A 56,064-nucleotide genomic window follows, 5' to 3' on the forward strand; every position below is an offset into this window, starting at 1 on the left:
CGACGGCGAGTGCCACCCCGAACCAGCAGGCGGCCACCCCGATCGCACCGTGCCAGAATCCGGCACGCGCGGTGTAGTCACCCGGTTGCCCCACCGCGACCGCGGACGTTCCCGCGAGAGACACTGCGCCGGAATCGCTCTCGCGCATTCCCGTCGCGTGCCACGTGTTCGGCTCAGGGGTCACGGTGCCGCTGTCCAGCGCCACGGCGAACAAGGCGGAGTCCTCCCCCGCCCGTGCGGTCACCAGCGCGTGCGAGCAACTGTGGGCTCCCGAGCACCACATCTTCCGGCCGGTCAGCGACCAGGAACCGTGCTCGTCGGAGACCGCGTTGACGGGCGGCGGCGTCTCTGCGGCCCACACTCCCCACATCTGCTCGGACGAGGTCGCGGGACCACCCAGCTCCGCGCAGATGGCGACGGCGTCGAAGTGGGCTTCGAGCAACCGGCCGACCACCGCGTCGTCGCGGCACCACGCGGTCAGCAGATCCCAGCGTCGCCTGGTCGCACCGGACCCCGGTAGCGGGATCTCACCAGCGGATGCGATGCGGGACCGTACGGCCGCGGCGACACCGGGGTCGAGATCGTCCGTACTCACGTGAGTCGCTCCTGTCGTCGTTCCGCGGGGTACCCGATCAGCGTCAGGCCTACGCAGACCGGTCGATCGCTCGCTGTGCGGCTGCACAGCGCAGGCCGACCCGACGTGGAGTCACGCACCTGTCGCGGGGCTGCTCGCCGGGCGACGCTGAGGGGACCGCGAACGACGACCCGTGAAGGACAGCGCATGGCATCGATGGCAGGCAAGGTCGTACTCATCACCGGCGGTGCGTCCGGGATCGGTCTCGAGACCGGACGCCGACTCGCGTCGCAGGGCGCGCACGTGGTGCTCGTGGACCGATCCGACATACCCGCATCGGTGATCGGGAGCCTGGACACCAGCGCTCACGGCCGGCACCTGGCCGTGACCGCCGACGTCACGGACACCGCGTCACTCGAATCAGCTGTTGCACAGATCCTCTCGGAGTACGGGTGCCTCGACGTGGTGGTGGCCAATGCGGGCATCGCCGAGGCCGGCACCGTCGCCATCAGCGACGTCGAGACACTGACCCGCATCGTCGACATCAATCTGAACGGCGTCATCCGCACCGTGCACGCCACGTTGCCCGCCGTGACCGCACAGCGCGGCTTCTATCTGTTGGTCTCGTCCGCGGCCGCCCTGAAGACCGTGCCGGGCCAGTCCGCCTACGCGGCCGCCAAGACGGGTGTCGAGGCATTCGGCGGCGGACTGCGCCTCGAGGTGGCACACAAGGGCGTCGGCGTCGGGGTCGCGCATCCCGCATTCGTCCGGACTCCGATGTTCCAGTCGCAGCACAGCATCGAGTCGGTGCGGGCGAGCATCGAGGAACTGCCCTGGCCGTTCGATGTCGTCACCGACGTCGAGGACTGCGCCGACGCGTTCGTCGACGCCATCGTCCGGCGCCGCCGGAAGGTGTACGTGCCGGGCGCTCTGCGCGGCGTCGACAAGATCCGCGGTGTGTTCACCGGCTCGTTGTGGGACGCGATTCTCCGTCCGAAGATGCGGAAGACGGTTCCGCTACTGGAGCGGGGGATCCTGGAGAGCCGAGCGCGCGCTGCGCTCACGCGTCAGTAGCCACCAGGCGAGGACGAGATCGGCTGTCCGGTCGATGTCGAGGCCCGTCAGATCACCGAAACGCGCCACCCTGTTGCGCACGGTGTTGCGATGCACGAAGAGGGCGGCGGCGGTGTCGTCGACGCGCCGATCATGGTCGAGGTACGCCGCGACGGTGTCCAGGATCTCGCGACCCGCCTCGCCGCGTTCGGCCACCGTGGTCAGATGCGCGGACGCGAGTCGATCCGCGGCCTCCTCCCCCAGCGCGAGGAGAGGAAGCGGTCCGAGTGCGGCCAGGTCGACCACCCCAGTCCTCGCGAAGCGGGTGGCGAGGTCGAGTGCGTGCCGCGCCTGCCCGTACGACGCGCGCGCGTCCGTGGCCGGTCGAGCATCGCCCAGACCGACCGCCACCGAGGCCGCGAGGCGGTCCGGAACCACGGGCAGAAGGGCGACGAGACAGCCGTCGATGACCGCGTCCACCACGCCGAGATCATCGGTGCCGCAACGTAGTCGCAGCATCGACCGGATGTCCGACACGATCGACGAGTCGTTCCAGGTCACACAGGCGACGCTGTAGTGGTGATCGAGCGCGATACCGTGCTCACGGGCGTCCCGCTCGACGGACGCGGGCACGTACGACCCGTCGACGAGCTGCCGGATGAGATCCGCACGCCGGGTGGCACCCGTGACCGCTCGTTCCTGCATCACCGTGTTCACGGCGGCCGAGTACGACGTGGCCCACTCCCACATCATGTCCTGCATGTCGTCGATGACATCGGTCGACAACTGCTGCTCGACGGCGTTGCGCCGGATCATCTTGAACAGCTCGCGGGCACCGAGTTGGATGCTGTGTGCGACGAGTTCGAGGGGGATCCGCTGATCGGCCCACCGCCGGACCAGGTCGGCGACGTCCCGCTCGTTCACGGCAGGTGCATCGCTGCGCACTCGCCACAGCACGATGTCCAGGACGGCGCGCGTGTTGCGCTGCACCTCCTCGTGCGCCACCGAGTCGTACACCGGAATGCTCCTGCGGTACAACGACGTCAGGTCCGACGCGACGGCATCGAGTTCCTGCTCGGCGTCGGTGACGAGGGAGGCGATGCGCGCGGCGATCTCCCGCTCCCGCGGAGTACCCGTCCGGTCGCTCATCGCGCCTCCTCTTCCACCACCCTGCCTGTCCGGTTCACGAGCGTCGCACATCCCGAGCAGCGAGCGCACGAATCCGCGGGGCTGCTGCTCGACTCCGCGCAGTGAACGGTGCCGTCGGGAGCGCGGCACGGAGGACGAGGAGGACGCGGCCGGCTCTCGGGTACACCATGCGCGACGACCGCCGCTCCAGCGCGCGGACGATGTGCGGAACGATGTCGTCGACGGGGCTGACCGCACCGAACGGGCCGGGAAGGGCGGCGAGCAGGGCCGCGAACGCGGGCTGCGCCATCTTTCCCGTGACCATCGACGTGTCGATCCATCCCGGGTGCAGGGATCCGACGCGCACCCCGGTGCCGCTGAGTTCCAGTCGCAGGGCGTTCGCGAACGCTTCCAGCCCGGCCTTCGCCGCGGCGTAGCCCGAGTGGCCGGGCTGATGAGCGAAGGACGCCCAGGAACACGTGAAGGCGATGTGGCCGCGCGAGACCAGGACAGCCGGGAGCGCGGCCCGCACGATGTTGTGGGCACCGACCAGGTTGATGTCGATCATGCGCTTCCACGCTCCGTCGGGCAGAAGGTCGAGCGGACCGTACTCCGACACACCGGCATTGGCCCACACGATGTCGACCCGCCCCCGCTCGGCGACGACGGTGTCGATCACTCGGCGGCAGGCATCGGCGTCCCGGACGTCGAGCACGTGGGTGTCGCACGGGCCCGTCAGCGACCGCGCGGTGCGGGTCAGACCGCCCTCGTCCACGTCGAGCAGGACGACGATCGCACCGAGGTCCGAGCACCGCCGCGCCGTTGCGGAACCGATGCCTCCGGCCGCGCCCGTGACGACGAGGACCTGGCCGTCGAGGTTGCTCACCATTCGACTCTCCCCTGTGACGTGGGCGGGAGGTCGACGACCGCCAGCGCGGATTCGGTGATGCTTCCGAGAATCAGCTGCGTGCCGCGTCGGACCACGCTGGTCGCCATCGAGTACTCGGGAGATGCCGACTGCAGGTCGTGCACGACCGTGCCGCCGGAGTCGAGAGCGATCACCCACGTCGTGGACTCGCCCTGTCGCACACTCTCGGGGAGGCGGTACGCGAACCTCCGGACGATGCCGGGGAGCTGCGCGACCCGATCGTGCAGTGTGCTGCGCGGCGTCGCCAGGGCCACCCACAGAAGGTCACCGTCGACCGAGACGTTGTCGGGGAAGGCCGGCAGGTTGTCGGCGACGACATGCGGCGGTCCGGCGTGACCGTCGACGAGGGGGTACCGCAGTACGGCGAAGTCGCCTGTCGAGATCACGGTGACGGAATCCTCGTCGTCCGAGACCGCCAGCCCGTTGGCGAACTGGACACCGTCGACGAGCGTGCGCGCGGCGCCGTCGGGCGACACCACCGCCAGCCGGCCCGTGCCGGAGTGCTCGAGGAGATCGGCGAGGAAGTCGTGGAACCCGAACCGCCGGGTGGACACCGTGAAGTAGATGTTGCCCGACCGCCCCTGGACGATGTTCGACGCGAAGGTGATCGGTTCGCCGTCGAGTCGGTCGAGAAGGACGTCGACCACCCCGGTGCCGAGATCCACGCGGAGAACACCTCGTTCGGCATCGCACACCAGCAACGTGGCGTCGTCGACGACGGTGATGCCGAGCGGTCGACCTCCCGTGTGCGCGAGAGTCTCGACGCCGTGACCGGTGTCGTCGATGGTGACCCGGACGATGCGCCCGTCCTCCAGGCCGGTGAGTACTCGCCCCCGCGAGTCCAGCCTGACGTCCTCCGGCCCGCGGCCCGGTAGTTCGAGACGCCGGATCGACGCCACCGGCTCCCTGCTCGTCACCTGCCGTGCTCGGGCCGGCGCGCTCGGTGGAGTCCACCGGACCGGGCGTAGTCGCGGAGCCACCGTGGAAGTGGGTCGGACGGCCTCGCTCGGGTGCGCGTCGCCGGCGATCACGGCGGCCACGGCACCGGCCGAACTCCACGGGGCACCGTGCCCCTCGCGCCGCAGCGGATACGCGGTGGTGCGCGGGCCGCCTGCACTGTCGGCCATCGCGGCCGGATCCACACGTCGGTCGTTCAGGCCGTACACCAGTGAGACCGGGACGGACAGTCTCGACAGTCGTTCTCTCAGCGGCGCTTCGGTCACGTAGTGGTCGATCGCCGTCGAGGACGCGCGGAACCGGCGCAGTCCCGTCGCGACGAGGTCCCGCACCGCGAACTCGGGAACCGGACCACCGGGAGCGAACGCCGACGCGAGACCGGACCGGAGCCTGCGCTCGGGCAGCATCGTCCACACCGCGGCGCCGAGGACCGGCACACCGAGAACCATCTCGGAGACACCTCTGGCCGTCAGCCGACTCGCCGTGGTCGGCGGAGTCGCGACCAGCACCAGACGGGTCACGAGGCCCGGGAACTGCTCCGCCAGGGACGTGGCGACGAGTCCGCCGCGCGAGTGCCCCACCACGACAGCGGGACCGATGCCGGCGGCCCGGACCGCCCGGGCGATGTCGAGGGCGTCCTGCTCGATCGACGCGGTACCCGCGATCTCGGGCGCGAGCACCGTACCGGTGAGCAGCAGTCGAACGCGATCCCAGATCGCAGGCGACCCGCCGAGTCCGTGCAGGAGGACGACGGGCTCGCTCATCGCGGCACCGCGTCCGCGTGGACCGCGTGGTGCTTCTCGTCGAATCGCGTGGCACGGCGTCGATACCCGAGGATGCTGCCCGGCCAGAGATTGCTGTTACGGCCGGCGGGGTCGAGGTACCAACTCGAGCACCCACCGCTCGTCCACACCGTCCCGTCGGTGAGGTCGTCGATGTCGGTCGAGTACTCGGCCTGCGCCCGGGCGGTCGGCTCGATGGAACCGCGTGCGGTCATCGCACGACGCATCGCCTTCTCGATGTATGCGATCTGAGACTCGAACATCAGGATCACCGACGTGTGGCCGAGTGCGATGTTCGGTCCGTGCATCAGATAGAGATTCGGGAATCCCGCGACGGTCGTTCCCAGGTAGGCCCGCGGACTGTCGCCCCACGTGTCCGCCATCGATCGACCCGACCCGTCGAAGACACTGTCCGTCAGCGGAAGTCGACTGGTGTCGAACCCGGTGCCGAAGATGACGGCGTCCACCTCGTGCGCGGTGCCGTTCGTGTCGATCACTCCGGTCGGAGTCACGGTCGCCACGCCCGCCGTCTCGACGGACACGTTGGGTTGCGCCAGGGCCGGGTAGTACTCGTCGGACAGCAGGATCCGCTTGCAGCCCATCCGATAGTCCGGTGTGAGTTTCTGCCGCAGAACAGGATCGCTCACGGCATGCGCGAGGTGCGCACGACCCTCGCGCTCCCCGATCGCCATCAATGCAGGATGGCGGAAGGCCAGGAGCTTCACCTCCCGCTCGAGGTAGATGGCCGCGCGCGCAGCACGCTGGTATCCGGGAACCGACTTCAGCAGGGTCCGCGTGCGTGCGGAGATGGGCTTGTCGTCGCGCGGCATCACCCACGGTGCCGTGCGCTGGAACAGGGTCAGGGACTCCACCAGCGGTTGGATTCTCGGGACGAACTGGATCGCGGAGGCACCGGTACCGACGACGGCGACGCGCATACCCGTCAGATCCGTGTCGTGGTCCCACTGCGACGAGTGGAACATCGGACCCGCGAAGGACTCGATGCCGTCGACGGCGGGGAGAGAGGGGTCGGCGAGGGACCCCGTGGCGAGAACGACGTGATCCGCGGTCGACGTCCCGCGCGGCGTCTCGAGAGTCCACCGCGCCGCGCTCGCGTCCCAGGTGAGGGACGTGACCGGGCACTGAGTACGGAGTCGCGGGAGCAACCCGTGGTCCCGCGCGACCCGGTCGAGGTACTCGCGGATCTCGGGCTGCCGTGCGTAGGTGTGACGCCACCGGTGGCTGGGAGCGAACGAGAACGAATAGAGGAGGCTCTGGACGTCGCACGCAGCACCCGGATAGTCGTTGTCGCGCCACACCCCGCCGAGCGTCGCCGCCCGCTCGAAGATGACGACGCTTCCCTGGTGCAACGGTGCCAGCCCGATCGCTGCTCCGACTCCCGCGAAACCCGAGCCGATGACCGCCAGCGTGTGGTGGTCGGAACTCGTGGTGGTCCCGGACGATGTCATCACTGACCCTCTTTCCCTGCGTGGTGGTGACGGGCGAACTCCGACCATTCCGCGACTGCTGTCGGGATGCGGTCGGGCAGCACGAACGTGCCGTCGAGAGCGAGGATCCGCGCCGGCGGCACCGACCCGCCGCCCCGATCGGTCAGTCGGACGGACACCACCGCGGTGGCATGGTCGACGTCGCGAATGTGGAAGACCTGCTCGAAGTACAGGTTCTTGGCATCGGTACCGATCAGACGGGTCCGCACGCGATACGCACGCGGGAAGGTCAGCGAGCGCCGGTAGGTGATGCTCTGCGCCGTGACGACGGGACTCCAGCCCCGCACGCGGAACTGGTGCCACAGACCGGTTCTCGCGTAGTACGCGATGCGGGCCGCGTCCAGAACGGACAGGTACCGGCCGTTGGTCATGTGCATCAGGATGTCGAGATCCGCCGGGAGTACGCGGAACCGTGTCTCGAGAGGATCACCCACTCGCGCCGTCCGTCCGAACGAGTGCATGCGGAGGACCCAGCGCAGCATCATGATCACGGGCCACTCCTCGCCGGACGACGGTATCGATCACTCGAGTGTGGCCTTCGGGAGCGTCGCGCACGATGGCTGTCGCGACACGGCGCCGCACGATGCGTTGTGCACGTGCCCACCGCCGCGAGGGATGCGCGCGTCAGTGCCCGGTGACCACGCCGAAGGCTCTCACCACGAGGTCCACGACGTCGTCGAGCGACAGGTCGTCGCGCTCGACGTACTCGTCGGCCGCCCGGTCGAGGAATCCCGTCCAGGCGACGACCGCCGTCTGCATCACCGGAGTCAGGGGCTGCTCCAGTCCGACGATGTCCGCCACCTGACGCGCGCCTGCCGCACGTGCCTCGCGGAGTGCCCGTTCGACGGCCGGATCGCCCAGCACGCCCTCGACGACGACGCGGACGTACAGCGTCCGATGGTTCTCCAGGAACTCGATGTGCCGTCGGACGAAACCGTCGAGGCGTTGCTCCGGAGTCTGCTCGTCCGCCCTCGGACTCTGGTGATGCACCAAGCGCGACAACACGTCTGCGAGCGCCGCAGCCACCAGGCCCTGCTTGTCGGTGAAGTAGTAGAACAGCAACCCGTGTGCCACGTCGGCCCGCCGGGAGATGGCGGCCGCGCTGATGTCCGCGTCGCCGCCCTCGCTCATGAGGGCGATGGCCGCATCGATGAGTGCCTGTCGACGATCCCGTCGCGGACGACGCGCGCCGTCGGGGGGTTTCGCGGACATGGCACCGAGGGTAGTGCACCCCGCCCTGCACCTCGAGCACGAGTCAATTTCTTGACTGACAGTCAAAGTGCTCGTAGCGTCGCGGTCACTTCCCCACGACGAGAGGCGACGATGAACGCGACGGGTGACCACACCGGCTCGGCCGGTCTCGGCAGGCACGGACCGGATCGCATCGCCCACTGGGTGGTGAAATCGACTCGCACCGACGAGATGGTGCGGTGGTACGGCACGGTCTTCGGGGCGCAGGTCGCGTATCAGGACGACGAGATCACGTTCCTGACCTGGGACGACGAGTCGCACCGCCTGGCGATCATCGCCGTGCCCCCGGTTCTGCGGCTTCTCTTCCCGCTCGCGAGGCTCAAGCGCAAGGTCTACGGCATCGACCACATCGCGCTGACCTTCACGTCCCTCGAACGGCTGCTCGAGAACTACGTGCGGTTGAAGCGCCAGGGCATCCGCCCGGTCTGGTCCATCAACCACGGCCCGACCATCTCCCTCTACTACGAGGATCCCGACGGCATCCGACTCGAGTTCCAGGTGGAGAACTTCGACCCGGATCACACCGCGGCGTTCTTCTACAGCGACGAGTTCGCCCGCAATCCGATCGGCGTGAACATCGACCCGGACTACCTGCTGAGCCGACTGCGCAACGGCGATTCGCCGAAGGAGCTGCGGCGGCGGGAGGCCGGGACCAGGCCGGGCCGACCGGTCGTGGCGAACAAGAAGACCATCTCGTTCCGTACCTTGTGATCCCTTCTCGAGAAAGCGAATCACCATGCCCGTGAACATTGTTCGCACTGCCGAGGGATGGTGGCGCCTGCACGGTGAGACCGCGGCCCGGATCGACACCACGGCCGACACCACCCGTGATCTGCTCGCCGATCGTGCGGCCGTCGAGAGCGCACACGGCGAGGACGCCGTCGTGGCGGATCTCGACGTCCTCTCGCCGATCACCGCACCGTGCCGCGTCGTGGCTCAGTTGCTCAACTACCGGTCGCACGCGCTGGACATCGGAGCCGACCCGGCAACGCTGTACCCCACGTTCTTCCGGAAATCGTCGGCCTCCATCAGCGGCCCCAACGACCCGATCCGCCAACCCGCCGAGGTCGCCCTGCTGGATCACGAGATCGAGCTGGGCATCGTCATCGGGGCGGACGTCCCTGTCGGGACCACGGTCACGCAGGACACCCTGCCGCACTACGCCGCGGGGGTGGTCGTGGCCGACGACGTGTCGGCGCGCGAGATCCAGCTGACCCGCGTCCAGGTCTACGAGAGCAAGTCGTATCCCACCTTCACGCCACTCGGCCCGCGACTCGTCCTGTTCGACGCAGCAGACTGGGCGCGGCTCCCCGAGTTGCACATGACCCTGTCCGTCAACGGCGACGTCCGTCAGGATCAGACCATCGGCGATGACCTGATCACGCCACCCGCCGAGGCACTCACCCGCCTGTCTCGTTTCCAGTCCCTCTCCGCAGGAGACGTTCTCCTGACGGGCACGCCGGTCGGAACCGCCATCTCCGCCCCACCGAAGATCGTGCAGAAGATCGGCGAACTCCTTCCGCCGGCGGTCAAGTGGAAGATCTTCTTCGCTCGACAGGCGCGCAATCCCCATTACCTCTCCGTCGACGACGTCGTGACCGCCACCATCCGCACGGCCGACGGCACCATCGATCTCGGCACTCAGCGGACCGTCGTCCGATGACGACTCCGGTGGTGATCGTCGGCGCGGGACCGGCAGGCGCCACAGCCGCACTGCTGTTGGCTCGCAGGGGTATCCGCACCGTTGTCCTGGAGCGTCGAGCCACGCCGCTCTTCCATCCGGCCGCACACGTGATCAATGCCCGCACGCTCGAGATCTGGCACGAGTACAGCCCCGATCTCGCGTCGGTCATCGCGTCGATGTCGCCTCCGCACGACGAGGTGAACCTCATCAGTTGGTTCGGCGGCATCGGCGACGGCCCCATCGGGTCCATCGACCTGCTGTCCGATCCCGAGCGGAAAGCAGTCGTCGAGAGCCAGAGCCCGTACATGGTCTCGCACATCGGACAGCACCTGCTCATGCCCGTGCTGTGGAACGCGCTGGACGAGGACCCGCTCATCGACTTCCGCCGCGGCGTCACGGTTCTGGATGTCGAGTCCACACCCGAGGTCGCCCGAGTGCGAACGCGCAGTGGAGATGACGACGGAGAGCTGACCGCTCGGTACGTCTTGGGGTGCGACGGGGCCAACAGCCCTGTTCGCGATGCCAGTGGAATCGACCTCGACGGGCCGGTCCTGGCGAACATGGGCAGCGCGTTCTTCACCTCGCACACGCTGTTCCCGGACGACGCTCGTCCACTTCTGAGCTGGATCTACACGCCGGATCTGTGCGGCGTACTGATCTCGCACGCCGATCACCGGTACATCCTCATGACGGCCTACCTGCACCCGGCCCAGGAGATCGCCGCGAACAGCCGCCAGTTCTGGGCCGACATGTTGCCGAAGGTGCTCGGTGACAAAGACTTCGAGCTGGAGTCGACCGGCACCTGGGTGATGACCTCGCAGACCGCGGACTCGTTCCGCCGCGAGCGGCTCCTGCTCCTCGGTGACGCTGCGCATCGGTTCCCGCACACCGGCGGCTTCGGCCTGAACTCCGGGGTGCAGGACGCGCACAATCTCGCGTGGAAGCTCGACGCGGCGCTGTCCGGCACTGCCTCTCCCACTCTGCTCGACACCTACGAGACGGAGCGCCGACCGGTGGTGGAGAAGTTCGCGGAACAGAGTGTGGCCAACCATTTCCGGCTCGACGACATCGGTGGACGCATCGGCATCACCAACAGGATGCTCGCGGTCGCGACCCGTGTCGCGGCACGTGCACCGCTCGTGTCGCTCCCCGACCGGCTCGTCGCGCCGATGGCCACGGCGATGATGCGTCGGCAGATGCGTCGAGCGCGGCGACTGCATCCTCGGGCTCCGGGTTCGACGGCACTGCGCGGGCAGATCGCGGAGGCGTTGCCCGGTCAAATCGAACACTTCGTCTCCACCGGTCTGCAGTTCGGCTATCTGCACACGAGCGACCTCGTCGCCGACGACGACTCTGCAGTGCGGCCGCCCGAGGACGTGGTCGACTATCTCCCCACCACCTACCCCGGCGCCCGGCTTCCCCACGCGATGATCTCGACGCGCGGGCTCACCACGGGTATCCACGACGTACTCCACCGGACCTCGTTGACCCTCCTCGCCCTCGACGACGACGGGTGGGAGAACGAGCTCGGCACTCACCGCATCGTGGGCCCGGGCGTCGTGGTGGCCCCCGTCGACGCACCGGATCCCGCAGACCGACGTCGACTGATCGACCTGCTGGAGGTCGGCGAGAAGGGAGCCGTGCTGGTCCGCCCGGACGGGCACGTGGCCTGGCGTACGACCTCGCCGGCGTCGTCGGGTGTGGCCGAGTTGACGAGATTCCTCGAACGCTGGCGCCAGCACTATCCGATGCGGTGACAGCGGCATGTCGAGGGTTCCGCGCTCCGATTCCTTCGGCACGACCGGAACCGACGGGGTTGACTGTGCCCATGACTGACACGAGGGTCGCCATCGTGACCGGCGGTGGACGCGGGATCGGACGGGCCATCAGCCTGGCCCTGGCCCGCGCCGGGTGGGACGTGGTGATCGGCTACCACTCCGACGCGGACTCGGCCGACGCCGTCGGCGCGGACATCCGAGCCCTCGGTCGCCGTGCGTTGTGCTGCGCGGTCGACATCGTCGACGAGGATTCCGTCGCCGCGTTCTTCGCGGCAGCGGAGGCGTTCGGGCCGGTGACCGGGGTGGTGAACAACGCCGGCGCGGCCACCGCAGTGGGGCGGCTCGAGGACAACGACCTCGCGGCGATCCACCGGGACCTCGACGTCGACCTCTTCGGAGTGATCGTCTGCTGCAAGTTCGCGCAGGCAGCACTCATGAGACAGGGCGGTGGATCGATCGTCTCGATCTCGTCCGCGGCCGCGACGCTCGGAAGTCCGTCGAGGTACGTCCACTACGCGGCAGCGAAAGCCGGAGTCGACGCACTGACACTCGGACTGTCGAAAGAACTTGCCCCCGCGATCCGCGTGAACGCCGTGTCGCCCGGCACGATCTGGACCGACTTCCACCAGGAGCCGGACCGGCCCGCGCAGGTCGCCCCGACGGTGCCGCTCGGTCGAGCGGGCACCGTCGACGACATCGCGGGAGCCGTCGTCTGGCTCATGTCCGAGGACGCGAGTTACGTGACGGGTGCGGTGCTCCGGGTGGCCGGTGGACTGTGAACTACCTGCGGTGCGGACCCACCTTGTTCTCCGAGTTCTCGTAGTCCCCCCGGTAGAGGCGATTGCTGAACGGCTTCTCGTTCACGGGGATCTCGATGAGCCAGTCGTGCTCACGGATGTCACGCGGCCGATACGACCCCTTGAACGTCACGGTCACCGCGCCACCGCGTTCCGCAGCGGCCTCCTCGGTGGCCTCGCGACCGGTGTTGAACGTCTCGGCGAGGTCGCGGCCGTCGTTGCCGACGATGATGGTCCCGTCGTGCACGAACTGGACGAAGGTGCCGTTCGTGGCCGCTGCGGTTCCGGCGACGGCCGACCCCAACTCCGGGTTCAGTTCGGCGACGAAGTCGGGGGTGCCCGGCGCGGCCTCGCGGTCGTCCGCTCGTACGTCCGCGTGGCGGGCCGGTGCGGGCGCGAGGGTGACGTACTGGCCGAGGGCACTGTGGCGTCCGCGATCGACGATGTCCCAGACGTGCGAACTCGAGGTGACCTTCACCCTCCCGTCGTGGAAGACGGTGACGCGGTCGGCGCCGTTGCTCAGAATCGTGCGCTTCGCGTTGGGGGGCATCCGGTAAGTATGCGCCCCGGGACCGTCCGCACTCACGCTCGGCTCCGAAGACATGGGCCCGTGGTGAGGCCAGGCGCGATCAGTCGGCCGACGTGATGGTCACCGTCACCGTGCCACCGAGCGCACCGACCACGCCGACTCCCGACGGGTCCATGGTCCCGAGTACGACGATGCCGGGGAAGAAGCTCTGATCGCCGTAGTACAGAACGACGTCGTTCGACGGCGCGTAGTACCCGATGTCGCCGGGATCGGGATCCGCCCCTGAGGGAGACCCGTCCGTGCTCAGCACCGCCGGCAGCGGACCCGTCTTCTCCACGCCGCCGTGATCCGACATCTCCACCGTCACGGGCAGAAGTGCCGCGAGATCGCGGGCCGCCACACTGTCGTTCAGCGTTCCGATCACCGTGGTGCCCTCGACGTCGATCGCGATGCGCATCGTCTCTCCGTTCCGTTCTGCGGCGGTCGGCCGCGTGGTCGTCGGTGACGAGGCAGCCGCACCGACGGTGTCGCTCTCAGCCGAGCAGCCGGCGAGCAGAGAGACTGCGGACGCGAGGGCAATCGCTCCGCGGCGCGTCATCCACGCTCGTAGGTGGCCCGGAAGCCGTCGGCAGGATCGCTCGGTGTCGGAACGAGAGTGTCACCGTCCACCTCGTGAGCACGATGAAGGGTCTGCCCGATGAGATCGCGCGCCAGAGCCGACTCCACCGAGATCGTGAAGGTCCCCGAGGTTCCGTCGGACTCGGTCACGAGATCACCGTGGAACGACTCGTACCCCTGCAGGATCGAACGCCGAGCCCGGTCATGCGCCACTCCCCGACCAGCGGGCTCGCCTCCTCCGACGCCGTCCACGCCGCGCCCAGTGCGGGCACAGCGACCGCCTGCGCGGCAATCACGAACGGTCTCTTCACGGTTGGTACCTCGTCACGTCGGAGGGGTGGTCTGGCCCCACCAACGCTAGAGACGTGATCGCACGCGAGGGAGTCCCTACGAGGGCACCCTTTGCGGTCTCCCGACGACACTCAGAAGTCGAGGCTGTCCACTCCGTCGGAGCCACCACGTACTCGCCGAATGTGCACCCGTCGAACGAGGCGGATGACAGGCCGGACGAGCAACTCGATGCTCCCGACAAGGAAGAGGACTGTTCCGAGCTCGGTGGTCGACTCACTGAAGGACAGCACACTGCCCGCGATGAACCACACCGCGATCGCGATGTCGTTGACGATGCTGACCACTTCCCACCGCTGACGGACGATCAACTCGTCGTGTCCGATGGTGAGTGTCAGCGTCTTCCCGCTGGTGTCGATACCCACGGTCGCCGATCAGGAGTCGGTGTTCGCATCCCCGGGGTGCGGCACGTTCTCCTCGTCGACGTACGCGGTGTGCTCGGTGTCCTGCTCGTGCTCGCGCGGTCCGTCGTTGCTTCCGGCGGCGGGCACGGCGTCCGCAGCATCACTGGGCATCGTCATCGCGGGGTCCTGCTCTCTGATCGGTGGTCGGGTCACGCCCTGAATGCCCCGCGCCCCGATTCCGCAACCCTCAGGCGGGTGTGCCGTCGCCGACCAGATCACCCATGTCGAGCACGAACCGGTAGCGCACGTCTCCGGCCTCGAGGCGAGCGAGAGCGATGCCGACGAGGGCCGACGGCAGCACCTCCACCTGCGCGGTGATGCCGTGGTCGCCGCAGAAGTCGAGCATCTCCTGCGTGTGCCGGCGACCACCGCTGCCGGACGAGCTCACCGATTTGCGACCGACCAGGAGATCCACCGTCTCGATCGAGACCGAGCCGAGGTGGCCCACCAGACAGAGGGTTCCGTCGAGCGCCAGGCTCGCGAGGTACGGCTGCGGATCGTGAGCGACCGGGATGCAGTCGACGACGAGATCCAGTCCGCCCTGCACCGCCGCCATCGCGGCGTCGTCGGTCGACAGTACGGTGTGGTGAGCACCCAGTTCCCGCGCCTCCTCCGCCTTGGCCGACGAGGTGGTGAACACGGTGACCTCGGCGCCCAGCGCCGCCGCGAATCGCACGGCGAGATGACCGAGGCCACCGATTCCGGCAACACCGACTCGAGAGCCGGGACCGATGTTCCAGCGGCGCAACGGCTCCCACACCGTGATGCCCGCGCACATCAGGGGAGCGACCGCGGCCGCATCGAGGCCTTTCGGCCGGTGGTAGACGAACCGATCCCGCACGACGTACTCCGCCGAGAAGGCTCCTGCCGTCGTCGATCCGTCGACGCGGTCCCGCCCGCCGTAGGTGAGGGTGGGGAACTCACGGCAGTAGTTCTCCTGCCCCGCAGCGCACATGTCGCACACGTCGCACGAGTCGACGATGTTGCCGACGGCCACGGGGTCCCCAGGGGCGAAGTCCGTGACGCCGCTGCCCACGTCGAGCACCGTTCCGACGAACTCGTGGCCCGGGGTGAGCGGGAAGGACCCCGCGTCGTCCCGGAGCGCGTGCAGATCGGAATGGCACACACCGCAGTGGCTCACGAGCACGGCGACGTCGTCGGCCCGCAGGTCCCGTCGCTCCACCGAGTCCCGGATCAACGGGGCTCCGGGTGCGGATGCGCTGTAGGCGGCCACGGTTCTCACTGGATGTCCCTTCGACGTGGACCGGTCGGTGGCAACCAACTGGTTAGTTGGAAGCGTAACTGAGAACGATCGAAGTGACCAACCGGTTGGTCACTGCGTAGGCTCGACCCATGGGTGACGCCGCCGAGACGAGACGACGAATACTCCGTGCAGGGACGGCCGAGTTCGCCGAGCACGGCATCGCGGGGGCGCGCGTCGACCGCATCGCTGCGAACGCCGCCATCAACAAGTCGCAGATCTATGCGTACTTCGGCAGCAAACAGGCACTGTTCGACGCGGTCTTCGACAACCGGGTGGACGTCGACATGGCGGACGTCCCGCTCGACGCGGACGACCTGCCCGGATACGTCGCGGCCCTCTACGACATGTACCTCGGCGATCCCGAGCTGGTGCGCCTGGTGACCTGGGCGCGGTTGGAGCGGACTCCGATCGGCCCCCTCTTCGCGCACCGCGAGGATGCCGGTCGCGCCGAGTTGGACGCCATCCGCGACGCACAGAAGCGGGGCACTCTCGTCGACGACGTCGCGGCGGAGGATCTCTGGTCGATGCTGGTGTCGCTCGCCGCCACGTGGGCGCAGTCCGCGATCGTCCACACCGCGCACGCGGGTGAGAGCGCGTCCGACCACGATCGCCGACGAGCAGCACTGGCAGCGACAGCGCGGAGGGCGTTCCACGCGATCTGAGCCGACGAGGCACCTGTCAGCCGAAGACCGTCTGTCGTTCGGTGTGGGTGAAGGTGAAGATCGTGGCACCGAAGCTGAACAGCGCGGCGAGCAGGAGCACCTGGGGACCGGTGATGACAACGCCGATGAAAGCGCCGATCGCACCGCCGAGCGAGAACGACCCCAGCAGCATGAGGTAGCAGAGCCAGTCGTAGCGGGTTCCGCCACCGCACAGATGGCGTTCGATTCCCTGCCCCAGCTTGACCAGCGTTCCGGTGACATAACTCAGCGGAATGTAGGTCTCCTCCTTCTTGGTGAAGGCGGTGTTCAACGCGCCGAGCGCGAAAGCGATGAGAAGGATCGGATAGAAGTTCACGTCGGCGGACGACCACCCGGACAGTGCGATGTCGATCGACCCCGCCACCGCGAGCGCGATCGTCGTCACCACGGTGGCACCGTGCGGATGGTTCGACCAATACTTCCGTCGGCAGATCGACGCGATGACCACGCCGAGCAGGAACGATCCCATCAGAGCCAGTGCGGCCCAGGGAGATGCGCCCGGAGCCACCTCCTTGCCGGCGGGCTCACCGAAATGGCCCACTACCGCGCGTTCGGTATTTCCCGTCATGAAGGTGACGAAGTATCCGGCGGAATGCAGAAATGCGACGGCGCCGACCATCCCGGCGAGGCCCGACAGAATCCAGGACAACCGGGCTTCCGGGCCGACTGCTGTGTCACGGCTGATCGCCACAGGTGAGGTCATACCTGTCATTCTCCGGACGGAATGTGCTCGGACGGCTCCGTGAGGCGTGTATCACAGAACAATAAAGATGCTTAACACCAGTGAAATGTGGTGGGTCACAACAGCGTTCTTCGAAGGCTGGAACAACACCGAAGGATTGAGGGTGGTCAGGCTCGGGGCACCCGTGCTGCGTGGGCGGCAGTTCCGCCCCACGCCTGAGGAGGCCCCATGTATCTGCACGTACAGAAGCTGATCCACGACATCGTTCCCGACGAGCCCGATCCCGCCGCAGCGAACGCGCTGCAGGAGGGCCTCGGTGGTCAGTTCGGCGAAATGCGCACGATGATGCAGTACCTGTTCCAGTCGATGAACTTCCGCGGCGCCGCAGCCAAGCCCTACCGGGACCTGATCCAGGGCATCGGTACCGAGGAGATCAGTCACGTCGAACTCATCGGCACCACCATCTCTCGCCTGCTCGACGGGTCGCCGCGATACCAGGGCAAGCAGAACGATCCGCTCGACACACCGGGCGCGGGCGGCGCCGTGCCGCTGAACATCGCCCTGTCCGAGGGCAACATCCACCACTACCTCGTCGGTGCTCAGGGCGCGATGCCCGTCGACTCGGTGGGCAACCCGTGGAGCGGCAGTTACGTCTACAACTCGGGCAACCTCGTGCTCGATCTGCTGTACAACCTGATGCTCGAATCGACGGGCCGCCTGCAGAAGTGCCGCATGTACGAGATGACGGACAACAAGACCGCCCGGTCCACCATCTCCTACCTCATCGTTCGGGACCAGGCGCACGAGAACGGCTACGCGAAGGCACTCGAGACACTGGGTGTCGACTGGAAGAAGACGCTGCCCATTCCGAAGACGAACGCCGAGCAGTTCCCCGAGGTGAAGAAGCTCGTGGAGATGGGCCTGCAGAGCAAGCAGTACACCTTCGACCTCACCGGCGCGTCCGAGGCGGGCCGTATCTACCAGGGCATGTCGCCGTCGAAGGACGGAACGGATCTCGACGCGAGCGAACAGGCGCCGGCGGGTGCACCCCTCGACATCGCGCCCGAGCGACCGGAGGAGTTCGCACCCGGGCTCGATCCGGAGCTCATGGAGCTGATCCAGCAGACCGCAGAGATGGAGATGGCCGACATCGACGCCACGTTCGGCGAACTCGGGAAGTGATCTGACAGTTCACCGATGCGGCACTGCGCGACTCTCGTTCGCGCAGTGCCGCATCGGTGATCACGACACCATGCGTCGCAACAACCCGACAGCCTTCTTCATCCCGTAGGCCACGACGGTCCTGCGACCGTCGTCGTGCGTCCACTCGAGGAGAGCCGAGCCGTCCTTCACCGATCCCTCCAACACGGTGGGTGCACCGACGAGAGGCAGCGGACCGACGACCTTGATGGACAATCCCAGTACCTCGGTCCAGAAGTGGTCGTCCGTCGGTGCGCACCGGGCCGGCACATCCAACACCGATGCCGCGGCGACCCTGCCCTGCGCGATCGCAGTGGACCAGAACGGGGTACGGCGAACCCGGCCGTTCTCGTCCGAGCCACGAGTGACGTCTCCCGCAGCGAACACTCCCGGCACCGCGGTCGCACAGCGGTCGTCGATGTCCACGCCGCCGCCGTCACCGATCCCGCTGCCGTCGAGCCAGTGCGTGCCGGGGACCTCACCGACACAGCTGACCACGAGATCGGCCGTCGACTCGATGCCGTCGATCCGGACCCCACCCACCGGATCGCCGATCAACTCGACGGGCCGGTCCACCCGGCGGACGTCGACCGAGCGTGCAGCCGCCCGTGCGGTGATCGCCTCGGACAGGAACGGGCCGAGTATCCGCTGCAACGGCGGATCCACGTCGATGACCGTGACCGAAACATCGCGTGCCGCACAGGCACTCACCACTTCCATCCCCAGGAACCCTGCGCCGACGACGATCGCGGACGTCGCATTCTCCAGCCGCTCCCGCAGCAGACGAGCATCGGCAAGGCTGCGCACCACCAGCTCACCGCTCTGGTCGGGTGCAGCCAGTCTGCGAGCGTCCGCCCCCGTCGCCACGATGAGAGCGTCGTACGGAACGTCGTCACCCTCCGCGAGAGTGATCACTCGTCGCCCGACATCGACTCCGGTCGCCAGCGCGGTGACGGCGGTCAGGTCGAGATCGGACAGGTCCCAGACATCGGACGCACCGATGCCCTCCGCGAGAACGCGTTTGGACAGCGGCGGCCGGGCATAGCAGCCGTCGGGATCGCATCCGATCATGGTGATCGGACCGTCGTGACCCAGCGCTCGGAGTTCACGTGCGGCGGTACATCCGGCGATGGAATCACCGACGATCACCACCCGGCGTGCGGCACCGCTCACGCGCGCTCACGCAGCGCCGCGACCGGACAGACACTCACGGCGGATCGAGCACCGGGTACCAACTCGTCCGGGACGTCCGCGCCGTCGTAGGCATGGTGCAGCTCGCCCTCGCCGTCGAGGCTGAACACCTCCGGCGCCTGCTCTGCGCAGATGCCGTGTCCCTCGCATCGATCCCAGTCGACATCGACGATCATGACGATCTCCTCTCTGCTGCGACCAACCTCAGTGGGAGGCGGTCGAATCGGTGGATGACGTTGTTCACCGCACGCGACGGTGTGCCCGTGAGTTCGATGCGCTCGACGCGCTCGGCCAGCACTCGCAGCATCGTGGACGCCTCGAGACGAGCGAGCCCCTGACCCGCGCATCCGTGCACGCCCGATCCGAAGCCGAGTTGACGGGACGCATCGCGGGTGATGTCGAAGGAGTCCGGGTCGTGCCACTCGCGGGGGTCACGGTTCGCCGACGCGTAGAGCACCAGCACTCGCGCGCCCCGAGGAATGATCGCGTCGCCGATGGTCTCCTGGCGCACCGCCCGGCGGGAGAACGCACGGATCGGCGACTCGTATCGCACGACCTCGTTGACCGCGTTGGGAATCAGGGACGGATCCTCGCGGACCGCCTGCCACTGGTCCGGATGGGTCGCGAACAGGTGCAGTGCACCGGAGATGGCGCCGATGGTCGTGTCCAGCGACGGTCCGAGGTAGTCGATCATCAACGCCGGGCACTGCGATCTCTCGATGCGCCCCTCGTCGGCCGCGGCGAGAACGTCCGCACCCATGCTGCCCGGCAGCACCGAGCGTTCACGGACCACCCGACGGGAGTAGGCCATCATCTCCGACGCTGCTCGGGTCGCCGTCACCGCGTGCCGGTTCAGGGGACCGAGCGCATCGAATGTCGCTCCGGCCCAGCGCAGCAGGTCGTCACGGCCGTCCTCCGGCCACCCGACGAGATCGGGAACGATCGACGTCGGGAGCGCGGTGGCCAGGTCGTCGACTCCGTCGATGCACTGCTGCGTCAGCGCCGCGTCGACGATCTGCTCGGCCTTGTCCTGCACCGCCGACGCCATCTTCCGGACGGCCTTCGGAGTGAGACGATGTGCGAGCACGGATCGCTTCAACGCGTGCTCGTCGCCGTCACTGTTGAGCGTCGTTCCACGACCGAGTCTGTTGGCGACGGGATTCAGCGCGACACCGTCGCCGGAGACGAACGTGCCGTCGTCGAGCAGCGTCGACTTGCATTCCGCGTAGCGCGTGATCGCGTGAACCTTCTGGCGAGTCAGCCACACCACCGGACCCAGAGCCCGCATCTCCGCATAGTGCGGGTACGGATCGAGAATGGCCGCGGTGGAGTAGATGTCCTCGGTGTAGCGAAGAAGTGCCGTGTCAGCTCTCATCGGCGCGTCCGATCGTGTTCGGGGGCAACGGGCTCGGCGACGGCGGTACAAGGGTGTGGAGGGCGGACAGTGACCGCGCGGTCGCCATCACGGTCCGGTCGGGACGGACCAGGGCCGCGGACACACGTCCGCCACGCAACCATCTGCCGTGGTCGGACCCGGGGCTGACCAGCAGGATCTCCGCGCCACGGCGCGTGATCTCCTGACGCTGAGCGGGTTCGGGCACCACGGCGGTGACCACCGTGAACCGATAAGGGGCGACGGCATCGAAGCGCACGCCGCGCTCCGTCGGTGCGTTCGGACACAACGTTCCCTCGAGCCGACGCGGCGACATCGACCCCCGTCGCACGAACGCCGACGGATGCAGGCGCGGGGTCGCGCTGTCCGTGACGAGGGAACTCAGACCGGGAACGCGCGTGAGCACCGGAAAGGCCCGGCGCCGCAGGCCGGCGACACGTTCGCCGCCGCCGTTCATCGCCCAGGCCACGGCGACGGCCTGGCGGATCATGGCCCGCGCGTGCGGCACTCGTTCCTGCTCGTACGTGTCGAGTGCCTGCTCGGGAAGGGTGCCGCGCAACACACCGGCCACCTTCCACGTGAGGTTGTAGGCGTCTCGCAGTCCGGCACCCATGCCCTGACCGATGAAGGGCGGTGTCAGATGCGCGGCGTCTCCCAGCAGGAAGACCCGTCGATCACGCCACCGGTCCGCGATCTGGGCACGGAAGGTGTACTCCGTGACCCGTACCAGCTCGAGATCGGCGTTCGGAGCGCCGCGTAGCCACGGATCGAGCAGGGGTGTGAGCGAGTCGAGATCCGAGTAGTCGTCGACGGTCTCGTGTTGCAGCAGCTCGAACTCCCACCGGTAGCGAGTGGCGCCGATGCGCATGAACGTTCCCGCGCGGTGTGGATCGCAGAGCTGATGCACCCCGTCCCACAGACCCGGGTCGACCGGGCTCGACACGTCGACGACAAGCCACCGCTGCTCGGGCGCCAGAGTCTCCATGGAGGTTCCGAGTGCGGCGCGAACAGCGCTGTTCGCACCGTCGCACCCGAGAACGACGTCCGCGGTGACGGCGCTGCGTTCACCCGTGGCGATGTCTCGCAAGACCACCTCCACGTGGTCCTTCATCGTGGCGACGTCGATGATCTCCACACCACCGCGAAACTCCACATGCGGGTCGCGTGTCATCGCCGTGCGCAGGATGCGCTCGAGTTCTGGCTGGTCGAACATGTTGGCCGGCGGGAAGCCGTGGGGGCGAGACTCCGGGTCACGCTCGAACTCGGCGATGGTGGCCATGTCCGAGTCGACCAGGCGCAGGCCGTGTCCGGGGCGAGAGATGTCGGTGAACGCGTCGGCGACGCCCAGATCGCCGAGGATGCGGTGCACCTCGTCGTCGAGGTGGACGGCACGCGGCTGCGGGAAGATGTCCTCCCACCGGTCGAGTACGAGGCACTCGATGCCGTGCCGACCGAGCAGTGAGGCCGCCACCATTCCGGTGGGTCCCGCGCCGACGACGACGGCCGGGTGGTGCGTCACGCGTACCGCACCGTCGTGCGCTGCATCCCCAGGTCGAGCATCGCGTCGTCGGTGGCGATGGTCACCTCCACCACGTCACCGTCCTGCAGGTAGGCCGGGTTGCTCGCCTGACGCTTGAAGAAGGTCTTCCACTTCACGGCCGGCGGCAGCAGAGCGCCGATGATCTCGATGGGCTTCGGTGGCGCCTTCAGGGCCGTGCCTCCCGGAGTGCCGGTCAGGATCAGGTCGCCCGGGTCGACACGCTGGAATCCCGTCAGGGTCCGCAACGCTTCCGTGGGTCGGTAGATCATGTCTCGCACCGTACTGTTCTGCCGGATCTCCCCGTTGACGCGCAGCATCAACCGCAGTTGCTCGAAACGATCGAGGTCGCCGTCCTCGAGAACCAGGAGGACGGGGCCGACGGGGGTGAAGGTCGGGTAGGACTTCGCCTCGTAGAACTGGGTCTTGGGCAGCTGGACGTCGCGGGCCGACACGTCGTTGGTGATCACCAGTGCCGCGATGTGGCGGGCGACCGTCGTGTCGTCGATCGTCGATCCGACGGGAAGGGTCGTCCCCACCACGAGCCCGATCTCCACCTCGTAGTCGAGCAGGGTGACATGGGCCGGACGGACGATGTCGGCGGTCGGTCCGCTGATCGACCCCGACGACTTCCGGAAGAAGGTCAGTGGCACCGTCTCCGGATTCATACCGGAATCCTTCACGTGCGACACGTAATTGGTCATCTGTGCCACCACTCGACACGGCGCGGTGACGGGCGAGACTAGCTCGAGCGATGCCACGGGGACGGTCTCGCCACCGGCAGCGGCAGCATCGACGGCCGACCGGTCTGCGAGCAGGTCCGCGGTGGTGGTCGCTGTGGTGTCCACCCGAACGGCACCCTCGCGGGTCTGCACCCACCATCCGTCGGCGGTGCGGAGAACGGCGATGCTCATGTCGAGGCTACTTTCATCAGGCCGAGAAGGCGTTCGGAGTCGAATTCGTTGTCGCTGCGCAGTCCGGTGAGGATGGATCGCAGTTCCGACAGGGACCGCTTGTTCGGTGCGATTCCCAGGAAGTCCTTGCTCGCGGGTGGTCCCCACTGCGCGAGACCGGACGCCGTCATCGGCGCCCAGCCAGGTTCGAGCGTGGCGTCGAAGCGGTCACCGTCGCTGAAGTGCTCGACGAGGAAGCCGTCCGGGTCGCGCCAGTAGTCGAAGATCTGACTGCCCTGAATGTGCCGACCGATCCCCCACGAGTGCCGGTAGCCGCGCTCGGTGAGATAGCGGCTCCCCGCACCGATGGCGTCGAGATCGCACACCTGGTATGCCGAGTGGACGTAGCGGTCCGACGGCCCCAGCGTCATCGCGAGCGTGTGGTGGTCGGTCGGTTCGGACCCCCGGTCGCAGCGGATGAAACTCATGACCGGTCCGCGGTGACGTTGCCCGTCGTAGTAGAGGAAATCGCTGACGATCAGGCCCAGGTGTTCGAGGTACCAGGTCAGGTTCTCCAGATAGCGCGTGCGCTGCAGCACCACGTGACCGAGCCGTTCCACGAGGGCGGGCTCGTGCGGTGGCCGCTGCGTGGCATTGGTGCGCGTGATCCCCGCATCGTCGAGCGCCCCGAAGTTGTAGTCGTGGGTGCGTTGACCCGGCAGTGGGCGACCGTCGTCGAGATCGGCGACCACCCGCACCGGCTGGCCGCTCGGATCCGTCACGGTCACCCCGATCCCCCCGATCGAGTCGGGCAGCCGCTCGACGCGATGACCCGTCGCGCGGGCGAGGCGCAGCACGTCGGCGGACTCGACGGCACGGAAGGCGGCACCGACGTAGGACGTCCGGCGCCCCTTGCGAATGATGACGCACGGCGCTCCGTCAGCCAGCCCGCGCAGATGCAACTCGTCGCCGGTCCGCACGGTGACTCCGAAGCCGAATGCTTCCGCGAACGTCTGCGCGCGGTCCAGGTCGGGCTTGCGGAACTCGAGCCAGGCGATGTCCTGGACCTTGATCACCGGGTTCATCGCACGACCGGGATGCTCACCCGGCAACGCACCCTGATCGACGTGCATCCCCTGATGCCCGTCGACGTCGCGAGTTCGGTGCGCGTGGTCGATCGTCATGGCCGCTCCTGAAGTAGATGATCACATCGTCACTCATGATCGGATCGCCCGTCAAGACTTTCTGATGAAATCATCACAAGGTTGGGTTCGAGTGGGAAGCACGGTGCTCGAGCGCTGACTCGTGTGCAGTGATCTGCGGTATCCGCGGATCACTGCACACAGGTGGCTCGGGCGCGAGAGGTTCCCTGCCAGGGTCTCGTTGCGCCGCGGGGACGTCGATAGCGTCGACGACCATGCCTTCCACCACCGAACGTCGACCGCTGCCCTTCCTCGTCTCCGTCCTGGCGATGGGCACGTTCCTCATGGGCACGTCCGAGTTCGTCGTGGCCGGGTTGCTGCCCGACATCGCCGGCGACCTGGCCATCGGGATCTCCGAGGCGGGTCTCCTGGTCACGGCATTCGCGATCGGCATGATCGCCACGCCGGCGGTGGCGGTGGCGGTGCTGCGAGTTCCCGAGCGCACGACGCTGCTGCTCTCGCTCGCCGTGTTCGCCGCCGGACATGTCGTCGTGGCACTCACCGACGAGCTCTCCGTCGTCCTCGTCGCCCGCTTCGTGACCGCGCTGGTGACGGGGGCGTTCTGGTCGATCGCAGCGTCCGTCGGTGCTCGAGTGTCCGGCCCGGACGACGCCGCGCGTGCCATCGGCATGGTCCTCAGCGGCGGCATCCTGGCGACCGTCATCGGCGTGCCCCTCGGGTCCGTCGCCGGTCAGCTCGTCGGGTGGCGCGGCCCGTTCTGGATCCTCGCCGGGCTGGCGCTGCTCGCGACCGTTCCCGTCGCTCGCATCGTTCCCGGCGGTCGCTCCGCCTCGACCACCGTCCCGCTGCGAGAGCAGACTGCGGCGCTGATGTCGCGGCGCCTGTGGGTGGTCATGGCTGCCTGCGTACTCGTCACCTCGGCCGTGATGTCCACCTACTCGTTCATCGCCCCGCTGCTGACGGAGCGCGCGGGCCTGTCCGCCGAACTCCTCCCGGTGGGTCTCGCGATCTTCGGCGTCGGGGCCGTCACCGGCACACTCGGCAGTGGCCGGCTCGCGGGCCGCGCGCCGTACGGGACTGCTCTGGGCGGTGGCATCGCCGTCGTGGCAGCACTCGCCCTGCTCGGCGCGGTGTCGGACCACGCCGCACCGGCGATCGCACTTCTCGCGATCGCCGGTCTCGCCGGTCTCGGCATGAACCCGGTCCTCATGTCGATGGCCGTCAGGTTCGCCGAGGGCGCACCCACCCTGGCCACGTCGCTGTGCACGTCCATGTTCAACCTCGGCACCGCGATGGGGAGTGCGGTCACCGCGCGGGCCATCGGCGTGTTCGGCCCGGCCTCGATCCCGGTCGTCGGCGCAGCGTTCGCCGCCGCGCTGCTCGTTCCGCTGGCTACCCTCGTGATCATGGCCAGGCCCGGACACAGCCACCGCGCCGGCACCACCCCGCAGCACGACGCGCTGGTGTCCTGACTTCCACTCGATCAGAGGAGTACGACCATGACCACGATCGCCATCATCGGTGCTGGTGAGGGACTCGGAGCCGCCGTCGCTCGCCGCTTCGGCCGCGAGGGGTTCTCGGTCGCCCTGATCTCACGAGAGCAGGGCAATGTCGACCGCATCGCCGACTCGCTGGGCGATGCCGGGATCACCGCCGCGGGCTTCCCGGCCGACGTCCGGAACCCCGAGTCCCTGACCACCGCGCTGGACTCGGCGGCCGAGCGACTCGGACCGATCGAGGTGCTGCAGTACAGCCCTGTCCCGGCAAGGGAATTCATGAAGCCGGTCCTCGAGACACGCGTGGCCGATCTCGTCGGTCCGGTCGAGGTCTCCATCTACGGACCCGTCACCGCGGTGAACTGGGCACTGCCGGGAATGCGGTCGCTGGGACGCGGCACCGTGCTGTTCGTGAACGGAGGCAGTGCAGTTCATCCCGGCGCGACCGTCGCCGGGACCTCGGTCGCCTTCGCCGGCGAGAGTGCCTACGCCCAACTGCTGCACGACGCACTCGCACCGGAGGGGCTGCACGTCGGCCAGCTGATCATTCCGCGGGGCATCGGCGCGGGTGAGCCGTCGCACGAACCGGACGCGCTCGCGGAACTACTGTGGACCATGCACACCGAGCGCGGTGAATTCCGCACGTTCGCAGCACCTCTGGACTGACCTTCTCGACGAGAGGTGCCCTGCGGGTACACCCTTCGTCAGGGACTCCCTCGACCGCCGATGCGGGTGTCGACTGGAGACATGACCACTCCCGTGAAGGCGTACGCCGCCACCGCAGCAGACGAGCCACTGTCTCCCTACACCATCGACCGCCGCGATGTCGGACCTCACGACGTCCGGATCGACATCGCGTTCGCCGGAATCTGCCACTCCGACATCCACACCGCCCGCGGCGAATGGGGCCCGGTTCCGTACCCCCTCGTCGTCGGCCACGAGATCGCGGGAATCGTGGCCGAGATCGGCTCCGAGGTCACGAAGCACGCGGTCGGCGACCGCGTCGGCGTCGGCTGCATGGTCGGCTCGTGCGGCGAGTGCGCCCAGTGCGTCAAGGGATTGGAACAGTACTGCCTCGTCGGCAACATTCAGACCTACGGCAGCACCGACCGCGACGGCACGGTCACTCAGGGTGGCTACTCGCAGCAGGTCGTCGTCACCGAGCACTTCGTCGTCACGATCCCCGAGGGCATCGAGCTCGACGCTGCGGCGCCGCTGCTGTGCGCCGGTATCACCACGTACTCACCGCTCCGCCACTGGGGCGCAGGACCCGGCAAGAAGGTCGCCGTTGTGGGGATGGGTGGACTCGGGCACATGGCCGTGAAGCTCGCGCACGCCATGGGAGCCGAGGTCACGGTCTTGTCGCAGTCGCTGGCGAAGCAGGAAGACGGACTACGTCTCGGCGCGGACCACTACTTCGCCACCGGCGATCCGGACACGTTCACCGAGCTCGCCTCCACGTTCGACCTGATCATCAACACCGTCAGCGCGTCGATCGATCTGAACGCACATCTGTCGCTGTTGGCCGTCGACGGTGCCATGGTCAACGTCGGCGCGCCGGCGGAACCACTCCCCCTGCACGTCTTCTCGCTCATCCCGCACCGCCGTACCTTCGCAGGATCCGCCATCGGCTCGATCGCGGAGACTCAGGAGATGCTCGACTTCTGCGCCGAGCATCGTCTCGGAGCCGAGATCGAGGTCATCTCCGCAGACAAGATCAACGATGCGTGGGAACGGGTGCTCGCCTCCGATGTCCGCTACCGGTTCGTCATCGACACGGCGACGCTGGCCTGACCGCGCGAGGGGTGTCATGACAGGGCCTCCCTCATCGCCTCCGGTCGTCCTACGCTGAATTCATGGACACCAAGGCCGAGGTTCGCGAGTTCCTCATGACCCGCCGCGCGAGGTTGACACCGGAGGCAGCGGGCATTACGACCAGTGGTACCCGTCGGGTGGCCGGCCTGCGTCGCAGCGAAGTGGCGTCGCTGGCCGGCCTGTCGGTCGAGTACTACGCCCGCATCGAGCGCGGCGCCATCGGCGGCGCATCGTCGTCGGTGCTCGACGCGCTCTCGCGCGCCCTGCAGCTCACCGACACCGAACATGCGCATCTGCTCGATCTGGCTCGCGCGGCCGACGGTGTCCCCACGTCGGGACGCCCCCGTCGCAGGGCGGAGCGCATCACCCCACCTCGCATCAGCCTGCAGTGGGCACTCGACTCCATCACCGACGGCGTCGCTTTCGTGCGCAATCGACGGCAGGATCTGCTGGCCACCAACGAACTGGGAAAAGCGTTCTACGCGCCTGTCATCGGTGACGGCGGCCGGGTGCCCAACCTGGCTCGGTTCCAGTTCCTCGATCCGCTGTCGCGGGAGTTCTATCCCGACTGGGACCTGTTCGCGCAGATGTGCGTCTCCATCATGCGTGCGGAGGCCGGCCGGGACCCACACGACAAGGGCCTGCAGGACCTCGTCGGCGAATTGTCCACACGCGACGAGACGTTTCGCAGGCTGTGGGGAGCACACGACGTCCGCACTCACGGCGCCGGGACCAAACGCTTCCACCATCCCGTCGTCGGCGAGGTCCACCTGGCCTACGAGGAACTGGTGATCACCGCGGACCCCGGTTCCGTCCTCATGGTCTACACAGCGGAGCCCGGATCCCCGAGCGCGGATCGACTGCGACTGCTGGGGTCCTGGTCGACTGAAGCAGCCCGCTGATCGTGTACTCCCGACCCCGGAATCCGGGGTCTCGATTCCACTGTCGTCATCGCGTGGTTCAGGACGCCGCCCACACACCCAGCACGGTGCCGCTCGGATCGGCGAAGTGGAAGCGTCGTCCACCTGGAAAGTCGTAGGGGCCGGACACCACCGATCCGCCAGCGGCCTCGACCGCCTCGGCCGATGCGTCCAGGTCGTCGGAGTAGAGCAGCACGAGTGGTCCTCCCGCCGGCGCGGGGGTCTCGACCACGGCCAGCCCACCGACCTCGGCGCCGTCGGCTCCCACGATGCCGGCGTACGTCGGGCCGTAGTCGACGAACGTCCATCCGAAGGCACCCGCGTAGAAGGCCCGAGCGACCGTCAGGTCGGTGACCGACAGCTCGATGTAGTCGATGCGGTGGTGCCTGGTCGTCGCCATTGCCCGATCATGCCGGTCGAACACGCCCGGCGCGTGTCCTTCCGCGGGACCTCTGTCGCCGAGTGGCAACCCGCCGACCGCACGAGTAGTGTCCTCCCACGGTGTGCCGGGAAGTCTGGTCGGCGGTCGCTTCCGCGACCCCGAACGACGTCCAGCAGGAAGAGGCACCTCGACATGATGCTCGCCGTCGACACGGGCACGTACCGGACCACAGCAGGCCGAGACGCCGTGCAGGAATGGTGCCGACGCAGACTCGCCGACTGGTCCACGCCGCACACCGTTCGCCGGATCGACACCTCGCTCGGCTCGACCGTCGTCACGTCCGTCATTCGACCCGACGCGCAGCGCACCGTCGTGGTGGTGCCCGGCGAGCTGTCTTGCGCGGCACTTCTGACGCCGCTGATCGATGCGATGCCCGACGCCACGGTGCACGTCGCCGACATGCCCGGCCAGCCCGGGCTCAGTTCGGGGGTGCGCCCGCGCCGGGGCCGGGCCTCGGCCGACTACGGTCGCTGGCTGGAGGACACCCTCACGCAGATCGGCGGCCCGCGGCCGGTTCTGCTGGGCATCGGGAGCGGCGCCGCGGCGGCCCTCTCCGCCACCTGCCGATCGTCGGTCGGCGCGATGGTGCTGGTCCGTCCCGAAGGCATCGTCCCGGTCTCTCGCCCCGATGGGCGGTTCCTGCGACGCCGCACGTCAGCGCACAGCACCTCCAGGGCGGTGGCCGCACTCTGCGGACAGCATTTCCGTCCGGACGACGACCTGGTGGAATGGCGACTTCTGGTGTCGACGCATTGCGCCGGAACGCGCGCGGATCGCCACATCTCGGAGCGGCGGCTCGCGGAGTGGAGCCGCGCGGTGCCGCTCGAAGTGGTGGCGGGATCGTGTGATCCGGTGCTCGACCACCGTCGACTGGACGACCAGGTGTGGGAGATCACCGGTCGGGACACGACGGTGCTCGACGACTGCGGTCACCTCCCGGAACACGAATGCCCGCGGGCGCTCACCGCCGCGATCGAGCGGGTCGACCGACTGGTCCGGACGTAGCGGATTCGCGTCCACCCCGGCCTCACCGCCATGATCGACTGACCGATCGTCTATTTCTCAGGATGTGAACAAGTGAATTCAGTACGATCCGCCTGGCGCGGAATACGCAAACCGGTATTCATTCCCGCGTCCGCGATCATCGTCGCCATGATCGTTTTCTCCGTCATTTTCGCGGGTACCGCGGCCGACGCATTCGAGGCCCTCAACGGGGCCATCACCGACGGTGTCGGATGGTGGTACATCCTGACGGCGACGGGATTCGTCGTCTTCGCCCTCTACTGTGGCGCCAGCCGTATCGGCAACATCCGCCTCGGCCGCGACGACGAGAGCCCCGAATTCGGCGTCCTCTCCTGGTTCGCGATGCTCTTCAGCGCCGGTATGGGCATCGGACTGGTGTTCTACGGCGTCGCGGAACCGTTGTCGCACTACATCACTCCCCCAGTTGCCGGGGGTGTCGACGGATCGACCGACGCGGCCGCCAACCAGGCCATGGAGCTCACCCTGTACCACTGGGGTCTGCACGCATGGGCGATCTACGTCGTCGTCGGTCTCGGACTCGCGTACATGACCTATCGCAAGGGCCGCCCCCTGTCGGTTCGCTGGCTCCTCGAGCCACTGCTCGGACGGCAACGGATCGAGGGCGGTATCGGTCACGCCATCGACGCGATCGCCATCATCGGAACGCTGTTCGGCGTCGCGACCTCACTCGGTTTCGGTGTTCAGCAGATCTCCGCCGGTCTGTCCTACCTCGGCTGGGTGGAGACGAACAATTGGCTGACCATCGCCCTCATTGCCTTCGTCACGTTGCTCGCCACGTATTCCGTCGTCTCGGGTGTGTCGAAGGGCCTGAAATGGCTCTCCAACATCAACATGGCACTCGCCGCCGGCTTGGCTGTGTTCGTCCTGATCGCCGGACCGACGCTGTTCCTCATGCAGTCGTGGGTGCAGAACCTCGGTGGGTACGTCCAGGCGCTGCCGGAATTGATGCTCCGTACATCGCCTTTCGCCGAGGACGGGTGGGCCGGCGCCTGGACCATCTTCTACTGGGGATGGTGGATGAGCTGGGCACCGTTCGTCGGCATGTTCATTGCACGGATCTCGCGCGGCCGCACGATCCGCGAATTCGTCTTCGGCGTGCTGCTCGCACCGACTCTCGTCGGCTCGCTGTGGTTCACCATCTTCGGTGACTCCGGAATCCTCCGTCAGCGCAACGAGGGCACCATGCTCGCCGACGACGGAACCGTCGGCACGGACACGAGCCTGTTCCAACTTCTCGACGGTCTTCCGCTCGCGACCGTCACGAGCGTTCTCGCCATCGCGGTGATCGTGTTCTTCTTCGTCACCTCCTCGGACTCCGGCTCACTGGTCATCGACATCCTCTCCACCGGTGGTGATCTCGACACACCCAAGATCACCCGCGTCTACTGGACCGTGCTCGAGGGCGTCGCTGCCGCTGTTCTGCTGCTGATCGGTGGATCCGGATCACTCACGGCCTTGCAGACGGCGTCGATCGCGACCGCGGTGCCGTTCTCGATCATCATGGTGCTGGCGTGCGTGTCACTCCTGAAGGCCTTCCGCTACGAGGTGGCCACCACGCCGTCCTACGTCCGGATAACCCCTGCCGGAGATGCACCGCCCGTGGACGGCACGACACCGGCGAGACGGCCGGAGCGCGGCGGTATCTCCACCACGTTCGCCGGTCTGTCCCCGTCGAAGGACGGCCTGTCCACTCCGTCCGGGCTGCTCGCGGTCCAGTCGGTACCGCAGAGCCGACTACAGATCGACCCGGACACCGGCGCCGTCCAGTACTCGGAGCACGACGAGCCGGTCGATCCGCTCGGCGGCGAGGTCTTCGACACCCCCGAGTTCGCGGACTCCGCCGAAGGCGAAGCCCACCAACGCCGAACCGACGCCACCGCGTACGACAACTCCTGATCGTCAGAGCACCGAAGGGCACCCCATGACGTCATCCTCGCCACCTCCCACGCGTCGCAGTCTGCTCTCGCGGGGGTCGTGGTCCGAAGCCTCGCGCATCACCGACGTGCTGCGCAAGGAGACCGTCGGGGGTGCCCTGTTGCTGGTCGCCACGGTGATCGCTCTCGTCTGGGCCAACTCCCCGTGGTCGGCCGCCTACGACACGCTCATGGCGACACGAGTGGGCCCGTCCGCGCTCCACCTCGATCTCACTCTCTCCACATGGGCCGCGGACGGCTTGCTCGCGATCTTCTTCTTCGTCGTGGGCCTCGAACTCAAGCGCGAATTCGTCGCCGGCGACCTCCGCGACCCGGCGCGTGCGGCACTGCCCATCGCGGCCGCAATCGGCGGCATGGCCGTACCCGCACTGATCTTCGTCGTCGTCAACCTGCGCACCGGTGACGGCGCACTGCTGGGGTGGGCCATTCCCACCGCGACCGACATCGCCTTCGCGGTCGCCGTTCTCGCCGTCGTCAGCACGCACCTACCGCTCGCCCTGCGCACCTTTCTGCTCACGCTGGCCGTCGTCGACGATCTCCTCGCGGTGACGGTGATCGCGATCTTCTACACCGCCGACCTGAACTTCGTGGCGCTCGGCGCCGCGATGATCCCGCTCGCCCTCTTCGCCGTCGCCGTGCAGCGACGGATCCGGTCGTGGTGGATTCTCGTTCCCCTCGCGGTCGTCACCTGGGTTCTCATGCACGAGTCCGGCGTTCACGCCACGGTCGCCGGCGTGCTGCTCGGATTCGCGGTGCCGGTGATCCGCAGTCGCGCCGCCGGCGGTCCGGAGGCCGGTCCCGGTATGGCCGAACACTTCGAACATCGCATCCGACCTCTCTCAGCCGGTGTCGCAGTGCCGCTCTTCGCATTCTGCGCCGCCGGCGTGACCGTCGGCGGCGTGTCGGGCTTCTTCGAGGCGCTCGGCGACCCGATCGCCATCGGCATCGTCGCGGGACTGGTGGTCGGCAAGACCATCGGCGTGCTGGGCACCACGTATCTCGTGTCCCGCTTCACCCGTGCCACTCTCGATGCCGGACTCGCGTGGCGTGACGTGTTCGGCGTCGCCGTTCTCGCCGGCATCGGTTTCACCGTCTCGCTGTTGATCGGCGACCTCGCCTTCGGTGAGAGCACCGAGCGAGACGATCACGTCAAGGTCGGAGTGCTGACCGGATCGGTGATCTCGGCGTGCATCGCCGCCGCGATTCTGCGCAGCCGAAACCGCGCGTACAAGCTGATCCACGAGGAGGAGACCCGCGACGACGATCACGACGGCATCCCCGACGTGTATCAGCGCCGCGAGGAGAGCTGACTCAGAGTTCGGTGACCGGCCTGCGGGCCGCGAGCAGAGCTGCGAACTCCTCGCCGTAGGCAAGATGGCGTCGCAACGTCTCGCATCGGTCCAGCGCCTTGTCGTGGCATTGGTCGACGAACTGTGTTGCGGCAGCACGGTCCTCGTCGTCGGCATCGCCGTTCCCGAGGACGTCGAGGGCTGCGAGCAGCTCGCCCATCTCGGCCAGCGTGAACTCCAGCGGCTTCATTCGCCGGATCACCAACAATCGCTCGACGTCGGCCTCGGTGTAGAGCCGGAATCCGCCGGCCGATCGCGCCGACGGGACGACGAGACCCACCGAGTCGTAGTGGCGCAGTGTGCGAATGGACAGTGCCGTGCGCTCGGCGACCTCACCGATCTGCATGCTCTCGCCCACTGTCCCGCTCCTTCGTCGTACGTCGAGTGTGCGTCGACTCTAGTTCCGACCCGGAGACCGGGCCCGATCAGTGTCCTGCGCCGAGATTTCCGCTGAGCCGGTCCCGTCGTTCCACGGACGACGCGTTCAGCCCCACGATCTCGACCTTCTTGCCCCTCGCCGCGTACTTCGTGGTGACGGCATCGAGCGTCGCGACCGTGGAGGCGTCCCAGATGTGGGACTCCGACATGTCGATGACGATGTTCTCGGGGTCACCGACGTAGTCGAACTGGTGGATCAGATCGTTGCTGGAGGCGAAGAACAGCTCTCCCAGGACCTTGTAGACGCGCGTGTTCTCGTCCGGGTGCGCCACGTCGACCACCTCGGTGAGGTGCGCGACCCGCCGCGCGAAGAGCACCATCGCGGTGACGACACCCACGATGACGCCGTAGGCCAGATTGTGGGTCGCGACGGTCACGGCCACTGTGGCGACCATGACGAGCGTCTCGCTCTTGGGCATGCGCCGCAGGGTCGACGGACGGATGCTGTGCCAGTCGAACGTGCCCACCGAGACCATGATCATGACCGCGACCAACGCGGCCATCGGGATGAGTGCCACGATGTCGCCCAGTCCCACCACGAGGATCAGCAGGAACGTCCCGGCGAGGAAGGTCGAGATCCGGGTACGAGCGCCGGAGACCTTCACGTTGATCATGGTCTGGCCGATCATCGCGCAGCCGCCCATGCCGCCGGTGAAGCCCGTGACGAGGTTGGCGACACCCTGGCCCCAACCCTCGCGGGTCTTGTTCGAGCGCGAATCGGTGATGTCGTCCACCAGCTTTGCGGTCATGAGTGATTCGAGCAGACCCACCAGTGCGATGGCGAGCGAGAACGGCGCGATGATCGACAGGGCGTCGAGGGTGAACGGCACGTTCGGGAGCAGCAGCGTCGGAAGCGAGGACGGCAGCTCGCCCTCGTCGCCGACATCGGGAACCTGCAGCGCGAACACGAGGGTGGCGGCGGTGAGCATCACGATGGCGATCAACGGTGCGGGCACGACGGTCGTCAGCTTGGGAAGGAACACCATGACCACGAGACCCACTGCCACGAGGGGATACACCAGGGCGGGCACGCCGATGAGGTAGGGCAACTGCGACGTGAAGATGAGGATGGCGAGCGCGTTGACGAACCCGACCATCACGCTGCGCGGAATGAAGCGCATCAGCTTCGCCACTCCGACGACGCTGAGCACGATCTGCAGGACGCCACCGAGGATCACGGCGGCGATGAGGTAGTCGAGGCCGTACTCGCGTGACAGTGGCGCGACGACGAGGGCGATCGCTCCGGTGGCGGCGGAGATCATGGCCGGACGACCGCCGACGATCGAGATGGTGACCGCCATCGTGAAGGACGCGAACAGTCCGACGCGGGGATCGACACCGGCGATGATGGAGAACGAGATCGCCTCCGGGATCAGCGCCAGCGCGACGACCAGGCCCGCCAGCACCTCGGTCTTCAGACGTCGAGGTGAGCGCAGCGCGGCCAGCACCGAGGTGTCCTCGGGTGGGGCGACGGTCGAGCCGGCGTGGGACATGACGAGCCTCTTTCACGGTGCGGGACTGCCGGAGGCCGAGCACGGCCCTCCGCTGGGCGGAACCCTACTCTCACCGGAGAGTAGAGTGCGAATTGACCGAGACCATCGACAACCGTCAATATAGAAGAATGTCGAATCAGTCAGAGCCCGCCACGGGTGTCCGATGCTCGCCCCTGGTTCGTGAACCTCTGACCGAGCAGCAGTCGCACATCCTCGCGTCGATGTTCAAGGCGCTGGGCGACCCGGTCCGGTTGCGCCTGCTCAGTCTCATCGCGAGTCACGACGGTGGGGAGGCGTGCGTGTGCGACATCTCCGGATCCTTCGACCTGTCGCAGCCGACCATCTCCCATCACCTCAAGGTGCTTCGCCAGGCCGGCCTGCTCGACTCCGAGCGGCGCGGAACCTGGGTCTACTACCGCGTGGTTCCCGATGCGCTGCAGCAGTTGTCGGCCGTCATGGCCACCGTCGACCCGACGGTGGTGACCGCATGAGCACCGCGGCGAACACCAGCGACCACCCCGCCGTCGTCGGCAAGCTCTCCACCCTCGACCGCTTCCTCCCGGTGTGGATCGGCGTCGCGATGGTCGTCGGGCTGCTGCTCGGTCGCGTGATCCCCGGGATGAACGACGCCTTGTCGTCGATCTCCGTCGACGGTGTGTCCCTGCCGATCGCGATCGGCCTGCTGATCATGATGTACCCGGTGTTGGCCAAGGTCCGCTACGACCGGCTCGACACCGTCACCGGTGACAAGAAGCTCCTCCTCGGTTCTCTCGCTCTGAACTGGATTCTCGGCCCCGCCTTGATGTTCGCGCTGGCCTGGCTGTTCCTCCCCGACCTGCCCGAGTACCGCACCGGACTGATCATCGTCGGACTCGCCCGCTGCATCGCGATGGTCATCATCTGGAACGACCTCGCCTGCGGCGACCGCGAAGCCGCCGCCGTTCTCGTGGCGATCAATTCGGTCTTCCAGGTGGTCATGTTCGCCGTCCTCGGCTGGTTCTACCTCTCCGTGCTCCCCGGCTGGCTCGGTCTCGACCAGACCACCATCGAGGCATCACCGTGGCAGATCGCGAAATCCGTGCTGATTTTCCTGGGCATCCCGTTGATCGCCGGATTCGCCTCTCGGTACTTCGGCGAACGCGCCAAGGGCCGCGACTGGTACGAGACATCGTTCATCCCCAAGATCGGGCCGTGGGCGCTCTACGGACTGCTGTTCACCATCGTTGTCCTCTTCGCCCTGCAGGGCGACCGCATCACCTCCCAGCCCCTGGACGTCGTGGGCATCGCGCTCCCGCTTCTGGTGTACTTCGCGGTGATGTGGGGCGGCGGATACGCCCTCGGCGCAGCGATGGGACTGGGCTACGAGCGCACGACGACCCTGGCGTTCACCGCGGCGGGCAACAACTTCGAACTCGCCATCGCTGTCGCGATCGCCACCTACGGCGCCACGTCCGGTCAAGCCCTCGCCGGCGTCGTCGGACCCCTGATCGAAGTCCCTGTGCTCGTGGGCCTGGTCTACGTCTCGCTGGCACTGCGCAGACGATTTTCAGCCACCCGACAGACGAAGGAATCCTGATGTCCCGCAAGCCGAGTGTGTTGTTCGTCTGCGTGAAGAACGGTGGCAAGTCGCAGATGGCCGCAGGGCTGATGCGCACGGTTGCCGGTGACGATGTCGAGGTGCATTCCGCCGGGACTGCCCCCGGCAGTGCAGTCAACGCTCTGTCCGCCGAGTCGCTGCGCGAGGTCGGAGTCGATCTCACCGGTGAGCACCCCAAGCCGATCGATCCGGATCTGATGTCCCGGATGGACTACGTCGTCACCCTCGGCACCGAGGCGACCGTCGACCCGGTCGAGGGACCGACCTACCTGAACTGGGACACTGACGAGCCGTCGACGCGAGGTATCGAGGGCATCGAGCGGATGCGCCTGGTGCGCGACGACATCGCCACGCGCGTCGACGAACTCGCGGCGCGACTGCGGATCTGACACGGGCCGCACCCGACGGCCGGCACTCCCGGTCGGAGTGGCGGCCGTCGGCCGGAGGTCAACCGAGAAGTTGTTCCATCCTGGCGATCTCGGCGTTCTGCGTGTCGACGATCGTGCGAGCCATCGCGACCGCGTCGTCGTTCGAGCCCTCCTCGATCTCCGTCTCCGCCATGGCGACCGCACCTCGATGATGGTCGATCATCATCGTCAGCCACCGCTGGTCGAACTCGTCGCCGGACAAGGCCGTCAGGGAGGCCATGTCCTGCGAACTCATCATTCCGCTCCCCGACCCGTGATCCATGCCCTGCATGTCGTCGGGCGTTGCCGACGGAGACGGCTGACCCCACTCCGCCAGCCATGAGGCCAACTGGTCCATCTCGGGTGCCTGCGCGTCCGCGATCTCGTCGGCGAGCGTGACCACGTCCGGGTTCGTGGAACGCCCGTCGACCATGGAGGCCATCTCGACAGCCTGAGCATGGTGCGGGTACATCATCGATGCGAACGCGACGTCGGCGTCGGCGAAGTCCGCAGCGGGATCCTGAGACGGCGCGGACTCCATGGACGAGGAACCCATCGAGTGGCCCTCCATCGACGCGGACGATTCGTCGTCGCCACAACCGGCGACGAGGGCGACTCCGATCGCGGCAGCGGCGAGTGTGGTGACTGTCGTGTTCTTGACATGCATGGGCGTACTCCTGAGGTGTGTCGAACGGGATAGGGGTCTGAATCGACGTGCGATCCGCCGGGGCATCACTGCCCCGGGCTCCCCGTCACACCCGCAGAAGTACCGAGTCGTCCAGCGAGGACAGCGCCCATGGTGGAGCTCGACCTGCGCGGGCGACGATCACGACGACACGGTCGGATGCGTCATCGAGCGCCGGCAGGCACTCGACGGCCCCGATCGGGACCGACATCGGCGGGAACGAGGTGACCGTCCCGATGCACGGATGCATCATGTCGTGACCGCCGGGACACGGCAGTCGCTCCGCCGCCGGACCGGGCTCCGCGATGTGCGTGGCGGCGTCAGCGTGGACCTCCGCGTCCATCGACGCGTGGTGGTTCGGCATCGCTTCATGGGCCGCGGCGGTCTGGACGGGCACCACCATGTGCATCAGCACCACGCCCAGTGCGATCGAGACGGCCCACCAGGCCATCTGCACAGCGAGGGTCAGCGAACGTCGCTGCCGAAGACTGTGCAACACGGGCCCCAGTGTACCGACGAGTACCCCCTGGGGGTACGTCGGCGGTCGTCGCACCGACACCCGGCAACCTCGGTCAGATACCCCAGGGGGTACTTGCATACCCCCCCTCGTATGTGACACGGTGTGCGCAGTCCAGCGGATCGAACGCGGAAGGAGTGTCCAGTGGGCCCCCCTGCCGAATGCTCACAGTTCCACCGCTGAGCACACCCTCACACCACTTCTCGACGATGGCCGATCCAGGCCCTTCACATACCCCCACCCGTATAGGAGTCCACCGTGTCCCAGTCCGACACCGTCGCCGAATCCCGGCCCGGCGACCACCACGACAGTGCCCCCGGCCGCCTCGGCCGGTGGGGCGCAGCCATGGTCACCCGCCGCCGCTGGGTCTTCGGCACCTGGCTGATTCTGCTGATCGCCCTCGGATCCGCTGCACCGTCGGTGTTCTCGTCCCTCGCCGGCGCCGGGTGGCAGGCGAACGGATCGGAATCGGTGCAGGTCCGCGAGCTCGCCGAGGAACACTTCGGCGGCAACTCCTCCGCCGCGGTGCAGGTCGTCGTCCACAGCGACTCCGGTGCGCTGACGGACCCGGAAGCGACTGCCGCTCTCACCGGCGCGACCGACATCCTGAACGCCGACCCGCGTTTCGGTGAGATCGTGCCCCCGCAGCCGGGGATGACGATCAGCCCCGATGGGCGCACCGGCATCCTGATCGCCGGCGCCGACGGCACCACCGACGAGATGGTCACCGCCGTCGACGACGTCAAGGACCAGCTCACCGCACTCTCCGGCGACGGTGTCGAGGTCTACCCCACCGGCGCGTCGGCGCTGTGGTCGGACTTCGACAAGGCCAACCACGACGCGATGATCCAGGCCGAACTCATCTCCTGGCCCGTCACCCTCGCCATCATGGTTCTCGCGTTCGGCTCGCTCGTCGCCGCCGGACTCCCGCTGCTCTTGACCATCGCCGGTCTCGTCGCCTCCGCCGGCGGGCTGGTCCTGCTGAACGAGATCACCCCGATCTCGGTGTGGGCCATGAACTTCGCCATGATGTTCGCCCTCGCACTCGGCATCGACTACGCACTGTTCCTCGTCGCCCGCTTCCGCGACGCCCTGCGCTCCCGCGATCCCCGCGCGGCCGTCGCCGAGACCATGGACACCGCCGGCAAAGCCGTGGTCCTGTCCGGACTCACCGTCCTCGTCAGCTTGTCCGCCGTGCTGATCGTCCCCGCCCCCGCGGTGCGGACCATGGCCGTCGGGATCATGCTCGCCGTCACCTTCGTCCTGCTCGCCACCCTCACCCTGCTCCCCGCCGCCCTCGGCGCGCTCGGACCGAAGGTCGATGCCGCGTCCCTTCCCTACGCCAAGCGTCAGCAGCACCGCTCGTCGGTGTTCGCCGCGTGGGGCGCTCTCCTGCACAAGCACCCGTGGCCGTTCGCGCTCGCCTCGATCGGCGTCCTCGTCGCACTGGCGCTGCCTGTTCTCGGCCTGAAGGTCGCGATGCCGTCGATCTCCGTCGTCCCCGAGGACGCGCCCGTGCGGCAGGGCTACGCCCTCGTCCAGCAGCAGTTCGGCGACGGAGCCCCCGGCGCACTGCAGATCGTCGTCTCTGACACCGACTCCGCAGACACGGCCGCCGCCGCGGCGCAGGTGTCCGGCATCGCCATGGTCACCCCACCGCAACCCGCCGCCGACGGCTCCGGCTACGCACTCCTGCAAGCGATTCCGGCGGTCGACCCCTCCGACGAGTCGATGGGCACCATCCTCGCCGACCTGCGCGGCGAGCTCCCGGAGTCGGCGCTGGTCGGCGGCGCCCCCGCGGAGAACCTCGACCTGCAGCAGGCCCTGAACGGCTCCCTGCCGCTCGTCGTCACGATCATCCTGATCCTCGGGTTCGTGCTGCTCCTCGTCGCACTGCAAGCACCCTTGATCGCGTTCCTGGGCACCGCGGTCAGCCTGCTCTCCACCGCCGCCGCGTTCGGCGTCGCGAAGCTGATCTTCCAGGACGGGCACAGCGCCTCGCTGCTCGGCTTCACTCCGCAGGGCTTCCTGAACGGCTGGGGACCGGTGTTCTTCTTCGCGATGATCTTCGCCATCGCCATGGACTACACCGTGTTCCTCCTCGCCACCGCCAAGGAGCACGTCGAGCGCACCGGCGACGCGACGACGGCGATGATCGACGGTCTCGCCCACTCCGGGCGGGTCATCTTCGCCGCGGCCGCGGTGATGGTGGCGGTGTTCTTCACCTTCGCCCTCGCCGACCCGCTCCCGCCGAAGGAGATGGGCATCATCCTCGGCGTCGCCGTGCTTCTCGACGCCATCCTGATTCGGTTGATCCTGCTGCCCGTCCTGCTCCGACTGACCGGCTCCGCCGCCTGGTGGTCACCGGCCTGGCTCCGCAAGGCCCTCCCGTCCATCAGCTTCTCCCACTGACACCCCCGACCGAAGGACGACACTCGTGACCATCGCTCTGACCACCACCCTGACCGACACCGACTTCGACACCGCCGTCCAGCGCACCCGAGACGCCCTGGCAGAGCAGGGTTTCGGCGTGCTCACCGAGATCGACATGCAGGCCACCCTGAAAGCCAAGCTCGGTGAGGACATGGAGCGCTACCTGATTCTCGGCGCGTGCAACCCGCCCCTGGCCCACCGCGCCGTCGGCGTCATGCGACAGATCGGCCTGCTGCTCCCCTGCAACGTCGTCGTCCGCGAGGACCCGGACAACGCCGACGTGATCATCGTCGACGCCATGAACCCCGACATCATGGTCCAGTCGACCGGGGTGCCGGCGCTCGGCGACGTCGCCCACGACGCAGCGACCAAGCTCCGCGCTGCCATCGCCACGCTCGCCGACAAACCGGCACCCGGACACTGAGACTCTGATGCCCCCGGGGGTACCATCGGAAGCTCACGGCAGTTCTGACAGGAGTTCATCATGGTCGGCGACGACGACAGCATCGCACTGGTACTCAACCGACTCCGGCGCGCCAACGGCCAACTCACCGGGGTCATCTCGATGATCGAGAACGGCCGCGACTGCAAGGAGGTCGTCACCCAGCTCGCCGCCGTCTCGCGCGCGCTCGACAGGGCAGGGTTCAAGATCGTCGCCACCGGCCTGCGCGAATGTATGACCGGTGCCACCGCCGACAACAAGGAACCCATGACCGAGGCGGAACTCGAGAAGCTGTTCCTCGCACTCGCGTGACGAGACGAGCACTCCTGCACACGGCGGCCCGACCGCGCGTCGCGCTCGCTGTCGTCGCCCTGGCCCTCACCGCGTGCGCTCCGTCGGGCGGTGTGCCCGTCTCGCCGGCTCCCACGTCGAGTCGAGCAGAGCGCGACGACGTCTCGACCGGACTGCAGGCTGTCGAGGAGCGCTACGACGTGACGGTGGGTGTCAGCCTCCTGAACACCGGGACCGGCGAGACGATCAGCTATCGCGGAGCCGAACGTTTCGGTTTCGCTTCGACAGTGAAGGTGTTCCTGGCAGCCGAGTTCCTGCGACGAACCCCTGAGGACGCTCGGGACGACCTCGTGAGGTGGACCGCGGCCGACATCGAGCGCGCGGGATATTCACCGGTGACCACGGCACGTCTGGACACCGGACTCACGGCGGCCGAGTCGGCGGAAGCGGCCGTGCGGGAGAGCGACAACACGGCGACCAACCTCGTGTTCGACCAAATCGGCGGTCCCGCAGAGCTCGATGCGGCTCTGTCCCGACTCGGCGACGATGTCACGGACATCGTCGACGTGGAGCCGGGCCTCAACACGGTCGGACCCGACAGCACCGGAAACACCACCACCGCCGACGCGTTCACGACGAGTCTGGCCGCACTGCGGGGTGCCGGCTCGTCGACCGATTCCGACGCAGCGACCCTGGCCGAGTGGATGAGCGGGAACGCCACGGGCGACGCACTCGTCCGCGCGGGGGCGCCGAGCGGATGGACGGTGGCCGACAAGTCGGGTGGCGCCGGGGCCGTGCGGAACGACATCGCCGTCGTCACACCACCCGGCCGTCCCCCGCTGGTACTGACGGTGCTGACACGGAAGAACGACGCCTCGGCACCGTACGAGGACGCCGCGGTGAGCGAGAGCGCCGCGGTCGTCCTGAACACCGTTAGGTAGTCTCGGAAAGTATGATCGCCGCACTGCTCACCGACGACCTCGTTCTCGGTGCAGCCGAGCTCGAGCAGGTCGAACGCGGGGTACGCCCGCACCGTCTCCCCCGCGCAGTCCGTCAACGCGACGCGGATCCGCAGCTCGCGATGATGGAGGCGCAACCGTCCGGAGTGCGTATCGCCGCGCGCACGACCGCCGTCCAGATGGTCCTCGAGGTCCACACCACGCGCATGACCTACCGGGGTGTGATGCGCGACCGGGGCGCCGTCGACGTGGTGGTGAACGACTCGGTGCTTCAGTCGCACGTGCTCTCGGGCGGTGACACCGTCGAGATCGATCCGACCACCGGGACGAGCACGGTCCACCCGGGAACGACGGAACGCATCACCCTCACCGATCTGCCGGCCGGGGGGAAGACGGTCGAGATCTGGCTCCCCCACAACGAACAGGTGGATCTGGTCTCGCTGTCCGCTGATGCCGTTCTGCACCCGGCGCCGACGAGCGGACCGAGGTGGCTGCACCACGGCAGCTCGATCAGCCAGGGATCCAACGCCGCGAGCCCTACGCGCATCTGGCCTGTCGTCGCGGCCCGTCGTGCCGGCGTTCGGCTGCGCAACCTGGGTTTCGGGGGCAGCGCCTTCGTCGATCCGTTCATGGCTCGCGTCGTGCGGGACTCCCCCGCGGACGTCATCAGCATCAAGCTGGGCATCAACGTCGTCAACCTCGATGCTATGCGCCTTCGTTCGTTCGTTCCCGCAGTTCACGGGTTCCTCGACACCGTCCGCGACGGGCACCCGACCACACCGCTGCTGCTGATCTCGCCGATCCACTGCGCGATCCACGAGAACACTCCGGGACCCGGGGCGATCGATCCCGACTCGTTCGCCGCCGGCTCAGCGAGATTTCGCGCGACGGGCACGGAGGGCGACATCGCGCTCGGACGCCTGACACTTCGCGTGATCCGTGACGCGCTCGCTCAGATCGTCGACAGTCGATCGGACGACCCGAACCTCCACCACCTCGACGGACTGCTGCTCTTCGGCGAGGACGACGAACGGCGCCAACCACTTCCGGACAACCTGCATCCCGACACCGACGCCCACGCCGTCATGGGACAGCGTTTCGCGGACATCGCCTTCGGCCCGTCAGGGCCGTTCGCGCCGACGACGACAGACGACGTGCCCGACGACGCGTCGAGAGGGTGACGGTGGCTACGGCCGGATCCGCCGCCACCTCGGGCGTCGACGAGTTGCCGGACGGTGTGTGGAGTCGCGGCGGCCCGGGTATCACTCGTTCACCATGACCAGTGGGCGCGTTGCAGTCGTTCGCGCAACCAGAAGGGACAACCACCCTCGATGGTGAGCGCGGGGAACCACGACGGCGGGCTTCGCACGTCGATCATCACCGACATCGTGGATGTCTGTGTCGATCTGACGGGCGCCGACGGCGCCGCCCTGGTTCTGGTCCCGCCCGGCGACTGGTCGGTGCAGAATGTCGCGCACGTGACAGACGCGACGGCGGCCCGCGTCGCACGGGAACTCCAGGCAATCGGGCTCGGTCCGGTCGTCGACGCTCTCGCCGACGGTGCGGTCCACGATGCCGCGGTGGAGGATTCACTCGATCGCCTGCGGTGGCCGCAGGTGACCGGCGCCCTGAGCGTCCTGGGCGTCGGGTGGCTACGGGTGTTCCCTGTGGGCCCCCGCGCCCGACCGTCGGGAACCTTGCAACTTCACCGACGCACCTGGAGAGGTCGAGGGTGGTCGACGGAGCTCGACGGCCCTCTCGGCCGACTGGCGCACTCTCTCGGCACTCTGTGCGCCACCGACTTCGCCGCCGAGAACGGTGCACAGCCCGGCCCCGACACCGACGTGGTGCACACGGCGATCGGGATGATGGCCGCCAGCCACGAGCTTTCCGTATCCGCCGCATCCGCACTTCTGCGCGCGGTCGCTGATTCTCACGGGCGCTCGTCGGTGGCGCAGGCACGGGTCATCGTCGATTCAGTCGGGCGACGGGGAACCGGCACCTGACCTCGTTGATTGCGTTATAAGGGCAGCCTACCCTTAGCATCAAGGCATGATGCGTATTCCCGGCAGCGTTCCACGATGGACGAGACGCTCGATCACAGTTCTCATCGCCGCCGTGGCGGTGACCGCGCACCTCGTCGGCTGCAGCTCGTCGGACCCCGCTGACCCCGGTTCGGCGACGACCGCCGATGCGTCGTTCCCGAAGACGTTGCGGCACATGTACGGCGAGACTGTCCTCGACTCGACACCCGCCCGCGTGGCCACCTGGGGTGCCGGCGCCACGGATGCCGTGCTGGCTCTCGGGGTGATGCCGGTGGCCATGCCGTCGACCACGTACGGCGGCGGTGACGACCTGACGTACCCGTGGATCGCCGAGTCGATCGCCCGGAACGGCGGTGAGGCACCGGCTCTCCTGGACGACGTTTTGGGTCCCCTGTCGGTCGAGAAGCTCGTCGCAGCCGACCCCGACGTCCTGCTGGCACCACATTCCGGCCTCACTCGGAGCGAGTACGACGCGGTCACATCGGCCGGCATTCCCGTGGTCGCACCGCCGTCCGAGCTCTGGTCGACTCCGTGGCGAGACACGATCGGTGTCACCGGTGAGGTTCTCGGAAAGAGCGTCGAGGCAACGGAACTCGTGTCAGAACTGGACCAGCAGGTCGTCGATGCCGGCGCAGGACACCCCGAGTTCCGAGACCGAACCATCGCCTACGTGTCCGAGGCGCAGGACGTCTACTACCTCCTGCTTCCCTCGGACCCGCGCGTCGAGTTGCTCGAGAACCTGGGATTCACGTCCGATCCGTCCGTCACCGAACTGGCGACCGGTGATTCCACGTTCTCGACCGCGGTGTCGTCCGAGGAGATCTCCCGAATCGATGCCTCTGTCGTCTTCACACAGGTGGACACGGACGCGGCACTCCGGGAGTTCCTGTCATCCGACGTGTCGCGGCAGATCCCCGCTGTGGCGGCAGGTGCCGTCGCCGGATTCGTCGGCCAGGAAGCCGGGGCCGCCATCGGCCCGACGGCACTGACGATTCCCTACTTCCTCCCGACTCTCGTCGACGGCTTGGCGACGGCGGTCAACGCAACGGAGCGGTGACGAACCACGGGACTCACCGGAGCGAATCGACGTCGCGCACCGCACCCTTGTCTGCGGACAGTGCGAGCGCGGCGTACGCACGGAGAGCGACGCTCACCTCGCGCTGCCTGTGGCGGGGCCGGAAGCCGTCGAGGGCAGAACGCCGTTGCGCGAGCACGCTGTCGGCGACGTCCAGTGTGATCGAGCGGTGCGGGATGTCGATGGTGATGCTGTCCCCGTCCTCGACCAGAGCGATCACGCCACCCGCGGCCGCCTCCGGAGACACGTGCCCGATCGACAGACCCGATGTCCCGCCGGAGAAGCGGCCGTCGGTGATCAGCGCACACGAAGCCCCGAGGCCGCGACCCTTGAGAAATGCTGTCGGATAGAGCATCTCCTGCATTCCGGGCCCACCGCGCGGACCCTCGTACCGCACGACCAGCACGTCGCCGGCCACGATCCGTCCGGACAGGATGGCGTCACATGCGTCCTCCTGCGACTCCACGACCACGGCCGGGCCGGTGAAGGTGAGGATGGAGTCGTCGACGCCCGCCGTCTTCACCACACACCCGTCGGCGGAAAGGTTGCCGCGCAGAACCGCCAGGCCGCCGTCGGCCGAGTACGCGTGCTCCACATCGCGGATGCATCCGCCGGCGGAGTCGAGATCCAACGTCTCCCAACGCTCGGACTGCGAGAACGCCGTGGCGGAACGCACGCATCCCGGTGCGGCGTGGAACAACTCGATCGCGGCCTCGTCGGCACACCCGGACCGGACGTCCCACCGGTCGAGCCAGTCGGCGAGAGACTCCGAATGCACCGTGTGCACGTGATCGTGCAGATGCCCGCCCCTGCGGAGCTCACCGAGAATGGCGGGCACTCCACCGGCGCGGTGCACGTCCTCGACGAGGTAGTGCCCGTTGGGTGCCACCTTGCACAGACATGGGACCATCCGCGAACGCTTTTCGATGTCGTCGAGGCTGTAGTCGAGTTCAGCCTCGCGTGCCGCGGCCAGGAGATGCAGGATCGTGTTCGTCGATCCACCCATCGCGATGTCTAGGGCCATGGCGTTGTCGAACGCAGCGCGTGAGGCGATCTGCCGAGGAAGGACCGACTCGTCGTCGTGGTCGTACCACCGACGGCACAGATCGACCACGGTGCGCCCGGCATTCTCGTAGAGGTCCCGACGCGCCGTGTGCGTGGCGAGCGTGGTCCCGTTGCCCGGCAGAGCGAGCCCCAGCGCTTCGGTCAGGCAGTTCATCGAGTTTGCCGTGAACATGCCCGAGCAGCTCCCGCACGTGGGGCACGCTGACTCCTCCACGCGTTCCAGGTCCTCGTCCGAGACGTCACCGGCGGCGGCATCGGACATGGCGGACACCAGGGTGAGTCGGGTTCGCACGGTGCCGTCGACGAGCACTGCGGTGCCACCCTCCATCGGACCGCCCGAGACGAACACCACCGGGATGTTCAGTCGCAGTGCGGCCATGAGCATCCCGGGGGTGATCTTGTCGCAGTTCGAGATGCACACGAGAGCGTCCGCGCAGTGTGCGTTCACCATGTACTCGACGGAGTCGGCGATGAGATCGCGGGAGGGCAGCGAGTAGAGCATCCCGCCGTGTCCCATCGCGATGCCGTCGTCGACCGCGATCGTGTTGAACTCGCGCGGAATGCCGCCGGCTGCGGTGATCGCGTCCGAGACGATGCGGCCGACCGGCTGGAGATGGGTGTGGCCGGGAACGAACTCGGTGAAGCTGTTCGCGACGGCGATGATCGGCTTACCGAAATCGTCGCCGTTCACCCCCGCGGCGCGTAGTAGCGCGCGGGCCCCCGCCATGTTGCGTCCGTGCGTGACGGTTCTCGATCGAAGTGCAGGCATGGGGACGACGATGCCGGTCGAGTGCCGCCGCAGGAAGACAGCTCCGGTACTGGTATCACCACCACCACCTTCACGCGTGGACGATCGTAGAGTTGCCGTGTGACCACCGACCGGGACTTCGCCGCGCGCCGTGAGCTGGGAGCTTTCCTGCGCGCCCGCCGCTCGGCACTGCCACGGTCGCGGCTCGGGTTGCCGCCCGTTCCGCGGGGCCGGTCGACAGGCTTACGTAGAGAGGACGTCTCGTCGCTGTCCCATGTCAGCGTCACCTGGTACACCTGGCTCGAACAAGGGCGGGACATCCACCCGTCACGCCAAGTCCTCGATGCCGTCGCCGCGACGCTGCACCTCACGCCTGCCGAGCACGATTACGTTCTCGACCTCGCGGGACACCCGCCGACGCCGACCCCGTCGAGCGCGGAGACGACGCCTCCGGCCGTGCAACGTCTGCTCGATGCCCTCACCGATTTCCCCGCGTTCGCTCTCCGTCCGGAGTGGACGATCGCCGGATGGAATCGTGCGTACCGTGCGTTGTTCCCCCGCATCGAGACCGTGGAGGCAGCGGACCGAAACCTTCTGTGGCTGGTCTTCACCGACCCGTACGTGCGCGAGTTGCTCCCGCACTGGGAGTCCGACAGCAGACGCTTCCTCGCAGAGTTCCGGGCAGACGGAGGCGCCGCCCTCGGCACTCCCTCCTTCACGGACCTGGTCGATCGGCTCCGCTCGACGAGTGACACGTTCGCCGACGGGTGGGACAACCGCGACATCGAGGGATTCGCCTCGCGTGAGCGCGTCTTCCGGCACCCTGTCGTCGGAGAGTTGCGCTTCGAGCACCACCAGTTGGCGCCGACCGATCACAAGGACGTGAACATCGTCGTCTACCTTCCTGTCGCGGGCACCGACACTCGCGAGAAGGTGCAGCGCCTGATCGGCGAGTGACGATCAGACGTCGGCACGGCCTGTCACACGTGGATCGGGTCCGTACAGCGCCGGGACGTCGAGGTGGTCGCGCAGGGTGGTCCCCTCGTACTCTCGGTGGAACAGGCCGCGGTCCTGCAGGACCGGGACGACTCCGTCGACGAGGGCGTCGATCCCTCCGTCGTAGACGTCCGGGGAGACCCAGAAGCCGTCGACTGCTCCCGCCTCGAACCATTCCTGCATGTGATCGGCGGCGTCGGAGGCCGGACCGACGATGACAGGGTGGTAGTCGATGACCCCGTGCGCGAGCACGTCTCGGACGGTCCAGCCCTCACGCGCGATCGCCAGAGCGTGCACCGATCGGGGGTCGCCCGGTGACGGGCGGGCCGCGGACAACTGCTGGGCCGACACTGGTTCGTCGAGGTGCGTGTGATCGAGGTGCAGTCCCAGCATGCGTCCGAGGTAGACCGCGCGCTGCGGGAAAGTCCGCCCGCTGAGCAGGATTCGACGATCGAGGGCGTCCCTCCGCGTATCGGCGATCGACGTCATCAGACCGGCGAAGAACCGGATCTCATCGGGGTCTCGCCCGGCCAGCTCGGCCGCGCGTCGGAACGCATCGCGCTGCGCACGTGCGTCCTCGATGGTGAACGCGGCACCGATGACGGCGTCGGCGAAACGACCGGCGAGCTCGAGAGAATTCGCGCTTCCACCGGCATGGAAGATGACCGGTTGTCCCTGCTCGGACGGCGGGATGTACAGCGGACCGCGTGAGGCGACATGGGCACCACCGAGGTTGATCGGAGCGATCTGATCGGCATCCGCGAAGCGGCCGGTCTCCTGGTCGTGCACCCAGGCGGATTCTCCCCAGCTGCCCCAGAGCGACTGCACCAGCTGCACTGTCTCGTGTGCTCGCCCGTAGCGCTCGGGTCCGGAGGGCAGTGACCTGCCATAGTTGGCCGCGACGTCCTCGCCGCTCGAGGTGACGGCGTTCCACCCCGTCCTACCGTGACTCAGGACGTCCAGCGCCTTGAACTGCCTCGCGAGGGTGAACGGCTCGGTGAAGGTGGTCGAACCGGTTGCCACCAAGCCGATCCGGCTCGTCTCGCGCGCGACAGCCGCCACGGTGACCATGACGTCCAGGTTGAAGTTCGGGGGCTCGTTCTCGATGTCGCCGACATGGGTCGGCCCGTCGGGCAGGAACAGGAACTGCAGCTTTCCTCTCTCGGCCGCCTGCGCGTGCCGCACCTTCGCGTCGAAGCTCGCATAGCTGGTGGGATCGACTCCAGGTGCCCGCCAGGAGCCGGGCAGGTTGCCGTACCCATTGCCCAGATGCATGCCGATGATCATCTGTTCGGACATCGTGTCCTCTTTCCGTGGCAGAGCAGTGTGGTCGCGATCGGGAGACGACCGGCTGTCGACATCGACGACAAGAGGAGGTAGTCTCCACTTCAGCAAGATATGGAGACACTCCCCGCTTTGTCAACAGAGAGGTGACCGACGTGGCCGACGACGCGATCAGCAAGGTTCGCGCCCCGCGAGCCGACGCACGCCGCAACAGGGACCACATCCTCGGCGTCGCCGAGCAGTTCTTCTCCGAGCACGGAGTCAGCGGTTCCCTCGACGCGATCGCGAAGCAGGCCGGCGTCGGAGCAGGCACGCTGTACCGCCACTTCCCCAGCAGGGAAGCACTTCTCGCCGCACTGCTCACAGCACGAGACGACGCACTGGTCTCCCGACGTGACGAGCTCCGCACCCGATCGACGACCGCGGCCGACGCCCTCGACGGGTGGCTCGATGCACTGACCGACTGGGCGAGCGCGTTCGACGGGCTACCCGAACCCCTGCGGGCCGCGACGACGACGGACCAGTCCCCGCTCGCCACGACGTGTCAGGGTTTCATCACCACGACCGAAGAATTCCTCGAGGCCGCACAGCGGGAAGGCAGTGCACGCTCCGACGTCCGAGCACGCGACCTGTTCCTCGCCGGCCTCGCCACGAGTTGGGTCCGAGGTGCGGCGATGGCCGACCGCGACTCCGCCGCAGCACTGGCCACCCTCACCCGCCGAGGGTGGGAGACCACCACACGCACCCGCGACACGACCGGCGAACCCGCCGAGACGTGATCGACGACCTCTCGTTTCACGACCGTGAGACGACATCGACAGAAGGAGACAGCGCCATGACACGCTTGGGAATCATCGGCAGCGGATCGATCGGATCCGCGGTGGCCCGACTCGCCGTCGCCGCGGGCCACGAGGTCCTGATCGCGAATTCGCGAGGGCCGGAGTCCCTGACGGACCTGATCGACGAGTTGGGACCCGGCGCTCGGGCGGGCACGGTCCGCGACGCCGCGGAGTTCGGGGACATCCCGCTGCTGTCCGTGCCGCTCGGAGCGTACGGGAACCTCCCGGTCGACGCCTTCGCCGGAAAGACCGTCCTCTCCACCGGCAACTACTACCCACATCGTGACGGACGCATCGCACAACTCGACTCCCTCGACAGCACCACCGCCGAGTACGAGCAGGCACTGCTACCCGACACCACAATCGTCAAGGCGTTCAACAACATCCTGTTCCACCACATCCCGAACCTGGCCAACTCCACACCCCGCACGGCACTGCCGATCGCCGGGGACGACGCCGATGCCAAGGCACGCGTGGCGGCCATCGTGAACGCCCTCGGCTTCGACACCGTCGACGCCGGAACCCTCGCCGAGTCCTGGAGCTTCGAACCCGAATCCGGTGCCTACACGCCGATCTACGCTGCCGATCAAGCCGCACTCGCCGCCGACTACCTCGCCGACCCCGGCGCGCCGGTCCCCGCCGACCGACTCCGTGAACTTCTCGACGCCTCCCACCGCCCCGACGTCGCCGCCCGGCAGTTCTGAGGCGAGCGGACCTTGCGCAGTGGGTGATCGGGCGCCGACTCGACTGCTCGGCCCTACCTGGCCTCAGCCCATGCAGCGGACGATCGCGTCGCCGAGGCTCCCAGTCGTGCCGGTACCACCCATATCGGGCGTGAGGGAGTCGCCTCCGCGTGCGAGGACCTCTTCGACGGCGGTGAGAATCGCTGCGGCAGCATCCTTCTCACCGAGGTGTTCGAGCATCATCGACGCACTCCAGATCTGACCGATCGGGTTGGCGACGCCACGGCCGGCGATGTCGGGAGCGGAGCCGTGCACCGGCTCGAACAGACTGGGGAATCGCCGCTCCGGGTTGATGTTTCCGCTGGGCGCGATTCCGATGGTGCCGGTGCACGCCGGTCCGAGGTCGGAGAGGATGTCGCCGAACAGGTTGCTCCCGACCACGACGTCGAACCAGTCCGGGTGGAGCACGAAGTTCGCGGTGAGAATGTCGATGTGGTACTTGTCCACGCGCACATCGTCGTAGTGAGCGGCCATGGCCTCGACCCGCTTGTCCCAGTACGGCATCGAGATCGAGATCCCGTTGCTCTTGGTGGCGGAGGTCAGGTGCTTCTTCGGGCGGGTCCGGGCGAGGTCGAAGGCGTACTTCAGAATTCGGTCGACGCCCACACGGGTCATCACCGTCTCCTGGAGAACGGTCTCCCTGTCGGTGCCCTCGAAGATCGTGCCACCGACGCTCGAGTACTCGCCCTCCGTGTTCTCCCGTACGACGTAGAAGTCGATGTCACCGGGTTCGCGCCCGGCCAACGGACTGGTGACACCCGGAAGCAGCTTGACCGGGCGGAGACTGACGTACTGGTCGAAGTGCCGGCGGAACTGCAGCAGGCTGCCCCACAGGGAGACGTGATCGGGGACGGTGTCGGGCCATCCGACAGCACCGAAGAAGATCGAGTCGAATCCGACGAGTTCGTCGAACCAGCCGTCGGGCATCATTTTTCCGTGCCGTGTGTAGTAGTCGGCACTGGCGTAGTCGAACTGTTCGTGGTCGAGGGTGAAGTCGAATGCCTTCGCGGCTGCTTCGAGGACCTTGATGCCCTCGGGTACTACTTCCTTACCGATTCCGTCTCCGGGGATGACGGCGATGCGATGAGTGGAACCCATGGGGTGCCTACCTTTCGGTGTGTGGGAGTCGCTGACGGAGGCGTCAGGCAGAGTCCTGATGGTGGGTGAGCTCGTCACCTTCGAGCGCGTCGATCGCTGCGGCGGTGAGGCTGTTCAGAATGTGCTTGCGTGTCAGCTCTCCCGCCGCGTGGCTGTCACCCGAGACGACGAGTTCGAGGATCTGGAAGTGCTCGTCGAGATCGATGGTGCGGGGTTCCGCACCCGGTGGCAGTTCCAGGCCCACCCGCCGATACCTGTCGGACTTGTCCCACAGGTCTTCCAGCAGGTGGATGAGTACGTCGTTGTGGGACGCGAGGTACAGGGTGCGGTGGAACTCGCGGTGCGCGATCAGCCCCTCCTCCCCCCACTTCTGAGTCACCGGGACCAGTCGAGACGCCGCGGCCCGCATGTCGACGATGTCGCGTTCGGTGCGCCGCTGTGCAGCCAGTTCCACAGCGGTGGGGTCGAGCGACAGACGCACCTCGAAGAGCTGTCGCGCCTGAGTGGACGACATTGGTGCGATGCGCACGTTCTTGTGACTGTCGAGTTCTATCAGCCCCTCACTGCTCAGGCGCCGCACCGCCTCCCGTAGAGGGGTGATGCTCATCTGCAGGCGGTCGGCCAGTTCGTACTGCGCCAGACGCGAGCCCGCGGGCAGAGTTCCCAGCAGGATCCAGCTGCGGAGCTGGGCGTAGGCGACGTCTCCCTTGCTGGAGAAGACATTCTGCGCAACGGCCACGATGGTCCGCCTCTCGACAGGGGGTTGTGCTCTCGGTCACGGCGAGTATAGCTTGGAAACATCTTATAAGACTTACAAGATACAAGAGAGGTCCACCATGAAGATCACCTCCGTCCACGAGGGCACCGTTCCGATCAGCTCCTCCATCCGCAATGCCTGGATCGATTTCAGCAAGATGGACTGCTCCATCGTCGCCATCGTGAGTGACGTGGTGCGCGACGGCGAGCCCGTCGTCGGGTACGGCTTCAATTCCAACGGCCGCTACAGCGCCGGCGAGATCCTGCGGCGCCGCATCATCCCGCGCCTGCTCGACGCAACGCCGGACTCGCTCCTCGACGCAGAGGGCGAACTCGATCCCACCATCGCGTGGGACGCCATGATGAGCAACGAGAAGCCGGGCGGACACGGCGAGCGATCGGTCGCCGTCGGTGTGGTGGACATGGCACTGTTCGACCTCGCATCGAAGATCGCCGAGAAGCCGCTCTACCGCTGGCTCTCCGACAAGCACGGTGACGGTGCACCCGACGACTCCGTGTTCGTCTACGCCGCCGGTGGCTACTACGCCCCCGGAAAGACACTCGCGGATCTACAGGACGAGATGCGCGGATTCCTCGACCAGGGTTATCACGTGGTCAAGATGAAGATCGGCGGCGCCGACCTCGCCGAGGACCTGCGCCGCATCGAGGCAGTCCTCGAGGTGCTCGACGGTGACGGTTCACGTCTCGCAGTCGACGTCAACGGTCGTTTCGACCTGGCGGCCGCCCTCGAGTACGGCAAGGCCATCGAGCCCTACGGCCTCTTCTGGTACGAGGAGGTCGGTGACCCCCTCGACTACCGCCTGAATGCTGTTCTCTCCGAGAACTACTCGGGCCGCATCGCCACCGGCGAGAATCTGTTCTCCCTCCAGGACGCCCGCAATCTCGTGCGGTACGCCGGCATGCGTCCGGACCGCGACATCATCCAGGTCGACCCCGCGCTGAGCTACGGCCTGACCGAGTACCTGCGCATCCAGTCGATGCTGAAGGACCACGGCTGGTCCTCCCGCCAGTGCATCCCGCACGGCGGTCACCAGTTCTCCCTGCACATCGCCGCCGCACTCAAGCTGGGCGGCAACGAGTCCTACCCCGGCGAGTTCCAACCCACCGGCGGATTCGCCGACGGCGCCGTCGTCGAACGGAGCCAGGTGGGACTCACCGAGAGCCCCGGCATCGGGTTCGAGGAGAAGGCCGCCTTCTACAAGGTGCTGCGCGAGCTGCACTGACCACGTCGTGACAGCCCGAGGGCTCGACGCATGACGGAGGGGGAAGCGCTACCCGCGGGACCGATACTCAGCGGGTAGCGCAGTCCGTTCCTCGCGCCCGGTAACCACTCCACAGAACGACGAGCCCCGTCGCTGGGCCCTGTCCCGCACTGCCGGAGTTTCACCCTGCGCACCATCGAGTGCGTTCCGCACAGGTGTCTCCGCGCGCGACTCTCCCTTGCAAAGCAGATCGACAGTCACCGAACGTGACTCTGTGCGGCACGTGCTGTTCGGCGATCCGGGCACACAGCATCAGCACGATCGACTCGACGCCGGGTCACGACCCCGGCGCGTCACACGTAGCTCACGAACATTCGCAACCTCGAGAAAGGTACGTCATGTCAGCCTATTCGGTCCACCGGGTATGGGACGAGTTGTGGGAATCACACCGGCAGATCAAGAGATTCGTCCTCTACTCCGTCGGGAAAGGCTCGCCCAGATCCGAGTCGGTCGGCGTCCGTACGACCAGGAACTCGTCCACAACGACGTATCGACCGGACATGGCGCCGAACGAGGACGATCAGCCCCGTAGCGGGCCACCGGGTGGTTACACGACTCCCCGGCTGGTCGGCCTTGCTCTCGGTCCTTTGTTGTTCGCAGTGACTCTGCTGTTCTTCCAGTCGGAAGGTCTGTCCCGCGACGGCGTGGCCGTGCTCGCGGCAACCCTGTGGATCGGTACCTGGTGGATCACCGAAGCCATCCCGATTCCCGTCACGTCCTTGCTCCCGGTCGTGCTGCTTCCTCTCACCGGCGCGGTGGACGGCGACCTCGTCGTCTCGTCGTACGGGAACGACATCATCTTTCTGTTCCTTGGTGGTTTCTCCTTGGCCATTGCCATGGAGAAATGGGACCTCCACAAGCGGATCGCGCTGACCATCGTGGCGATGATCGGAACCAGCCCGCGGCGCATCATTCTCGGGTTCATGATCGCCACCGCGTTCCTGTCGATGTGGGTCTCCAACACCGCGGCCACGATGATGATGATCCCAGTCGGTCTCGCTGTGGCCTATCAGGCTGCGCAGGCGCTCCGCGACGGCGAGCATGTTGACGAGATTCCGAAATTCGAGAAGTGCATCGTCTTCTGCATCGGGTATGCCGCGACGATCGGCGGGCTCGGCACGCTCATCGGAACTCCTCCGCTCGCCGTACTCGCCGCAGTGTCGGGCGAACTGTTCGGGCAGACCATCAGTTTCGGCTCGTGGATGCTGTTCGGAGTGCCGATCGTCGTTCTACTCCTGGCGTTCGCGTGGTTCTACCTGACGTTCGTCACCTATCGATTCGGGTTCACCGAGCTTCCCGGTGGGAAGAACGTGATCCTGGAAGAACGACGACAGCTCGGAGTTCTCAGCTACGAGGAGAAGATCGTCCTGGCGATCTTCGTCGGCACCGCGTTCATGTGGATCACCCGAGGCTTCATCTGGGACGACCTCCTGCCGGGTATCAGCGACGGAGTGATCGCCGTCGTCGCAGCGATCCTGTTGTTCATGGTGCCGACTCGGCGCGGTGA

59 protein-coding genes (2 of these 59 cut by a window edge) are annotated in these 56,064 nt (G+C 67.4%); 29 read left to right on the forward strand and 30 right to left on the reverse strand.

Features of this window, described 5'->3' with window-relative positions; translation table 11 throughout:
• Positions 1–595: the 5' portion of an acyl-CoA dehydrogenase gene (locus OG947_RS06295; protein ID WP_442973095.1), read on the reverse strand. It extends 371 nt beyond the left edge of the window; the window shows 595 of its 966 coding nt (coding positions 1–595); the start codon lies at positions 593–595; the stop codon falls past the left edge of the window.
• A 186-nt stretch (positions 596–781) separates the two neighbouring features.
• Here OG947_RS06295 and OG947_RS06300 point away from each other — a divergent pair, with 186 nt between their 5' ends.
• Positions 782–1,648, forward strand: a complete 867-nt coding sequence (locus OG947_RS06300; RefSeq protein WP_328813364.1) for a short-chain dehydrogenase/reductase — start codon at positions 782–784, stop codon at positions 1,646–1,648.
• Here OG947_RS06300 and OG947_RS06305 read toward each other — a convergent pair.
• The 6 genes from OG947_RS06305 to OG947_RS06330 form a co-directional block, all read right to left on the reverse strand.
• The gene (locus OG947_RS06305) at positions 1,592–2,776 is read right to left on the reverse strand and encodes a PucR family transcriptional regulator (protein WP_328813365.1); all 1,185 of its coding nucleotides are present in this window, start codon (positions 2,774–2,776) and stop codon (positions 1,592–1,594) included. The two genes, OG947_RS06300 and OG947_RS06305, sit on opposite strands and share 57 nt — an antisense overlap.
• A 34-nt stretch (positions 2,777–2,810) precedes the next feature.
• Complete coding sequence (locus OG947_RS06310; RefSeq protein WP_328810332.1) at positions 2,811–3,644, reverse strand: SDR family NAD(P)-dependent oxidoreductase; 834 nt, start codon at positions 3,642–3,644, stop codon at positions 2,811–2,813.
• Complete coding sequence (locus OG947_RS06315) at positions 3,638–5,404, reverse strand: alpha/beta fold hydrolase (RefSeq protein WP_328813366.1); 1,767 nt, start codon at positions 5,402–5,404, stop codon at positions 3,638–3,640. Before OG947_RS06315 ends, OG947_RS06310 begins: the two co-directional genes overlap by 7 nt.
• The gene (locus OG947_RS06320) at positions 5,401–6,891 is read right to left on the reverse strand and encodes a flavin-containing monooxygenase (protein ID WP_328813367.1); all 1,491 of its coding nucleotides are present in this window, start codon (positions 6,889–6,891) and stop codon (positions 5,401–5,403) included. Before OG947_RS06320 ends, OG947_RS06315 begins: the two co-directional genes overlap by 4 nt.
• Entirely contained in the window at positions 6,891–7,415 is a 525-nt protein-coding gene (locus OG947_RS06325) for a thioesterase family protein (RefSeq protein ID WP_235578830.1), read from the reverse strand. The genes OG947_RS06320 and OG947_RS06325 overlap by 1 nt, the downstream gene beginning before the upstream one ends.
• 139 nt (positions 7,416–7,554) lie before the next feature.
• Positions 7,555–8,142, reverse strand: coding sequence for a TetR/AcrR family transcriptional regulator (locus OG947_RS06330; RefSeq protein WP_328813368.1), 588 nt, complete (start codon positions 8,140–8,142; stop codon positions 7,555–7,557).
• A 111-nt stretch (positions 8,143–8,253) separates the two neighbouring features.
• Here OG947_RS06330 and OG947_RS06335 point away from each other — a divergent pair, with 111 nt between their 5' ends.
• The 4 genes from OG947_RS06335 to OG947_RS06350 all read left to right on the forward strand — a co-directional run bounded on the left by OG947_RS06335 (position 8,254) and on the right by OG947_RS06350 (position 12,422).
• Positions 8,254–8,892, forward strand: a complete 639-nt coding sequence (locus OG947_RS06335; protein WP_328813369.1) for a VOC family protein — start codon at positions 8,254–8,256, stop codon at positions 8,890–8,892.
• A 25-nt stretch (positions 8,893–8,917) separates the two neighbouring features.
• Complete coding sequence (locus OG947_RS06340; protein WP_222639691.1) at positions 8,918–9,844, forward strand: fumarylacetoacetate hydrolase family protein; 927 nt, start codon at positions 8,918–8,920, stop codon at positions 9,842–9,844.
• Entirely contained in the window at positions 9,841–11,622 is a 1,782-nt protein-coding gene (locus OG947_RS06345; RefSeq protein ID WP_328813370.1) for an FAD-dependent monooxygenase, read from the forward strand. The genes OG947_RS06340 and OG947_RS06345 overlap by 4 nt, the downstream gene beginning before the upstream one ends.
• Positions 11,623–11,693: 71 nt before the next feature.
• On the forward strand, positions 11,694–12,422 hold the full coding sequence (locus OG947_RS06350) for an SDR family NAD(P)-dependent oxidoreductase (protein WP_328813371.1): 729 nt from the start codon (positions 11,694–11,696) through the stop codon (positions 12,420–12,422).
• A gap of 1 nt (position 12,423) precedes the next feature.
• Here the strand turns inward: OG947_RS06350 and OG947_RS06355 are convergent, their stop codons facing one another.
• The 7 genes from OG947_RS06355 to OG947_RS06385 all read right to left on the reverse strand — a co-directional run bounded on the left by OG947_RS06355 (position 12,424) and on the right by OG947_RS06385 (position 15,582).
• Positions 12,424–12,990, reverse strand: a complete 567-nt coding sequence (locus OG947_RS06355) for a hypothetical protein (protein WP_027504369.1) — start codon at positions 12,988–12,990, stop codon at positions 12,424–12,426.
• Positions 12,991–13,069: 79 nt separating this feature from the next.
• Positions 13,070–13,426: a cyclophilin-like fold protein gene (locus OG947_RS06360; protein WP_328813372.1), complete on the reverse strand. Its 357-nt coding sequence runs from the start codon at positions 13,424–13,426 to the stop codon at positions 13,070–13,072.
• 137 nt (positions 13,427–13,563) lie between these two features.
• Positions 13,564–13,737 carry a hypothetical protein gene (locus OG947_RS06365; protein ID WP_235578792.1) on the reverse strand — a complete coding sequence of 58 codons (174 nt, stop codon included), beginning with the start codon at positions 13,735–13,737 and terminating at the stop codon, positions 13,564–13,566.
• Positions 13,734–13,898 (reverse strand): hypothetical protein, encoded by a 165-nt coding sequence (locus OG947_RS06370; protein ID WP_328813373.1) that lies wholly within the window; start codon positions 13,896–13,898, stop codon positions 13,734–13,736. The genes OG947_RS06365 and OG947_RS06370 overlap by 4 nt, the downstream gene beginning before the upstream one ends.
• 111 nt (positions 13,899–14,009) lie before the next feature.
• Positions 14,010–14,300 (reverse strand): YrhK family protein, encoded by a 291-nt coding sequence (locus tag OG947_RS06375; RefSeq protein WP_328813374.1) that lies wholly within the window; start codon positions 14,298–14,300, stop codon positions 14,010–14,012.
• A 9-nt stretch (positions 14,301–14,309) separates the two neighbouring features.
• The gene (locus tag OG947_RS06380; RefSeq protein WP_197027715.1) at positions 14,310–14,456 is read right to left on the reverse strand and encodes a hypothetical protein; all 147 of its coding nucleotides are present in this window, start codon (positions 14,454–14,456) and stop codon (positions 14,310–14,312) included.
• Between the two features lie 70 nt (positions 14,457–14,526).
• Complete coding sequence (locus OG947_RS06385) at positions 14,527–15,582, reverse strand: NAD(P)-dependent alcohol dehydrogenase (protein WP_328813375.1); 1,056 nt, start codon at positions 15,580–15,582, stop codon at positions 14,527–14,529.
• A gap of 110 nt (positions 15,583–15,692) precedes the next feature.
• On the opposite strand from OG947_RS06385, the gene OG947_RS06390 reads away from it, so the two are divergent.
• Positions 15,693–16,265 (forward strand): TetR family transcriptional regulator, encoded by a 573-nt coding sequence (locus tag OG947_RS06390; protein ID WP_056446518.1) that lies wholly within the window; start codon positions 15,693–15,695, stop codon positions 16,263–16,265.
• 16 nt (positions 16,266–16,281) lie between these two features.
• Here OG947_RS06390 and OG947_RS06395 read toward each other — a convergent pair whose 3' ends face one another.
• Positions 16,282–17,007: a YoaK family protein gene (locus OG947_RS06395; protein ID WP_328813376.1), complete on the reverse strand. Its 726-nt coding sequence runs from the start codon at positions 17,005–17,007 to the stop codon at positions 16,282–16,284.
• 207 nt (positions 17,008–17,214) lie between these two features.
• On the opposite strand from OG947_RS06395, the gene OG947_RS06400 reads away from it, so the two are divergent.
• Complete coding sequence (locus tag OG947_RS06400; RefSeq protein WP_027504374.1) at positions 17,215–18,168, forward strand: manganese catalase family protein; 954 nt, start codon at positions 17,215–17,217, stop codon at positions 18,166–18,168.
• A gap of 60 nt (positions 18,169–18,228) precedes the next feature.
• On the opposite strand, the gene OG947_RS06405 is transcribed toward OG947_RS06400, so the two are convergent.
• From OG947_RS06405 to OG947_RS06430, 6 genes are read right to left on the reverse strand one after another with little or no spacing between them, the layout of a single operon-like run.
• Positions 18,229–19,359, reverse strand: coding sequence for an NAD(P)/FAD-dependent oxidoreductase (locus OG947_RS06405; protein WP_328813377.1), 1,131 nt, complete (start codon positions 19,357–19,359; stop codon positions 18,229–18,231).
• Positions 19,356–19,553 carry a ferredoxin gene (locus OG947_RS06410; protein ID WP_328813378.1) on the reverse strand — a complete coding sequence of 66 codons (198 nt, stop codon included), beginning with the start codon at positions 19,551–19,553 and terminating at the stop codon, positions 19,356–19,358. The genes OG947_RS06405 and OG947_RS06410 overlap by 4 nt, the downstream gene beginning before the upstream one ends.
• A complete protein-coding gene (locus tag OG947_RS06415; RefSeq protein WP_328813379.1) occupies positions 19,550–20,752 on the reverse strand; it encodes a cytochrome P450 in 1,203 nt (400 codons plus the stop codon). The genes OG947_RS06410 and OG947_RS06415 overlap by 4 nt, the downstream gene beginning before the upstream one ends.
• On the reverse strand, positions 20,742–22,289 hold the full coding sequence (mhpA, locus tag OG947_RS06420) for a bifunctional 3-(3-hydroxy-phenyl)propionate/3-hydroxycinnamic acid hydroxylase MhpA (RefSeq protein WP_328813380.1): 1,548 nt from the start codon (positions 22,287–22,289) through the stop codon (positions 20,742–20,744). The genes OG947_RS06415 and mhpA overlap by 11 nt, the downstream gene beginning before the upstream one ends.
• A complete protein-coding gene (locus tag OG947_RS06425) occupies positions 22,286–23,221 on the reverse strand; it encodes a fumarylacetoacetate hydrolase family protein (protein WP_027504379.1) in 936 nt (311 codons plus the stop codon). The genes mhpA and OG947_RS06425 overlap by 4 nt, the downstream gene beginning before the upstream one ends.
• Positions 23,218–24,384: a VOC family protein gene (locus OG947_RS06430; protein WP_328813381.1), complete on the reverse strand. Its 1,167-nt coding sequence runs from the start codon at positions 24,382–24,384 to the stop codon at positions 23,218–23,220. Before OG947_RS06430 ends, OG947_RS06425 begins: the two co-directional genes overlap by 4 nt.
• Positions 24,385–24,617: 233 nt before the next feature.
• On the opposite strand from OG947_RS06430, the gene OG947_RS06435 reads away from it, so the two are divergent.
• From OG947_RS06435 to OG947_RS06450, 4 genes are all read left to right on the forward strand, one after another.
• Positions 24,618–25,835 carry an MFS transporter gene (locus OG947_RS06435; RefSeq protein WP_328813382.1) on the forward strand — a complete coding sequence of 406 codons (1,218 nt, stop codon included), beginning with the start codon at positions 24,618–24,620 and terminating at the stop codon, positions 25,833–25,835.
• Between the two features lie 27 nt (positions 25,836–25,862).
• A complete protein-coding gene (locus OG947_RS06440; protein WP_328813383.1) occupies positions 25,863–26,525 on the forward strand; it encodes an SDR family NAD(P)-dependent oxidoreductase in 663 nt (220 codons plus the stop codon).
• Positions 26,526–26,606: 81 nt separating this feature from the next.
• Complete coding sequence (locus tag OG947_RS06445) at positions 26,607–27,653, forward strand: NAD(P)-dependent alcohol dehydrogenase (protein WP_222639720.1); 1,047 nt, start codon at positions 26,607–26,609, stop codon at positions 27,651–27,653.
• Between the two features lie 62 nt (positions 27,654–27,715).
• Positions 27,716–28,576 (forward strand): helix-turn-helix transcriptional regulator, encoded by an 861-nt coding sequence (locus tag OG947_RS06450; protein WP_056446493.1) that lies wholly within the window; start codon positions 27,716–27,718, stop codon positions 28,574–28,576.
• Positions 28,577–28,634: 58 nt separating this feature from the next.
• On the opposite strand, the gene OG947_RS06455 is transcribed toward OG947_RS06450, so the two are convergent.
• Complete coding sequence (locus OG947_RS06455) at positions 28,635–28,994, reverse strand: VOC family protein (RefSeq protein WP_222628033.1); 360 nt, start codon at positions 28,992–28,994, stop codon at positions 28,635–28,637.
• A 174-nt stretch (positions 28,995–29,168) separates the two neighbouring features.
• Between OG947_RS06455 and OG947_RS06460 the strand changes: the two genes are divergently transcribed.
• The 3 genes from OG947_RS06460 (at position 29,169) to nhaA (ending at position 33,324) form a co-directional block, all read left to right on the forward strand.
• Positions 29,169–30,041: an alpha/beta fold hydrolase gene (locus tag OG947_RS06460; protein WP_328813384.1), complete on the forward strand. Its 873-nt coding sequence runs from the start codon at positions 29,169–29,171 to the stop codon at positions 30,039–30,041.
• Between the two features lie 147 nt (positions 30,042–30,188).
• Positions 30,189–31,976 (forward strand): BCCT family transporter, encoded by a 1,788-nt coding sequence (locus OG947_RS06465; protein WP_374197695.1) that lies wholly within the window; start codon positions 30,189–30,191, stop codon positions 31,974–31,976.
• A 25-nt stretch (positions 31,977–32,001) separates the two neighbouring features.
• Positions 32,002–33,324 carry a Na+/H+ antiporter NhaA gene (gene nhaA, locus OG947_RS06470; protein ID WP_328810350.1) on the forward strand — a complete coding sequence of 441 codons (1,323 nt, stop codon included), beginning with the start codon at positions 32,002–32,004 and terminating at the stop codon, positions 33,322–33,324.
• A gap of 1 nt (position 33,325) precedes the next feature.
• Here nhaA and OG947_RS06475 read toward each other — a convergent pair whose 3' ends face one another.
• Positions 33,326–33,709, reverse strand: coding sequence for a MerR family transcriptional regulator (locus OG947_RS06475; RefSeq protein ID WP_307097582.1), 384 nt, complete (start codon positions 33,707–33,709; stop codon positions 33,326–33,328).
• Between the two features lie 79 nt (positions 33,710–33,788).
• The gene (locus tag OG947_RS06480) at positions 33,789–35,294 is read right to left on the reverse strand and encodes a SulP family inorganic anion transporter (protein WP_328813385.1); all 1,506 of its coding nucleotides are present in this window, start codon (positions 35,292–35,294) and stop codon (positions 33,789–33,791) included.
• Positions 35,295–35,422: 128 nt separating this feature from the next.
• On the opposite strand from OG947_RS06480, the gene OG947_RS06485 reads away from it, so the two are divergent.
• From OG947_RS06485 to OG947_RS06495, 3 genes are read left to right on the forward strand one after another with little or no spacing between them, the layout of a single operon-like run.
• The gene (locus tag OG947_RS06485) at positions 35,423–35,785 is read left to right on the forward strand and encodes an ArsR/SmtB family transcription factor (protein ID WP_328810352.1); all 363 of its coding nucleotides are present in this window, start codon (positions 35,423–35,425) and stop codon (positions 35,783–35,785) included.
• The gene (gene arsB, locus OG947_RS06490) at positions 35,782–36,870 is read left to right on the forward strand and encodes an ACR3 family arsenite efflux transporter (protein WP_328813386.1); all 1,089 of its coding nucleotides are present in this window, start codon (positions 35,782–35,784) and stop codon (positions 36,868–36,870) included. Before OG947_RS06485 ends, arsB begins: the two co-directional genes overlap by 4 nt.
• Positions 36,870–37,280, forward strand: a complete 411-nt coding sequence (locus tag OG947_RS06495) for an arsenate-mycothiol transferase ArsC (RefSeq protein ID WP_328813387.1) — start codon at positions 36,870–36,872, stop codon at positions 37,278–37,280. The genes arsB and OG947_RS06495 overlap by 1 nt, the downstream gene beginning before the upstream one ends.
• 58 nt (positions 37,281–37,338) lie before the next feature.
• On the opposite strand, the gene OG947_RS06500 is transcribed toward OG947_RS06495, so the two are convergent.
• Positions 37,339–37,965 (reverse strand): DUF305 domain-containing protein, encoded by a 627-nt coding sequence (locus OG947_RS06500; RefSeq protein WP_328813388.1) that lies wholly within the window; start codon positions 37,963–37,965, stop codon positions 37,339–37,341.
• 85 nt (positions 37,966–38,050) lie between these two features.
• Positions 38,051–38,482 carry a DUF6153 family protein gene (locus OG947_RS06505; RefSeq protein ID WP_328813389.1) on the reverse strand — a complete coding sequence of 144 codons (432 nt, stop codon included), beginning with the start codon at positions 38,480–38,482 and terminating at the stop codon, positions 38,051–38,053.
• 363 nt (positions 38,483–38,845) lie between these two features.
• Here OG947_RS06505 and OG947_RS06510 point away from each other — a divergent pair, with 363 nt between their 5' ends.
• From OG947_RS06510 to OG947_RS06540, 7 genes are all read left to right on the forward strand, one after another.
• On the forward strand, positions 38,846–40,912 hold the full coding sequence (locus tag OG947_RS06510; protein WP_328813983.1) for an MMPL family transporter: 2,067 nt from the start codon (positions 38,846–38,848) through the stop codon (positions 40,910–40,912).
• Between the two features lie 25 nt (positions 40,913–40,937).
• Positions 40,938–41,357, forward strand: a complete 420-nt coding sequence (locus tag OG947_RS06515) for a DUF302 domain-containing protein (RefSeq protein WP_328813390.1) — start codon at positions 40,938–40,940, stop codon at positions 41,355–41,357.
• 60 nt (positions 41,358–41,417) lie between these two features.
• Entirely contained in the window at positions 41,418–41,687 is a 270-nt protein-coding gene (locus OG947_RS06520) for a metal-sensitive transcriptional regulator (RefSeq protein ID WP_027504397.1), read from the forward strand.
• Positions 41,684–42,607: a class A beta-lactamase gene (gene bla / locus OG947_RS06525; RefSeq protein ID WP_328813391.1), complete on the forward strand. Its 924-nt coding sequence runs from the start codon at positions 41,684–41,686 to the stop codon at positions 42,605–42,607. Before OG947_RS06520 ends, bla begins: the two co-directional genes overlap by 4 nt.
• 11 nt (positions 42,608–42,618) lie before the next feature.
• A complete protein-coding gene (locus OG947_RS06530; protein WP_328813392.1) occupies positions 42,619–43,806 on the forward strand; it encodes an SGNH/GDSL hydrolase family protein in 1,188 nt (395 codons plus the stop codon).
• 150 nt (positions 43,807–43,956) lie between these two features.
• Positions 43,957–44,631, forward strand: a complete 675-nt coding sequence (locus tag OG947_RS06535; protein ID WP_328813393.1) for a hypothetical protein — start codon at positions 43,957–43,959, stop codon at positions 44,629–44,631.
• 46 nt (positions 44,632–44,677) lie between these two features.
• Complete coding sequence (locus OG947_RS06540) at positions 44,678–45,727, forward strand: ABC transporter substrate-binding protein (RefSeq protein WP_328813394.1); 1,050 nt, start codon at positions 44,678–44,680, stop codon at positions 45,725–45,727.
• Between the two features lie 13 nt (positions 45,728–45,740).
• On the opposite strand, the gene ilvD is transcribed toward OG947_RS06540, so the two are convergent.
• On the reverse strand, positions 45,741–47,579 hold the full coding sequence (gene ilvD / locus OG947_RS06545) for a dihydroxy-acid dehydratase (RefSeq protein ID WP_285189779.1): 1,839 nt from the start codon (positions 47,577–47,579) through the stop codon (positions 45,741–45,743).
• 99 nt (positions 47,580–47,678) lie between these two features.
• Here ilvD and OG947_RS06550 point away from each other — a divergent pair, with 99 nt between their 5' ends.
• A complete protein-coding gene (locus OG947_RS06550) occupies positions 47,679–48,515 on the forward strand; it encodes a helix-turn-helix transcriptional regulator (protein WP_051613009.1) in 837 nt (278 codons plus the stop codon).
• A 3-nt stretch (positions 48,516–48,518) separates the two neighbouring features.
• On the opposite strand, the gene OG947_RS06555 is transcribed toward OG947_RS06550, so the two are convergent.
• Entirely contained in the window at positions 48,519–49,853 is a 1,335-nt protein-coding gene (locus OG947_RS06555; protein WP_328813395.1) for an NtaA/DmoA family FMN-dependent monooxygenase, read from the reverse strand.
• Positions 49,854–49,993: 140 nt separating this feature from the next.
• Here OG947_RS06555 and OG947_RS06560 point away from each other — a divergent pair, with 140 nt between their 5' ends.
• Together OG947_RS06560 and OG947_RS06565 are read left to right on the forward strand one after the other, a co-directional pair.
• A complete protein-coding gene (locus OG947_RS06560; RefSeq protein WP_328813396.1) occupies positions 49,994–50,617 on the forward strand; it encodes a TetR/AcrR family transcriptional regulator in 624 nt (207 codons plus the stop codon).
• 56 nt (positions 50,618–50,673) lie between these two features.
• Positions 50,674–51,381 carry an NADPH-dependent F420 reductase gene (locus OG947_RS06565; protein WP_328813397.1) on the forward strand — a complete coding sequence of 236 codons (708 nt, stop codon included), beginning with the start codon at positions 50,674–50,676 and terminating at the stop codon, positions 51,379–51,381.
• Positions 51,382–51,444: 63 nt separating this feature from the next.
• Here OG947_RS06565 and OG947_RS06570 read toward each other — a convergent pair whose 3' ends face one another.
• Together OG947_RS06570 and OG947_RS06575 are read right to left on the reverse strand one after the other, a co-directional pair.
• A complete protein-coding gene (locus OG947_RS06570) occupies positions 51,445–52,518 on the reverse strand; it encodes a tartrate dehydrogenase (protein WP_328810362.1) in 1,074 nt (357 codons plus the stop codon).
• A 43-nt stretch (positions 52,519–52,561) separates the two neighbouring features.
• Positions 52,562–53,257, reverse strand: coding sequence for a GntR family transcriptional regulator (locus OG947_RS06575; protein WP_328813398.1), 696 nt, complete (start codon positions 53,255–53,257; stop codon positions 52,562–52,564).
• Positions 53,258–53,354: 97 nt separating this feature from the next.
• On the opposite strand from OG947_RS06575, the gene OG947_RS06580 reads away from it, so the two are divergent.
• Together OG947_RS06580 and OG947_RS06585 are read left to right on the forward strand one after the other, a co-directional pair.
• A complete protein-coding gene (locus tag OG947_RS06580) occupies positions 53,355–54,518 on the forward strand; it encodes a mandelate racemase/muconate lactonizing enzyme family protein (RefSeq protein ID WP_328813399.1) in 1,164 nt (387 codons plus the stop codon).
• A gap of 539 nt (positions 54,519–55,057) precedes the next feature.
• Positions 55,058–56,064, forward strand: partial view of an SLC13 family permease gene (locus OG947_RS06585; RefSeq protein WP_328813400.1) — the 5' portion only. Its footprint extends 520 nt past the window's final position; only the first 1,007 of its 1,527 coding nucleotides appear in the window; the start codon lies at positions 55,058–55,060; its stop codon lies off the right edge, out of view.

The sequence above is a fragment of the Rhodococcus sp. NBC_00297 genome, assembly GCF_036173065.1.
GTDB lineage: Bacteria > Actinomycetota > Actinomycetes > Mycobacteriales > Mycobacteriaceae > Rhodococcoides.

Coding starts and splice junctions, on each gene's coding strand:
- OG947_RS06540 (WP_328813394.1), top strand. CDS start 44,678: ATGATGCGTATTCCCGGCAGCGTTCCACGATGGACGAGACGCTCGATC.
- OG947_RS06565 (WP_328813397.1), top strand. CDS start 50,674: ATGACACGCTTGGGAATCATCGGCAGCGGATCGATCGGATCCGCGGTG.
- arsB (WP_328813386.1), top strand. CDS start 35,782: ATGAGCACCGCGGCGAACACCAGCGACCACCCCGCCGTCGTCGGCAAG.
- OG947_RS06500 (WP_328813388.1), bottom strand. CDS start 37,965: ATGCATGTCAAGAACACGACAGTCACCACACTCGCCGCTGCCGCGATC.
- OG947_RS06415 (WP_328813379.1), bottom strand. CDS start 20,752: ATGAGAGCTGACACGGCACTTCTTCGCTACACCGAGGACATCTACTCC.
- OG947_RS06440 (WP_328813383.1), top strand. CDS start 25,863: ATGACCACGATCGCCATCATCGGTGCTGGTGAGGGACTCGGAGCCGCC.
- OG947_RS06480 (WP_328813385.1), bottom strand. CDS start 35,294: ATGTCCCACGCCGGCTCGACCGTCGCCCCACCCGAGGACACCTCGGTG.
- OG947_RS06410 (WP_328813378.1), bottom strand. CDS start 19,553: ATGATCGTCGATGTCGACTGGGATCGATGCGAGGGACACGGCATCTGC.
- OG947_RS06460 (WP_328813384.1), top strand. CDS start 29,169: ATGATGCTCGCCGTCGACACGGGCACGTACCGGACCACAGCAGGCCGA.
- nhaA (WP_328810350.1), top strand. CDS start 32,002: ATGACGTCATCCTCGCCACCTCCCACGCGTCGCAGTCTGCTCTCGCGG.
- OG947_RS06380 (WP_197027715.1), bottom strand. CDS start 14,456: ATGACGATGCCCAGTGATGCTGCGGACGCCGTGCCCGCCGCCGGAAGC.
- ilvD (WP_285189779.1), bottom strand. CDS start 47,579: ATGCCTGCACTTCGATCGAGAACCGTCACGCACGGACGCAACATGGCG.
- OG947_RS06465 (WP_374197695.1), top strand. CDS start 30,189: ATGATCGTTTTCTCCGTCATTTTCGCGGGTACCGCGGCCGACGCATTC.
- OG947_RS06435 (WP_328813382.1), top strand. CDS start 24,618: ATGCCTTCCACCACCGAACGTCGACCGCTGCCCTTCCTCGTCTCCGTC.
- OG947_RS06320 (WP_328813367.1), bottom strand. CDS start 6,891: ATGACATCGTCCGGGACCACCACGAGTTCCGACCACCACACGCTGGCG.
- OG947_RS06400 (WP_027504374.1), top strand. CDS start 17,215: ATGTATCTGCACGTACAGAAGCTGATCCACGACATCGTTCCCGACGAG.
- OG947_RS06535 (WP_328813393.1), top strand. CDS start 43,957: ATGGTGAGCGCGGGGAACCACGACGGCGGGCTTCGCACGTCGATCATC.
- OG947_RS06395 (WP_328813376.1), bottom strand. CDS start 17,007: ATGACCTCACCTGTGGCGATCAGCCGTGACACAGCAGTCGGCCCGGAA.
- OG947_RS06530 (WP_328813392.1), top strand. CDS start 42,619: ATGATCGCCGCACTGCTCACCGACGACCTCGTTCTCGGTGCAGCCGAG.
- OG947_RS06310 (WP_328810332.1), bottom strand. CDS start 3,644: ATGGTGAGCAACCTCGACGGCCAGGTCCTCGTCGTCACGGGCGCGGCC.
- OG947_RS06485 (WP_328810352.1), top strand. CDS start 35,423: ATGTCGAATCAGTCAGAGCCCGCCACGGGTGTCCGATGCTCGCCCCTG.
- OG947_RS06445 (WP_222639720.1), top strand. CDS start 26,607: ATGACCACTCCCGTGAAGGCGTACGCCGCCACCGCAGCAGACGAGCCA.
- OG947_RS06510 (WP_328813983.1), top strand. CDS start 38,846: ATGGTCACCCGCCGCCGCTGGGTCTTCGGCACCTGGCTGATTCTGCTG.
- OG947_RS06360 (WP_328813372.1), bottom strand. CDS start 13,426: ATGCGCATCGCGATCGACGTCGAGGGCACCACGGTGATCGGAACGCTG.
- OG947_RS06520 (WP_027504397.1), top strand. CDS start 41,418: ATGGTCGGCGACGACGACAGCATCGCACTGGTACTCAACCGACTCCGG.
- OG947_RS06555 (WP_328813395.1), bottom strand. CDS start 49,853: ATGTCCGAACAGATGATCATCGGCATGCATCTGGGCAATGGGTACGGC.
- OG947_RS06350 (WP_328813371.1), top strand. CDS start 11,694: ATGACTGACACGAGGGTCGCCATCGTGACCGGCGGTGGACGCGGGATC.
- OG947_RS06425 (WP_027504379.1), bottom strand. CDS start 23,221: ATGAGCATCGCCGTTCTCCGCACCGCCGACGGATGGTGGGTGCAGACC.
- OG947_RS06475 (WP_307097582.1), bottom strand. CDS start 33,709: ATGCAGATCGGTGAGGTCGCCGAGCGCACGGCACTGTCCATTCGCACA.
- OG947_RS06355 (WP_027504369.1), bottom strand. CDS start 12,990: ATGCCCCCCAACGCGAAGCGCACGATTCTGAGCAACGGCGCCGACCGC.
- OG947_RS06340 (WP_222639691.1), top strand. CDS start 8,918: ATGCCCGTGAACATTGTTCGCACTGCCGAGGGATGGTGGCGCCTGCAC.
- OG947_RS06325 (WP_235578830.1), bottom strand. CDS start 7,415: ATGATGCTGCGCTGGGTCCTCCGCATGCACTCGTTCGGACGGACGGCG.
- OG947_RS06570 (WP_328810362.1), bottom strand. CDS start 52,518: ATGGGTTCCACTCATCGCATCGCCGTCATCCCCGGAGACGGAATCGGT.
- OG947_RS06300 (WP_328813364.1), top strand. CDS start 782: ATGGCATCGATGGCAGGCAAGGTCGTACTCATCACCGGCGGTGCGTCC.
- OG947_RS06580 (WP_328813399.1), top strand. CDS start 53,355: ATGAAGATCACCTCCGTCCACGAGGGCACCGTTCCGATCAGCTCCTCC.
- OG947_RS06345 (WP_328813370.1), top strand. CDS start 9,841: ATGACGACTCCGGTGGTGATCGTCGGCGCGGGACCGGCAGGCGCCACA.
- OG947_RS06455 (WP_222628033.1), bottom strand. CDS start 28,994: ATGGCGACGACCAGGCACCACCGCATCGACTACATCGAGCTGTCGGTC.
- OG947_RS06390 (WP_056446518.1), top strand. CDS start 15,693: ATGGGTGACGCCGCCGAGACGAGACGACGAATACTCCGTGCAGGGACG.
- OG947_RS06335 (WP_328813369.1), top strand. CDS start 8,254: ATGAACGCGACGGGTGACCACACCGGCTCGGCCGGTCTCGGCAGGCAC.
- OG947_RS06305 (WP_328813365.1), bottom strand. CDS start 2,776: ATGAGCGACCGGACGGGTACTCCGCGGGAGCGGGAGATCGCCGCGCGC.
- OG947_RS06430 (WP_328813381.1), bottom strand. CDS start 24,384: ATGACGATCGACCACGCGCACCGAACTCGCGACGTCGACGGGCATCAG.
- OG947_RS06450 (WP_056446493.1), top strand. CDS start 27,716: ATGGACACCAAGGCCGAGGTTCGCGAGTTCCTCATGACCCGCCGCGCG.
- OG947_RS06495 (WP_328813387.1), top strand. CDS start 36,870: ATGTCCCGCAAGCCGAGTGTGTTGTTCGTCTGCGTGAAGAACGGTGGC.
- OG947_RS06330 (WP_328813368.1), bottom strand. CDS start 8,142: ATGTCCGCGAAACCCCCCGACGGCGCGCGTCGTCCGCGACGGGATCGT.
- OG947_RS06315 (WP_328813366.1), bottom strand. CDS start 5,404: ATGAGCGAGCCCGTCGTCCTCCTGCACGGACTCGGCGGGTCGCCTGCG.